This is a genomic window from Nocardia miyunensis NBRC 108239 (assembly GCF_001613065.1).
Taxonomy (GTDB): domain Bacteria; phylum Actinomycetota; class Actinomycetes; order Mycobacteriales; family Mycobacteriaceae; genus Nocardia; species Nocardia miyunensis.
The window spans coordinates 1-43,817 of sequence record NZ_BDBQ01000019.1; the positions used below are offsets into that span (position 1 = coordinate 1).

Below are 43,817 nucleotides of genomic sequence, written 5' to 3' on the forward strand. Positions count from 1 at the left end.
CGGGCCGGTCGGGCGATGCCGAGGCGCGCTCGCGTTCCCGGGACGTCGCACCGCCGCGTGAGCGCCGTCCGATGCGCGAGGACGCGGCCTCCGATCGTCTGGCGATCGAATCCTCCACTGCTCGTGAGCAGTCCGTCACCACGCGGGAGCACTCCACCTCACGTGCCGGAGCGATTCCCGCACTCGACGCGCCCGCCGCGAACGGCCCGGCGCCCACGAACGGCAAGACGGCCTCAAACGAGACGAAGCCCGCCGCCGATGGTCCGGGTCCGGTCGACGCGAGGCGTGGCCCGGCCGATACCGGCACACGCAATTCCACGTCCCGGCCCGCGACGGCGCGCGACCGTGGCAACCAGCAGACACCCGACCGGTCGGGCGGTGCGGCCCGGGGGACCGAACAGCGTGTGAGAGGTCGTGAGGACATGCGAGACGGGCAGGGCGGTCGGCGTCAGCGCCCGCCGCAGGATTTATCCGAGCAGGCCGGACCGCCCGACCCCCGCGCCGCACGCCCGCGTTCGGGACCGGATACGTTGTCCGGCAACGGATCCCATCCGGATCCGCAGCGCGCCGACCCGGGGCATCTGACCCGCAGCCGTGCCCCGATGTCGCAGCGCAATCGCCGCCGGGTGACCGATCGCAACGGCGGCGAGACCGTCCGCGGCGAATCCCAGCGCACGGCCCCGGTTCCGGCGAGGTCGTCGTCGGCTCGAAAGGGCAAGGGCGGCAAGCAGCCGAAAAAGGGGCCGCCGCTGCTGGACGAGCTCACCCGGGCCCGGCTGGAGATGACCGCCCGCGAGGGCGCGGGTCTGCGCGCGGGCTGGGCGGCCTTCCGCATCCGCACCGACGATCTGCGCCGGATGAACGCCGCGGCCCGCCTCGAATCGGAGGACGAGGACGGATTCGACCGCACCACAGCGCAATTGACCGATCGCGGTTATCTCGGCGCGGGCGGCGGCCGGATGAACGTCGTGGGCCGTCCGGTCGAATACCGCGCCACCACCGCGCAGGTCGCGGGCCTGTGGCCGTGGTCGGTCGGCGCGGGCGCGCCGCTGATCGGCACCCCGCTCGGCTCGCATCTGCACACCGGAGCCCCGGTCTGCTTCGATCCGATGAACTGGTTCATGCGTGGCAGTTTCATCACCGCGCCGAGCCTGTTCGTCCTGGGACTCAACGGATTCGGTAAATCCTCGCTGGTGCGCCGGATCGTGCTGGGCGGTGTCGCGCAGGGCATCACGCCGCTGATCCTGGCCGATGTCAAACCCGACTACCGCAAACTGGTGGAGATGGTCGGCGGACAGGTCATCGACCTGGGTTACGGCCACGGCAAGCTCAATCCGCTGGCCGGTGGTGTCCTCGGCTCGGTCGTGCCGCTGCTGAACGATATGCCCGCCTTGCAGGTTCAGGTGACCCAGGAACTGCGGGCCCGCCAGGTCACCCTGATCGCCGGTCTGGTCGAACTCGTGCGCGGTGCGCGGGTGCGCGACTACGAGGAGACGCTCATCTCGACCGCGCTGAGCATCCTGTACCGGGAGGGCAGCGAGTTCGCCCCGGAGAATCCGCCGATCATGGAGAATCTGCTCGAGGTCATCGTCGAGGGCGGCGAGCAGCTGATGCTCGACGCCGGTGCGGACAGCCCCGAGGAGTACCACGAATCCATCAAGGGTCTGCGCCGCTCGCTGCGCGCCCTGACCCAGGGTCCGTTCGGCGCGGTGTTCAACGGGCAGACGACCACGCCAATCGACACCACCGCGGTCGCGGTCTGCATCGACGTCTCGCACATCCCCACCGGCGATAAGAAGCTCAAGGCCGCGGTCATGCTGGCCTGCTGGGCCGACGGATTCGCCTCGGTGGAGGCGGCACACGTGCTCGCCGACGCGGAACTGGGCGCGCAGCGCTATTTCCAGGTGGTCATGGACGAGCTGTGGCAGGTACTGGGCCTGGGCGATTTCATGGTCGATCGCGTCGACGAACTGACCCGTCTGCAACGCGGCCTGGCCACCTCGCTGATCATGATCAGCCACACCATCAAAGATCTGCAGTCGCTCGGTTCGGAAGCCGCGATCGCCAAGGCGATCGGTTTCCTCGAACGCGCCCGCGCGAAGATCTTCGGCGCGCTGCCGCCGGAGGAGATCAAACGTCTGGATTCCACGATTCCGTTCACCTCCGCCGAGGAGGAGATGGTGACGGGATGGTCGGCGCCGCAGGCGTTGACCGGTGAGGCGCTCAAACCCGGACAAGCCCGCCCACCCGCACCCGGTACCGGTAAATTCCTGCTGAAGATCGGCGAGGATCGCCGTCCCGGCATACCGTTCCACATGGAATTCACGATCTCGGAGAAGGAAAGCGGAATCCACGAAACCAACCAGCGTTTCAGCGAATTCACCGAATCCACCGCACGCCGCGGTGACGACGCCGCACCGAGCGGTGACGAGGGGAGTGCTGCGTGAGAGCGAACCGGGCGGTGGCGCAGGCGCCTTCGCGGATTCGGCGGTCAGGGAGGCTGGCACGATGATGCCGCACAGGTCCTATCGCAGGGTGTCACCGCAGGTGCGCCAGGCCGCGGTGGAACAGGTCATCGCCCTGACGGGCAAGCTGCGCAGCGAATCCGAGGCGTGCCGGGTGGTGGCCGAGCAGATCGGCGTGCACGCCAATTCGGTCCGCAACTGGGTGCGTGCCGCGGAGGGCCCCGGCCTGGATCGAATGGACGCGGGCGCGCTGCGGCGCAAAGTCGCTCTGCTGCAACAGCAACTGGCCGCCGCCGCCGAGATGAATCGCACCCTGGTGGAAACCCTCAACGACACCCAGCGCAGCACATGATCGCTGCCCAGCGACGAATGGGCGTGCCGCGGTGAACGGGAAATCTCTGCTGTGGGTGGGATTCGGCAGTGTGATCGGGCTGATCGCGCTGATCGTGATCATCGTGCTGCCCTCCTCCGAGGACGACTGCGCCGATCAGCCGACCGTCTCGGTCACCGCGCCGGTCCCGAGCGTCGCGGCGCAGGCACAACCCTCGCCGGCCTCGGGCGCGGCGAAACCGACCGGATCCACAGCATCGGTGCCGAACGCGCCTGCGGCGGCGTCACATTCGACGGTCCCCGATGTGCCCGCGGCAGCGGTGAATCCGGGTACGGGCGAAGACCGGCCGGGCGGGAGCCTGGCGCCGATCCGGCGGACCTGGCCGCTGTCGGCCGGATCGTTCCAGATCTCCGACACGTTCGGTTCGCGCGGTGGCACCCATCTCGGCGTCGACCTGGCAGCCCCGGACGGTACGACCATCTACTCGGTGGCCGACGGCACGGTCGTCGCGGCCGGACCGGCCTCCGGATTCGGCAACTGGATCGTGGTCGACTCCACGGATGTCAACGGACGTCCGTTCTCCGCGGTGTACGGGCACGAATGGGCCAGTGGCGTCGGGGTGCGGGTGGGACAGACCGTGCGTGCCGGTCAGCCGATCGGCCGGGTGGGCTCGGCCGGACAGGCCACCGGGCCGCACCTGCATTTCGAGATCGTTCCCGGCGGCCGTCTCAACGGCGGGCATCAGATCGACCCGCTGCCCTGGTTGGACGGCGCACCGACCCCGCAGGCCAGCGGTGCGGTGCCGAATGCGGTGAATCCGTTGTGCGGCCTCGGGTTCGGGACCGCCGGTGGCGCACTCGCCGCCGGCAAGGTGCCCGCCGACCTCGAAATCTGGTATCGCCGTGCGGGATCCATCTGCCCGGAGATCACCTCCTCGATCCTGGCCGCCCAGGGCAAACAGGAGTCGGGATTCCGGCGCGGGCTGACTTCCCCGGCAGGTGCCGAGGGTTTGGCCCAATTCTTGCCCGGCACAGCACGATCCGCCGATCCGGACGACGGCAGACCCTACCTGCTCGATGCCGACGGCAACGGCACGGCGAGCCTGTGGGACGACGGCGACGCGATCATCGCGCAGGGCCGCTACATGTGCTCGCTGGCCCACCGGATCGAGGGCTGGATCGGGCAGGGGAAGGTGCGTGGCGACGTCGTGCCGTTGGCGTTGGCGGCGTACAACGCCGGTGAGGGCGCGGTACTGGCCTCGGGCGGGATGCCCGACCAGGTCCCCGCGCACTTCTCCGAGACCCAGCCGTACGTGGCGAACATCCTGGCGATGGAGGCGCAGTACCGCGCGCCCGGCTCGATGGGTAGCTTCCAACCGGACGGCGGGTCCGGCGGCGATCAGATCGTGCGGGCCGGTGAGCAGTGGATCGGCACCCCGTACGTGTGGGGCGGCGGTGGTCCGTCCGGGCCTACCGGAGGCGGTCTGGACGGGCCGGGCCTGACCTCGGCGTCGGTGTTCGCGGCGTCCTCCGGCCGGATTATCCTGCCGCGCACGGCCGAACAGCAGTGGGAGAAGGGCTCGGAGGTTCCGTTGAGTGCGGCGCGTCCGGGTGATCTGGTGTTCTTCGATTTCGGCCTGCGCGGGCCCGCGGACGTCGGCATCTATCTCGGCAGCGGCCGCATGCTGCGCGCGGCCGATCCGTCCGGTGTGGGCCGGGCCGCGGTACCCGGTGACGGACGGTTACGGAGGGTGATGTGAGCCGGACAGCTGTGCACGACCGCGGACGCGCGGGACACGCCGAGATCACCGAATTGCCGAGAGCTGTCAACAGTCCCGTGCGCCCGATAGCCTGGAGGACAGACATGGTCGGCCGCCGCCCGCCGGGCGGGCGGGCCTCGGTGACCGGGCGATACGCGATAGTGGTGGTGATGCTGGTGGTGGGCGTCGCGATGTTGGCCGCCGCATGCGCCGGGGGCACCGGAGCCGACTACACGCAGCAGCCCACGACCACGGTCCGGCAGCTGGAAGCGGTGCCGCCGCCGGACCCGAGCACACCCGACGGCGTCGCGGTGGCGGCGCTGCAGGAGATCTACACCTGGTACCCGGCGACCGAGTCCGAGGGGACGTCGCTGTCGCGGGCGCGGCGGTACCTCGGCCCGACCCTGCTGCGGACGCTGGATTCCCCGCCGAGCGTCGCGGAGACGCCGAAACCCTCACTGCAGTGGGCGGATTGGGCCACGGCCGGGGCGAAGATCGAGGCGTTCGCGTTCGCGTCGGGGGAGAAGGCGCCGTCCACCGGCGATCCGGATCATCAGCAGTACAAGATCGGAATCGAGCAGACCGTCCTCTACCCGGACGGGCGGCGCGAACCGCTGCCGCCGACGACGGTCATCGCCACCGTCGTGTCCACCGGCGGAGTCTGGCGACTCGACGGATTCCGTTGAGCGGCAACAACATATACGGTCACCCAGGAGGCTGAGATGGCGAAGAAGGTGAAGGATCCGGCCGACCCGGGTCCCGACCACACCCTGATTCTGATCTATGTCGGATTCGCGGTCGTCGGAACCCTGTGGGTGGCACTGCAACTGGGCAACTGGCTGTCCACGCCCAAGCAGGACATCCCGATCAATCCGATCGCGATCGTCGCCTCGTTCGCGCGGGGGAAACTCAGCTGGCCGATGCCCGCCACGGTGATCGTGATTCTGGTGATCGTGCTGTTGATCGCGTTCGTCACGGTGCGCAAGGAGATGCGCAAGCGCGCCGGTAAAGGCAAGCTACCGGTCGACGACAAGGCTCAGTACATGGGCATGGGCGGCTCCATCGCCGCGCTGACCGAACAGGGCGTGCGGGAGAAGGCCGAGCAGCTCGGTGTCGGCTCGGGGCGCGGGTCGGGTGGCCTGGAGTCGGGCCTGTCGCGCAATCAGGGTCTGGGCTACAACGATTCACCGGGTGTGCCGATCGGGATCTCGGTCGCCGAGGGTATGCCGCTGTACGGCTCGTACGAGGATCTGCACCTGGACATCTGGGGGCCGCGGCAGGGCAAGTCGACCTCGCGGGTGATCCCGGCGATTCTGTCCGCCATCGGCCCGGTGCTGGTCACCTCGAACAAGCGTGACGTGGTCGACGCGACCCGCGGTGTGCGTGAGCGCCAAGGGGATACGCGCCACGTGTACGTCTTCGATCCGCAGGGCGTGGCCCTGGACGTGGATCAGCCGATCAACTGGTACTGGGATCCGCTGCGCTGGGTCGATGCGCGTCGCCGCGGTTGCGAGATGCGTGCCGCACAGTTGGCCGGGCACTTCGCCGACGCGGACTCCGGCCTGGATTCGAAGGGGGACAAGTACTTCGACGCCGAGGCCGAGGACCTGCTGGCGAACCTGTTCCTGGCCGCCGCGGTGGCGCAGCGGCCGATCGTGCAGGTGTGGGAGTGGGTCACCAACCCGAACAACCCCGAACCCATCGAGATGCTGCGTCAGGCGACGCCGTACTGGGCCAATGTGGCCGATCTGAGCCTGTCCGCGTCATCCTTGTCCGCGCAGTACAACACCGATCCGCGCACCAAGAGCGGCATCTTCGGCACCGCGAAGAAGATGATCGGCTGCCTGAAGATGTCCAATGTGCACCAGTGGATCACCCCGGGCGGCGATCGTCGGGAGTTCGACGAGCTGGAATTCCTGGAGCGCAACGGAACCCTGTACTGCCTCTCGCTGGAGGGCCGCGGTTCGGCCGCCCCGCTGGTCAGCGCCCTGACCGCGGCGGTGGTCGATGTGGCGATGCGCGAGGCGGCCCGCTCGCCGCACGGACGTCTGCGGGTGCCGCTGCTGGCGGTGCTGGACGAGGCGGCCAACGTCGTGCGCTGGAAGGATCTGCCCAAGCAGTACAGCCATTTCGGCTCGCGCGGCATCGTGGTGATGACGGTGTTGCAGTCCTGGGCACAGGGCGCCCGATGCTGGGGCGAGGACGGTATGGAGGCGTTGTGGTCCGCCGCCAATATCAAGGTCCTCGGCAGCGGTATCGACGATACGAAGTTTCTCGCCGAACGGTCTGAGGCGATCGGCGATTACGACGTGATCTCCCAGTCGATGTCCGAATCCAAGGGCGGCAAGAGCTATTCGCGTTCGCTCGGCTCCTCGCGGACGTTGAACGTCAACGCGCTGGTCACCCTGCCGCGCGGCCGCGCGGTCGTGTTCACCTCGGGTGCGCCCGCGGTGATGGTGCGCACGGTTCCGTGGTGGGAGGGCCCATACGCCGACGCGGTGCGGGATTCCATCGCACGGTACGAGCCAGGCGCCCGCACCACCCAGATCAGCGATCTGGTCGAGGAGCGCGGTCTGGTCCGGGAGGCGCCGGCCGAGCAGTACGGTCAGCCCGAGGAGGTGCAGCCCCTGTGAGTGCGTGCGGTGAGTGGGCTCTCGGCGTGATGCGTTCCGCCGCAATGGAATCGAAGGGGAGGTGAGGACTTGACCGAACCGGAGCAGTACCTCACGCACTTCCCGGACGTCGTGGCGTTCGTGGATCAGTATCTGCGTTATGTGTACCAGCGGCAGGTCACCGATACGACCGATGCGGTGTGGTGCCCGGAGTGGTGGCGGCACCCCGAGGCCGTGGCGCGGCTGGATACGCTGTGGCGGGCGTGGGAGAACCAGCGGCGCGATGACAGTAAGGGTTTGAGCATCTGGTTCCTCGACCACGCCGATAAGCACATGGCGAAACTGCTGGACCCCACTGGCCCGTTCAAGTACTGCAGTTCCAGGCACGGGCATCGCCAACTGCTGGCGCCGTTGCCGTTGCGCACCCCGCCGCCCGGAATGTTCAACGACGTGACCGACGACGCGAAAATCTACAAGTCGGTGGTGCAGTTCGTCGAGAACTACCTGAGCATGACCTTTCAGCGGCAGGTCACCGATACGACGGATACGGTGTGGTGCCCGGAGTGGTGGCGGCATCCCGAGGCCGTGGCGCGGCTGGATGCGCTGTGGCGAGCTTGGGAAGACCTCAGGCAACAGAGTGCGACCGGCCTCAGCGAGTGGTTCGTGGAGCATGCCGACGGGCATATGAAGCAGTTGTTCGATCCGCGTGGCACTTTCCGCTACTGCAGTGCACGGCACGGCCACAAGGATTTGCTGAGCCCACTGCCGACCGCGGAGCCCGGGGGCGGGATGTTCAGCAATCCGGCGGACGCCGAGGAATATCAGGTCTGAACCGGAACCGGCTGCGCGACAGCGGGTTCTGGTGAATCTGGTCCAGCTGCTGAATACACCGCACTGCCCGGGACATCGGAATAGATACCCCGGGCAGCGGTGAACCGATCGGAATCAGCCGCGGGTGCGCTCGAGCCCGCGACCCTCCAATTCCCGAGATTGTCCGATACGCCTGCCGGTATCGGGCCGCATGCGCACCGCCTCGGATGCGGGCTGGGCCTGACCGACCTCCATCAACATGCGTACCGCCGCGAGTTCGGGCGCTACGCCGATGCGATTGAGATGCTGAGCCAGCGCGGTACGGCGCTCGGCCGAGTCGTACCGGACCGAGGGCGTGGTCTGGCCGCCGACCGGTGCGGCAGTACCGGTACGGTCGGAGATGCTGCGGTCCCGCTCGAGGGAAACGCCCCGTTCGAGCGGAGCCTTCTCGAACATCCTGGTGAGTTCGAGGTTGCGCGGATCCTTGGCCTTCGCCTCACGCGCCTCCCGGAATTGAAGTTCCCGGGCCTCTTTGACGCGCGATTCGGTGACCTTGACGCGGGCTTCGGCTTCCTTCTGTCCGCGCTCCCGGGTGCGCAGTGCGACCAGTGTCGCGAGCTGCAACATTTGCTTCATGATCGACGACGTCTCGGCGCCGATTTCGTCCATTTCCGGCATGGCCTGCTCCCCGATGTTGCAGTGGGATCACTATGGATGATGTGTGGTGCATCGTCATGGACGCGGTCACCGGAACGGTGGTTCGAGTGATACGTCCCGCCTGCATTGTGGACACCGGGAGCACTGGGTGAGCGGTGCTGCCCGGTGGGGCGTTGACAACACTACGTTCGTACTCCGTTATACGAGGTTACCAATAAATATGCAGGGTTGCCTTACCAGGCGTGCACCGTGACAGCATATATCGCACATTTCCGACCCGCGCGCAGAACCTTCGTATGTTTTCCGATGAGGTCGAGGTTCGGGCCGAAGCTTCTTCGTGCATTCCCCGAAAACGTGGTGGCCGCCGGATTCGACTCGGCGGCCACCGATTTCAGCTCGCGGTGACCGATGTGAAGGTGATCGGCAGGTTCGGCTTACCGCCCCCGGCAGAGGAGTCCATCGAGTGGTCGTCACCGGCCTTGGCGACCTTGTCCAGCGTCGCCAGCCCGGCCTGGTCGATCGTGCCGAAGATGGTGTACTGCGGCGGCAGCTGCGAGTCGCCGAACATCAGGAAGAACTGGCTGCCGTTGGTACCCTCGCCGGTCGTGCGGTCGGGGCCCGCATTGGCCATCGCGACCACACCGCGCTTGTACAGCACCGGATTCTGCGCGGCGGGATCCTCTTTGGCGTACTGATCGGTCGGGTACTCGTTGTTGTACTCGTAGCCCGGTCCGCCCTGGCCGGTGCCGGTCGGATCGCCGCACTGCAGCATCTGCAGGCCCTGGGTGCTGAGCCGGTGGCAGGGGGTGTTGTCGTAGAAGTGCTGATCGGCCAGGTTCACGAAACTGTTGACCGTGCAGGGGGATTCGGCCGCGTTCAGGGTGATCCCGATCGGGCCCTGCGTGGAATCGATGGTGACCTTGTGAGTGCCGGAGGTGGAGACCTGGGTCTTGTCCGGCTTCTGCACCGGCTTGGCCGCCTGGCCGCCGTCGCGGTACGCGCAACTCACGGTCGCGGCCTTGGGCTTGGCCGCCGGGGGCGGGGCCGCCTTGGGCGTATCGGAGAGTGAGGCGTCGGCGCTGGTGGTGGCGGACGAGTCGGCCGAATTCGCAGCGTGGTCGTCACCGCGCGTGAGGTAGTAGATGCTGACACCGGCCGCCACCGCGATGACCACGCCGAGCACGGATCCGGCGATGGTGAGCTGCTTGCGCCGCCGAGCCCGTTCGGCCCGACGGGCGAGTTGCCGCTCCAACTTCCGTTTCGCCGCGGCACGTCGCTGTTCGTTGCTCGGCACTCCCAGTTCCTCCCGTGTAGGTCTGCGTTCCGGCCAAGAGTCTGCCATCAGTTCCTGAGGCAGGTCTCAGGACCGGACCTACCGCGGTCGCCGGTGTCGCTCGGGAACCGGTTGGACTTGCGGATATGTGGTAGGGGAGACTGGGGGATCGTGACCAAGACCAGCAGCTTCAACGCCCCGAAGGGGATCCCGGATTACGTCCCGCCCGGCTCGGCCGAGTTCGTCGCCGTGCGCGACACGCTCGTGCATGCCGCGCGATCGGCCGGATACGGGCATGTGGAGCTGCCGATCTTCGAGGACACCGGCCTGTTCGCCCGCGGGGTCGGGGAGTCGACCGATGTGGTCAGCAAGGAGATGTACACCTTCGCCGACCGTGGCGACCGGAGCGTCACGCTGCGCCCGGAGGGCACCGCCGGGGTGATGCGAGCGGTGATCGAACACGGTCTGGACCGCGGGCAGCTGCCGGTCAAGCTGTGTTACGCGGGCCCGTTCTTCCGCTACGAACGGCCGCAGGCCGGGCGGTACCGGCAGTTGCAGCAGGTGGGCGTCGAGGCGATCGGTGTGGACGATCCGGCACTGGACGCCGAGGTCATCGCGATCGCCGACGCCGGATTCCGCGCCCTGGGCCTGGACGGGTACCGACTCGAGATCACTTCCCTGGGTGACGATTCGTGCCGTCCGCAGTATCGAGAACTGTTGCAGGAGTTCCTGTTCGGGCTTCCCCTGGATGAGGAGACCCGGCGGCGCGCGGAGCTGAATCCACTGCGGGTCCTCGACGACAAGCGTCCCGAGGTGCGGGAGCTGACCGCTTCGGCGCCGCTGATGCTCGATCACCTGTCGGAGTCGGCGAAGGTCCACTTCGACCAGGTTCTGGGATATCTGGACGCGATCGGAGTGGCGTACACGATCAACCCCCGCATGGTGCGCGGGCTGGACTACTACACCAAGACCACCTTCGAATTCGTGCACGACGGACTCGGCGCACAGTCGGGCATCGGCGGCGGCGGCCGGTACGACGGACTGATGGCGCAGCTGGGCGGGCAGCCGCTCTCGGGCATCGGATTCGGACTGGGCGTGGACCGGACCATGCTGGCGTTGCAGGCCGAGGGCAAGTCCGCGGCCGAGCCGGCGCGCGTGGACGTCTTCGGTGTACCGCTGGGCGAGGCGGCCACCCAGCGGCTGGTGGTCCTGGCGGCACGGTTGCGCGCCACGGGTGTGCGGGTCGATCTGGCCTACGGCGGGCGCGGGGTCAAGGGCGCGATGAAGGCCGCCGACCGCTCCGGCGCGAAATACGCTCTGGTGCTGGGCGATCGGGATATCGCCGAGAACGAGATCGGGTTGAAGGATCTGGCCACCGGCGATCAGCGGCAGATCGCGCTCGACGATGCGGTCGGCGCGGTGTCGGAGGCTCTCGCGCACGATCGGTAGTACGGTCACGGGGCCGGGATCGCCCTGGGCCCTGGCCCGAACCCGCCGGAGTGCAGCGGAGGCCATGGATACAGATGCAGCAGCAACCGAATTCGTCAGGGCCGCAACGGGTCGGCCTGGATCTCATCGCCCCGGAGGTGTATGCGCCGGTGTTGCGCCGGTTCACCCTGCTCGCCTGCGGTGCGGCCGTGGTGGTGGCCTTACTGCTGGCGCTGCTGGTCGACTGGCCGGTCGCGGTGCTGGCCGGTGTGCTGCTGGTGGCGCCCGCCGCGGTGTATACGGTGTCGGTGCGGCGCCGGCGAATCTGGCTGGCGGGCACGGTGGTCGAGGCGCGCACCCTGACCGGGCGGCGGCGGGTGGACATCGCGCAGGCCACCGGTGTGGAGATCCTGGTATACCCCGGGCGGCTGAGCCGGATCGTGCTGCGGATCACCGCGGGGCGCGTTCGGCAGGTGATTCCGCTGGCCATGTACACCGACGCCGGTGGCGGCCGGGAATTGCACATCCTGGGGTTGCGCACCCTCGCCGACGCCCTGGCCGCGAGTCATCTCGCGGCCGCGCTGGGCGTATCCAGCATGCTGGTCGGCCAGTTGCGCGCGGAGGCTCGTGACGCGGGACTCGAGCAGCGGCCGCTGTATCGGGCCGTTCATCTGGTGCGGGTCAAGGATGTGGTCCAGCCCGTCGCGCTGAGCGACGCGGATATCGCCGCACTGGGCTGAGCTGTCCCGCCGTAGTGCGAAAAGCGTTGCTGCGCAGCGTATCGAGCCTGCGCTGTGGCATTCGCGGGAAGGGTTTCTCGCGGATGTCTGATTGCTCACGGTGAGCCGTCCGGCGATGTGCGGCTCGATAGGCTCGGGCACATACAGCCGATCATCGAGGAGTTGATGTGACCAGGACTGCTCGCACGCCCGTGACCGTCACCGTCACCGGTGCGGCCGGACAGATCGCCTACGGATTGCTGTTCCGGATCGCCGCCGGGGCGATGCTCGGGCCGCAGACGCCGGTTCGACTGCGGCTATTGGAGACGCCGGCCGCGGTCGGCGCCCTCGAGGGGGTGGCGATGGAACTCGAGGACGGCGCGTTCGCCCTGCTCGAGTCCGTCGACATCGCCGACGATCCGTGGATCGGATTCGAGGGGGCGAATATCGCGGTGCTGGTTGGCGCGCGTCCCCGGACCGCCGCGATGGAGCGTTCGGATCTGCTCGCCGCCAACGGCGCCATCTTCGCCGATCAGGGCGCGGCCATCAACGCCAGTGCCGCGCCGGATGTGAAGGTCCTGGTGGTGGGCAATCCCGCGAACACCAACGCGCTCATCGCGATGAGCAATGCCCCCGATGTGCCCGGTTCGCGATTCACCGCGCTGACCCGGCTGGATCACAACCGGGCCATCGCCCAGCTCGCGCGCCGGGCGGGTGCGCCCGCCGCGTCGATCGCGAGAATGACCATCTGGGGTAATCATTCGGCCACCCAGTATCCGGATCTGCACCATGCCACCGTCGGCGGTCGCCCGGCGTTGCGGATGATTGGCGAATCTGCTTGGGTCACAGAGGATTTCATCCCCACCGTGCAGCAGCGTGGCACCGCGATCATCAAGGCCCGAGGTGCGTCGTCGGCGGCGAGCGCCGCGGGTGCGGCCCTGGATCACATCCGGGACTGGGTGCTGGGGACCCCGGACGGCGACTGGGTGTCGATGGCGGTCCCGTCCGACGGGTCGTACGGCGTGCCCGACGGGCTGATCAGTTCGTTCCCGGTCACCTGCGCCGAGGGGGAGTACCGGATCGTGTCCGGGCTCGAGATCGATGAATTCTCCCGTGCCCGAATCGATGCCAGTGTCGCCGAGCTGGAATCCGAGCGGGATGCCGTGATCGAACTGGGCTACGCCAAGCGCTTCTGATCGATGTGCCGGGCGGTCCGATCCTCGCGCGGGCGTCGATCGGACCGGGTGTGGCGGTTCAGCATTTGGCGATGACGGATTCGGCGTAGCGCTCGATCGCGGCGATCTTGTTCGCCAGCGGTTCGGTATCCGGTCCGGGCGTGTAGTGGTAGCGGAAGCCGACGATGACATCGGTGATGCCGCGCTCCTCGAGCCGCTTGATGCCGTCGGGGGTGTAGGCGTCCAGGGAGGCGACGTGGATCTCGAACGGGATGGAGCTGTCGCGTTCGGGGAGCAGTTCGTCCAGGCGGGCGAGCATGCGATCCAAATCCTCGGGCCGGCCTCCGGCGTGCATCCAGCCGTCGCACAGCCGCACCGCGCGGCGCAGCGCCGGATCGCTGTGCCCGCCGACCAGGATCGGCATCGGCTCGGTCGGTGCGGGGGTCAGCTTGATCCGCGGAATGTCGTAGAACTCGCCGTGGTACTCGAAATATTCGCCGGTGCACAGGCCGCGGACGATTTCGATGCATTCGTCCATTCGCTTCCCGCGGCGCTCGAACGGGACGTCCATGATCTCGAAATCCTCCGGCCACGGGCTGATTCCGACGCCGAGGGCGAACCGGTTGCCGCTCAACGCGGCCAGTGAGCTCGCCTGCTTGGCGACCAGGACGGGCGGGCGGATCGGCAGTTTGATCACGAACGGCGTGAATCGCAGCGTGGTCGTCACGGCGGCCAGCGCCGCGGACAGCACGAACGTCTCGATGAACGGCTTGCCGTCCAGGAACTCTCGCGAGCCGTCGGGCGTGTACGGGTACGTCGAATCCGATTCCTCCGGATAGGCGATGCTGTCGGCGATCGACATGCTGTGGAATCCGGCGGCCTCGGCTGCCTGTGCCAGCGGGACGTAATAGGCCGGATCGGTCATCGCCTCCGCGTAGGTGAAACGCATCGGGGCATCCTCTCGGTTGGCGGGTCTGCGCAGTCGCCCGGTCCGGGCGGCTCGGGCACGGATCCTGCTTCCTCCGGAGGGCGAAAATTAGAACAGATTCTAGTTTCGTCCGTGATCGTAATCGCAGCGATCACGGACTGTCAGCCGATCGGTGGTTCGCACTCGGTTTCGGTGTGGGAATCAGCGGGTCGGGAACCGGGAGAACGCCTTTGCGCTGAACGTCGAGGGCCCGGACCGTACTGGTCCGGGCCCTCGGCATATCTGATCGAAAGGTCGGCCGATCAGAGGGTGGTGTCGGCCGAGTAGCCGTTGATCTCCTCGTCGGAATGGATCTGGCCGATGACATCCGGCGCGATCTCACCGAGCACACCGGCGAGCTCGGTGTCGCCGGTGATGCTCTGGTACGGCTGGACCGTGCTCTGGTGCTCCTCGTCCGAAGAGTTGCGTGCGTTGGCCGCACCGCCGCCGCCCATGAAACCCGGGCTGCTGGTCAGACCGGCCGCCCGTGCCGCCGCGCTGGCCTGGGCGGCCAGGGCGTTGCCGGCATTGGCGATGGTGCCCGGCACGGATGTGCCCGCCCCGCCACCGGAATTTGTGCCGATGCCGTCGGTGCTCAGACCGCCCCCGCCGCCGCTGAAGGAGCCGCCCCCGCCGCCGCTGTACGAGCCGCCGAATCCGGCCGTCGAGGTGTTGCCGAGCTTCGAGGTCAGGTCGTCGGTGCTGGTATCGCTGTCGGAGCTGCTGTTGGACAACAGCGATTGGGCCTGTTCCATCACCGGCTGGGCGATGTTCTGCGCGACGGACTCCGCGGCCTGGGCCGCCTGCTGTCCCGCGCCGCTCTGGCCGAGCAACTGATTGACCACGCCGCTGAGCTGGCCGGTGTAGCCCGCCAGTTCGCCGCGGGTCGCGTTGACGATGCCGACCGCCGTGCCGAGATGCTCTGTGGCCGAGGCGATCAGCGTGGCCTGCGCGGGCGGTGTGACGATCACCGGGGCCAGCGCGGTGGCCTGGGCGGCGAACGCCTGGGCCACGGCGGTGAGCTGCACATTGCCCTTCTGCACCACGGCCGCGGCCTCGTCGGTGAGTTTGGAGATGTCGAAACCGCGCTGGCTGGTGTCCTGGCCCTGGGACTGGGTCTGCTGCCCGGCGGCCTGGGCGCTGTTGGCGGATTTGCCCTGCCAGACCTGGTCGACCGATTTGAGCGCGCCCTGGCCGACCGACATGGCCGCCTGGATGATCTGCGAGGACTGGCTCAGCAGGGTGCTCGGATTCAGTGCGCCCATCACGCCCGTGCCGAAGCTCTGCAACAGGCTCGCGAAGGGCTGGAAGAGCTGCTCGATCCCCGGGATGGCGGGCAAGGTGATGCCCTTGCTCAGCAGGGTGTTGATCGTATCGGTGGGGTCGGCCGAGGAGATCGGGGCGGCGGCCTGCTGAATCGAGGGCGCGACGTTGTTCAGTGCGGCCGGTGCGCTGTTCAGGGCCGTGTGGGCGTTGTCGAAGACGTTCTGTGCGCCCGGAATCGCCCCGCGACTGCTTTGGGCGTGGTCGAGGGCGTCGTTGGCGGAGCCGAGCAGCGGACTCGCGGAATCGCTCAGCGACGATGCGTGGGTCGAGGTATTGCCCAGTCCGGGAATGTGCCCGCCACCGAGCGACGAGCCGTGATCGTCCTCGAATTCCTTCTGTGCCATATGCAGTTCGGGCGAGACCGCCTCGGTGGTCTCGGCGGGCAGCTGCGGCAGCGAGACGTGCACGAAGGGGCCGTTCTGCACGGCCGAGGCGATGTTCTGCGCGGTCTGCGAGGCCGCCTCGGACACCGCCGCGATCGGATCGGCCGTCTGCGCGCCGATGACGCCGCCGGTTCCGGAGTCGAGTGCCACGAGTCAGCCCCCGATCTCGTTGGTGACGGATTTCAACGCACTGGAGAAGGTCGAATCGGAGTCGTCGAACGTGGCGGCGGTGCCGAAGGCGGACTGCCCGATCTTGTCGACCTTGCTGGACAGATCGTTGATGTCCTGGCAGTGCAGCACCTGTGCGGCGGCGAACATCGCCAGGTAGTCGGCGCCGATGAGCCCGAAGACCGGCGTCATCGCGGCCACATGACTGACCGTGTCCATATTGCCCGCCCCGGAGATCTGTGCCGCGATACCCTTGTGTGTCGCCGCGAACGCGCGAACGGCATCGGTTTCCACCGAGAAACTCATCGAGTCTGCCCCCCAATCCTCATACCATCGGTCTCGTGGACTTGCCCGGACACCGCGGGGCCCGGGGCCATGCGCCGTCACCGGCGCGACCGGTAACGGTACAGGGCCTCAATATAGCGGACCTGCCCGACAGGTTTCGACTCCGACCGGTATCCGGCAACGGATTTCGGCCGATCCGGCGCTGAATCGGACGAAACGGAATGGAAAGAAACTAGAACTTGTTGCATATTAGAACGCGTTCTATATTCTCGTCTCATGAAGGTCGCAGTCACCGGCGCAGCCGGCTTCCTTGGCACCAACCTGCTCCATGAACTCGTGGAGCGCGGTCACGAGGTGACCGCCATTGATCGCGTCCGGCCGGCCGTCGCACCGGACCCGAAGGTGACCTGGGTCAGCGGTGACGTGCTGGACCCGGAATCGATGCGTTCGGCGCTCGAGGGTGCGGAGGTGGTGTACCACCTGGTGGCCATGATTACTCTCGAACATCGCCACGATATGGCCTGGCGGGTCAACACCGAGGGTGTGCGCGTGGTCGCCGAGGCCGCGCTGGCGGCCGGTGTGCGGCGCATGGTGCACACCAGTTCGATCCACGCGTTCAATCAATACAACTGCGGCGGCCGGATCGACGAGCGCACGCAGCGTTCGATCGATCCGGATCTGCCGGTGTACGACCGCTCCAAGTTCCAGGGCGAGGTCGAGCTGCGCAAGGTCATCGATCAGGGGCTCGACGCGGTGATCTGCAATCCGACCGGGGTGTACGGACCGGTCGATCACTCGGACTCCCGGATCAACACCACGCTGTGGGACGCCGCGCGCGGTCGCGTCCCGGTCATGATCGCGGGTGGGTTCGACCTGGTCGACGTGCGCGACGTCGCGATCGGCCTGATCCTGGCGGGGGAGAAGGGCCGTACGGGGGAGAACTACCTGCTGACCGGCGCGATGTGCTCGATGCTCGAGGTGACCAGGCTGGCCGCGGCGGTGAACGGCAAGCGCGGTCCGCGGTTCGCGATCCCGACCAAGGTGATCTCCGCCGCGCTGCCCGTGCTGGAGCCGGTCGCGAAGCTGTTCGGCAGCGACCGGGTGTCCAAGGCTGCCATGGGTGCGCTGATCTCCGCGCCGGTCGTGGACGGTTCGAAAGCCGAGGCCGAACTCGGTTACCGGCCGCGCTCGACCGAGGACACCGTGCGCGATCTGGTCGCCTTCTACAACGGCGAGCCGCTCGAATCGAAGTCCCGCTGCGTTGCTTGACAGATAATAGAACACATGTTCGACTGGGAGGGTGCGGTGGCGAAGCCAGACCCTGGATGCCGAGGACGGCGCCCTCCCGGGACTCGACCGGGCGGGTCTCGTGCGCACTGTGCAGACCCCGGAATTCGACGGCGTGACCTTTCACGAGGTGCTGTGCAAGAGCGCGCTCAACCGCACGCCGGAGGGTTCCTCGCTGCCGTTCGGCTGGACGATCAACCCCATGCGCGGGTGCTCGCACGCGTGCCGGTACTGCTTCGCGCGAAGTACGCACGAATATCTGGATCTGGACGCGGGCCGCGATTTCGACAGTCAGATCGTGGTCAAGACCAATGTCGCCGCGGTGCTGCGACGAGAGCTGAACCGCCGCTCGTGGCAGCGTGAACCGGTCGCGCTGGGCACCAATACCGATCCCTATCAACGCGCCGAGGGCAGGTACCGGCTGATGCCGGGCATCATCGGCGCGCTGGCCGATTCGGGCACGCCGTTCTCCATTCTCACCAAGGGCACCCTGCTGCGGCGTGATCTCCCGCTGCTGACGCTCGCCGCCCGGCAGGTGCCGGTGCGGCTGGCGGTTTCGATCGCGATTCTGGATCCGGACCTGCACCGCGGTCTGGAACCGGGCACGCCGTCGCCGCGGGCGCGACTGGAACTGGTCCGCACCCTCGCCGACGCGGGTTTCGCGGTGAACGTGATGGTGGCGCCGGTGATTCCCTGCCTGACCGACAGTGCCGCCCGCCTGGACGAACTCTTCGGCGCGATCGCCGAGGCGGGTGCGGTGAGCGCGGTCGCCTTTCCGATGCATCTGCGCGCCCGTACCCGCGGCTGGTTCCTGCAGTGGCTCGCCGAGCACCACCCGGCGCTGTTGCGCAGATATAGGCAGTTGTACGGTCGTGGGGCGTACGTCACACCGGAGTACTCCGCGTGGCTGCGCGGCCGGCTCGATCCGCTGCTGTCGCGGCACGGTTTGGACCGCGACGTGCCGCCGGAACCCCAGGTCCGGCCTCCGCGGGCACCGCAACCGGCCGCGCAGCTGGCGCTGTTCTCCTAGCGCGGCCCGCCCCGGGGCCCGGACGGGCGCGGGTCAGGTGAGCAGAGGAGGCGAGAGCCGGGGCGCGGGGCGTCTGCGCCGCGGCGCTGGACAGCTCGGCACGCCGGCGTGACGCGGCGCTGCCGAGGAATCGGTACGACGCGAAATCTGTTGAACCGCTTGCTACTCGGGCACATCCGAAGGCAGCGGAGTAACTTGGCATGTGGTACTCATCGACGAGGAAGTGATACACGCGCATGGTTGCCCAGGGCTCTGATTCTCCCGGCGACGCCGCCTCGCAGGCCGGTCGCGCGGACGCGACCGGAACCGGTGGCGTCGCAGAGAAATTGGAAAAGGTCGTCATCCGATTCGCCGGAGACTCCGGCGACGGTATGCAGCTGACCGGTGACCGTTTCACTCACGAGGCCGCCGCATTCGGTAACGACCTTGCCACACAACCGAACTTTCCCGCCGAGATCCGTGCGCCCCAGGGCACGCTACCCGGCGTCTCCTCGTTCCAGATCCAGATCGCCGACTACGACATCCTCACCGCCGGTGATCAGCCCGATGTGCTGGTGGCGATGAATCCCGCGGCGCTGAAGGCGAATCTGGAGGATCTGCCGCGCGGGGCGACGATCATCGTCAACACCGACGAGTTCACCAAGCGCACGCTGACCAAGGTCGGCTATGCGGCCGATCCGCTCGCCGACGACTCACTGTCCGATTTCGTCGTGCACCGGGTGCCGATGACCTCGCTGACGCTGGGGGCGACCGAGTCGACCGGCGTCGGCAAGAAGGACGGCCAGCGAGCGAAGAACATGTTCGCACTCGGCCTGCTGTCCTGGATGTACGGGCGGCCGATCGGCGGCACCGAACAGTTCATGCGCGAGAAGTTCGCCGCCAAACCGGATATCGCCGAGGCGAACATCCTGGCGTTCCGGGCCGGCTGGAACTACGGCGAGACCACCGAGGCATTCGCGACCACCTACGAGGTCGCCCCGGCGGCACTGCCCCCGGGCACCTATCGGCAGATCACCGGCAACACCGCCCTGGCATACGGCATCGTCGCGGCCGGGCAGCTCGCGGGTCTGCAGGTCTTCCTGGGCACCTATCCGATCACGCCCGCCTCGGACATCCTGCACGAACTGAGCAAGCACAAGAACTTCGGCGTCACGACCTTCCAGGCGGAGGACGAGATCGCCGGAATCGGTGCGGCACTGGGTGCTTCGCTGGGCGGTGCGCTCGGGGTGACCAGCACGTCGGGCCCGGGCCTGGCGCTCAAGAGCGAGACCATCGGCCTGGCGGTGATGACCGAGGTGCCGCTGCTGATCGTGGACGTGCAGCGCGGCGGCCCCTCGACGGGTCTGCCGACCAAGACCGAACAGGCCGATCTGCTGCAGGCGCTGTACGGGCGCAACGGCGAATCGCCGGTCGCGGTGATCGCGCCGCGTTCACCGGCCGACTGCTTCGCGGCCGCGGTGGAAGCCGCGCGCATCGCGCTGACCTACCGCACACCGGTGCTGCTGCTCTCGGACGGCTCGATCGCCAATGGTTCCGAGCCCTGGGCGATTCCGCAGGTCGCGGACCTGGGGCGGATCGAGCCCGCCTTCGAATCCGCCGCCGCCGAAGGCGATTCGGATCCGTATCAGCCCTATGCGCGTGATCCGGAGACCCTGGCCCGATCGTTCGCGCTACCGGGCACGCGCGGCCGCGCGCATCGCATCGGCGGTCTGGAGAAGGCCGACGGCACCGGCAACATCTCCTACGATCCGGCGAACCACGATCTGATGGTCCGGCTGCGCCAGGCGAAGATCGATGGGATCGAGGTGCCTGACCTCGAGGTCGACGATCCCAGCGGGAACGCCGAGTTGCTGCTGATCGGCTGGGGCAGCTCCTATGGGCCGATCGGCGAGGCCTGCCGCCGGGCGCGGCGGCGCGGAGTGCCCGTGGCGCAGGCGCATCTGCGGAACCTGAATCCGCTGCCCGCCAACACCGGCGAGGTGCTGCGCCGCTACCGCACCGTGGTCGCGCCGGAAATGAACGGCGGTCAGCTGGCCATGCTGCTGCGCGGCCGGTATCTGGTGGATGTGCAGCCGTGGACGAAGGTCGCCGGTACCGCCTTCTCGGCGCAGGAGCTGGTCGGGGTGATCGACGCGGCACTGGACGGATCGCTCGCGGAACTCGAGAACGACAAGGTCTTCGCCGCACGCGCGAGGGCGACCTACCGCACTGTAGGGGGTAACTGATGACGATCGTGGAAACCTCGCTCGTCGGCGCCGATCTCGGTCTGACCGGCCTGTCCGGTGTGCCGGGCGCCGACGGGCCGCAGAAGGTCAAGGACTACACCTCGGATCAGGAGGTGCGCTGGTGTCCGGGCTGCGGTGACTACGTCATCCTGGCGACCGTGCGCAGCTTCCTGGCAGATCTCGGGTTGCGCCGGGAGAACATGATGTTCGTCTCGGGCATCGGCTGCTCGAGCCGTTTCCCGTACTACCTGGACGCCTACGGGATCCATTCGATCCACGGCCGCGCGCCCGCGATCGCGACGGGCATGGCGGTGACCCGCCCGGATCTGTCGGTGTGGGTGGTGACCGGCGACGGCGATGCGCTCTCGATCGGCGGCAACCACCTCATCCACGCCCTGCGCCGCAATGTGAACATGACGATCCTGCTGTTCAACAACCGGATCTACGGACTCACCAAGGGCCAGTACTCGCCGACCTCGGAACCGGGCAAGGTCACCAAGTCGACGCCGATGGGGTCGGTGGACCACCCGTTCAACACGTTGTCGGTGGCCCTGGGCGCGGAGGCGACCTTCGCCGCGCGGGCGCTGGATTCGGATCGCGCCGGGCTGACCGAGGTGCTGCGGGCGGCCGCGGAGCATCGCGGCACCTCCTTCGTGGAGATCCTGCAGGACTGCCCGATCTTCAACGACGGTTCGTTCGACGTGCTGCGCAAGGACGACGCCGAATCCCACCTGATCCGGCTGCGTCACGGCGAGCCGCTGCGCTTCGGCGCGGAGGGCGAATTCGCGGTGGTACGAAGCGGTTTCGGCCTCGACGTGGTGGCCGCGGATTCGGTCGCCGAGTCCGAGATCGTCGTGCACGACGCCTATTGCGAGGATCCGGAGTACGCGTACGCGCTCTCGCGCCTGTCGGAGCAGGACCTGTCGCACGTCCCGGTCGGCATCTTCCGCAGCGTCTCGCGACCGACCTACGACGACGGCGTTCGCGAGCAGAACGAGATGGCGCGGGAACGCCGGCCCGTGCACGCGGATTCACTGCAGCAGCTGCTCACCGGTAAGGAGACCTGGACGGTCGGCTGAGTCTGCTCATCGGTTCGGGCGGTGCGTGTCGCGATCGGCGACGTTCACCGTCCGAACTCATGTTCGTGGTGGTCCATGCCGATCCACGACGAGCGCCGCTGCCGGTGAGGTCGGCGCGGGCGACAGTGGCCGGCGCGTGGTCGGCCGGGGCAGGACAGGCGGGGTCGATGCCGGGACGTGGGTCGGCGAATCCTCCGGCGAGATCGTGGGGGAGCCCGGCGTCGGCCGAGTCTGGCTCGTGCCGGGCGTCGGCGAGATCGGCGGCTGGGCCGCGACGAGGGCGCCGCCGCAGAGGGAGAGCGTCAGCGCCGACCCGGCCGCGAGAATCTGCGTCGTCCCGAATCGTTCCCTCGCCCCGAACCTCTGCATCGACCGTCCTTTCGTCCGGCGGCGGAGTGCCGCGACCGCGATTGTCAACCCCTCTTGCGGCCGAACGGGTGCGACGCGCCGCGATACCGGACCGGACGAAAGGATCGATCCAATCGGATGTCCGCGAGCGGCTCAGCGCAGTGCCGGAGGATTGTTCAGATCGGTCGCCGAGAACGTGTCGCACGCCTTCACCTGGCCGTTGTGATATCCGGTGAGGAACCACTTCTGACGTTCGGAGGAGGATCCGTGCGTCCAGGACTCCGGGTTGGTCCGGCCGGTGGCGGCCTTCTGGATCCGATCGTCGCCGACCGACGAGGCGGCCGAGAGCGCGTCCTGAATGTCCTTGTCCGACAGCGGTTTCAGGAACGCCTGCTTGCTGCCTGGCGCGGGGAGCTTATCGGCATAGGAGGCCCACACCCCGGCATAGCAGTCGGCCTGCAGTTCCAGCCGCACGGACCCGGAGGAAGCGCCCTGTGCGGACTTCGCGGCCCGGCCCGAATCGCCGACCAGATTCTGGATGTGGTGGCCGACCTCGTGCGCGACCACGTACTCCTGGGCCAGCGGTCCGCCGCTGGAACCGAACTTGTCGACCAGTTCCTGGAAGAAACTGGTGTCGAAATAGGCGGTGTGATCGGCGGGGCAGTAGAACGGCCCGACCGCGCTGGTGGCCCGGCCGCAGCCACCGGTGTTCACCGCACCGGTGAACAACTGCACCTTGGGTGGGGTGTACGCCCTGCGGGTCTGCTGGGGGAGCTTGGTACCCCACACCGAGTCCAGGCTCTGCGCGGTGAGCACGACCCGGCAGTCGACGTACTTGTTCGCATCCGCGCCGGTCTTGCAGTGTGCGGGCGTCTTCGCGGTCCCGGACTGGGCGATCGTCGTGCCCCCGGTGACCTCGCGCAGCAGCGATTGCGGATCCCCGCCGAAGACCAGTGCCAGGACCAGCACGATCAGACCGCCCGCGCCGCCGAGCGCGATCTTCCCACCCATTCCCGGGCCACCGCCCGAGGAGGCCCGATCCGGATCGATCTGCATGCCCTCGTTGAAGGTCATCCCGTGGCCCTCTCGCCCGTTCGTTCGCTGTGCCGTCACGTGATCCGGTCGGTCCGGTCCGCGCGCGGGCTACAGCTTGACACGGGCGTGGCGGATATCGGTTTCCGAGGGGTGAACGTGTCTCTCTAGGATAGGAGCGCATCCGCCCACCCCGCCGGTGCATCGACCCGTCGAAAGGAATCCCGTGCTGCGCACCCACTTGGCAGGTTCGCTGCGAAGCGAACACGCCGGTCTGACCGTGACCCTCACCGGTTGGGTGGCTCGCCGTCGCGACCACGGTGGCGTGATCTTCATCGATCTGCGCGACGCGTCGGGTGTGGCGCAGGTGGTGTTCCGCGAGGGTGTTCCGGCCGAACAGGCGCACCGGTTGCGCGCGGAGTACTGCGTGCAGGTGACCGGCGTGGTCGAGGCGCGGCCCGACGGCAGTGAGAACCCGAATCTGCCCACCGGCTCGATCGAGGTGAACGTCGCCGAACTCGTCGTCCTCAACGAGGCCGCGCCGCTGCCGTTCCAGCTCGACGAGCAGCCCGGTGAGGAAGCGCGGCTGAAGTACCGCTACCTGGACCTGCGTCGCGAGGGCCCGGCCCACGCCATCCGGCTGCGTTCCCAGGTCAACGCCGCGGCCCGCGCGGTTCTGGCCGACCATGCCTTCGTCGAGGTCGAGACCCCGACCATGACCCGTTCCACGCCCGAGGGCGCGCGCGACTTCCTGGTCCCGGCCCGGTTGCAGCCCGGTAAGTTCTACGCGCTGCCGCAGAGCCCGCAGCTGTTCAAGCAGTTGCTGATGGTCTCGGGTGTCGAGCGGTATTACCAGATCGCGCGCTGCTACCGCGACGAGGACTTCCGCGCGGACCGGCAGCCCGAATTCACCCAGCTCGACGTCGAGATGAGCTTCGTGACCCAGGAGGACGTGATCCTGCTGGCCGAGGATGTGCTCAGCGCGCTGTGGAAACTCGTCGGCCACGAGATCCCCACGCCGATCCGGCACATGACCTACGCCGAGTCGATGCGCCGGTTCGGCAGCGACAAGCCGGATCTGCGGTTCGGCGTCGAAATCACCGAGTGCACAGAGTATTTCGCGCAGACGCCGTTCCGGGTGTTCCAGGCGCCGTACGTCGGCGCGGTCGTGATGCCCGGCGGTGCCAGCCAGCCGCGGCGTCAGCTCGACGCCTGGCAGGAGTGGGCCAAGCAGCGCGGCGCGAAGGGGCTGGCGTACATCCTGGTCAACGAGGACGGCACGTTGGGCGGTCCGGTGGCCAAGAACCTCACCGACTCCGAGCGCGAGGGCCTGGCCAAGCACGTCGGCGCGGAACCGGGGGACTGCGTGTTCTTCGCCGCCGGTGAGACGAAGGCGCAGCGAGCGCTGCTGGGCGCCGCGCGCGGTGAGATCGCGCGCAAGTGTGACCTGATCGACGAGAACGCCTGGGCGTTCGTCTGGATCGTGGACGCGCCCCTGTTCGAACCGGCCGCCGACGCGACCGCGAGTGGCGATGTCGCCCTGGGACATTCGGCGTGGACCGCGGTGCACCACGCGTTCACCTCGCCCAAACCCGAGTCCCTGGACACCTTCGACACCGATCCCGGCGCGGCGCTGGCCTACGCCTACGACATCGTCTGCAACGGCAACGAGATCGGCGGCGGTTCCATCCGCATCCACCGCCGTGACGTCCAGGAGCGGGTGTTCAAGGTGATGGGCATCAGCCACGACGAGGCGCAGGAGAAGTTCGGCTTCCTGCTGGACGCGTTCTCCTACGGCGCACCGCCGCACGGCGGCATCGCCTTCGGCTGGGACCGCATCACCGCGCTGCTGGCCGGGGTGGATTCGATCCGCGATGTCATCGCGTTCCCGAAGTCCGGCGGCGGTGTGGACCCGCTGACCGACGCGCCCGCGCCGATCACCCGGCAGCAGCGCAAGGAGGCGGGGCTCGAGGTCGTCCTCGACGAGAACGGCAACCCGGTGACCCCGGACCGGAAGACCGCCGAGAAGAAGTAATCGCGACGGTGCACCCGGACCGGTGCGTCCGGTTCGGGTTCGCCTGTCCGGCAATCGATCTCGGGTGCGAGACGAATCGGAAGCAGGAGAATCGTGCTGCACGTCCGGGTGATCTGTCCGTCCGGGAAGACCGAGGACGCGCTCGAGGCACTGCGGGCCGAGCCGGGAGCGACGCTGATCACGGTGCAGCGCGACGCGGCGGTCGAGCCACCCGGAGATGTGCTCGAGGCCGATGTCGCGCGGGAATCGGTCAACGACGTGGTAGCGGCCCTCGAAGCGCTGGGCATCAGCCGCGCGGGCGGGATCATCCTCGGCCCGGTCGATACCGCGCTGTCGGATTCGGCGGATCGCGCGGTGGCGCAGGCTCCGGGAGATCCGTCCGGCGCGGTCGTGTGGCAGGCGCTGCTGGCCGAGACCAGGGAGGAGTCCACGATCGGTCCGGCGTTCCTGGCGTTCATCACCATCGCCTGCCTGCTCGCGGCGGTCGGCGTCGCCACCGATTCGCCGGTGACGATCGTCGGCGCGATGGTGGTGGGGCCCGAGTTCGGGCCGCTGGCCGCGCTCGCGGTGTCGTTGGTGCGCAAGGATTTCGCGTTGGCGCGACGTTCGGCGCTGGCGCTGATCGTCGGATTCTCGGTGGCCATGGTGATCACCTGGGTGGCCACCCTGGCGTGGGAGCAGTTCGGCTGGCTGACCCTGGACAGCGTCGACCGGATCCACAATGTGGAGTTCATCTACCAGGTGGGGCCGTTCTCACTGGTGGTCGCGCTGCTCGCCGGCGCTGCCGGGATGCTGTCGCTGGTGACCTCGAAATCGGCTGCGCTGGTAGGGGTTTTCATCTCGGTGACCACGATCCCGGCGGCCGGATTCGCGGTGGTGGCCGCGACCGTGGGCGCGTGGCAGAAGGCGTTCTGGTCGATCGGCCAACTCGGGGTGAACATGATCGGGATCGTGGTCGCCGGATGGATCGTGCTGCAGTTGCGCCCTCGCCACGGCAGCGAGGGCGGACCGCTGGATCGGTTCGAACGCTGGTTGTCGTCGGCCGAATGATGCTGCGCGCGTGGGCTTTGCGGCCCCGCGCGATCAGCCCAAGGTCAGGCCGTCGGTCAGCGCGCGGTACGAGTAGGTCAGCGCCATCACCGAGACCGGGCCGACCAGCAACAGACTCAGCGCGCAGATGATCAGGCCGGCGGTGCCGGCGATGACCATGCCGATCACGCAGACCACCAGGGCGGCGAAGGTCATGAACAGCACCGCGAATGCCAGCAGCAGCGTCTTCGTGAGGTCCGAGAGCACCAGCCGGACACTGGATCGGATCGCGGCGATCGGATTCTGGTCCCGATCGATCACGAAGTGCAGGGCGAACATGCACAGGAAGCCGATCGCGATCGCCGCGAGCACGCTCAGGACGGTCGCGAGCGCCGCGGACAGGGCGGCGAACACCGTGGAGATCACGATCATCGCCAGCACACAGCTCGCGAAGACGGCCAGCGCGCACAGCAGGACGTTACCGGCGTTGACGAATCCGAAGAACGCCTGGAAATCCGGTGGGGTGCCGTCGGTTTCGTAGAGTGCGCCCCGGATCATCACGGCCTGCAGCAGCCAGACCACGACCGCGACGATGAGGAATATCAGCATGATCGGTATGAACGAATCTATACCGGCGGCCCGTACGACCACCATCGCGGCCAGATAGGCGACGAAGCCGACGAGGGTGATGGCGATCCAGGGAATCGGGTTGGCGCGCAAGCGTTCCCAGCCGTACCCGAGGGCGCGGCCGATGGTCAGGCCGACCGGTGCGGGCGCGGGAAATCCATAGGGCGCCCGGCCCGGCATCCCGCCCTGCGGTGTGCCGGGAGCGGTGCCCGGTCCCGATGCCCACCCCGAAGGGGGCGTCGCGCCGGGAGGGTAGCCCTGGCCGGTGTTCGGATCGTAGCCGGGGGTGTAGCCGGGCTCGGGCGCCGCGGTGGGCTGGCCGTGTCCGGGCTGCGACTGGCCGTAACCCTGCGCGGGCTGCTGGGCGGATGCGGGTGTCGCGCCGAAGACCGGGGGTGGCGGCGGGGGCCCGCCGGTCACCGGAGGCGGGGCGGCGGGGCCGGGGCGTGCGGGCCCTTGCGATCGTGATCCGGCGTCCTGGGGATACCCGGGTTGCGGCGTGAACTGCTCACGGGGGTTGTCCCCGGATGTGCCGGGCGCGGGGTGCGGAGTCTCGGTCATCGTGGGGACCTTTCGAATCACCTGGGTTTCAGTGTGGCGCACAGCAGTTGGCTTTCGACACAACCGGAACCGCCCGGATCGTGTCAAGCAGCCTTCAGGATATGCCTGTCCGGAATGTCGTAATACATGCTGGGACAGGATGATCCCGGACGAGAAGCGCGCCGTGCGAACGTTCAGCCTCTCGCGAGAACCGCCCGCGCTTCACCGAGACACGCCGGGCGACGCGCGAAAGGTTGTGGAACCGCTCGCTGAAAGTGACCTGAAGCGAGTAACTTGGAGCGCGATGACCGCACTATTGGCCGAACGCGCCACCGAAGTCGTGTCCGCGGCACAACATTTGCTCACAAAGCGGATGGGTGCTCCGGTAAAGCTCAGCGATCCGATAGAGCTCGGCGGAAGCGGCAGGACGACGGTACTACGTGTGCGTGTCGCGGAAAACGCGTTCTCGCTTCCGCGCACGCTCATTGTCAAACAACTCCGCGGTGCGGCACAGGACCGTCGCGTCGGTGGTCTCGTGCCCGGCGTCGCGAGTATCGATGCGGCATTCCTGCGCGAGGCGGTGTCCTACCAGTTCACCACCGCCCTGAGCAGCCGTCATCGGCCCGGCGCGTATCTGCTGGCCCACGACATACCCGAGCGATTGCTGATCCTGAGCGACCTGGGCGAGAACGCCGCGCTCACCTCGGTGCTGCGTTCGGGCGCCGAACCGGCCAGTCGCAATGCGCTGATGGCCTTCGCCCAGGCGATGGGCCGGATGCATGCGGCCACGGTCGGCCGCGAGCCCGATTTCGTGGCGCTGTTGCGCCGCGTCGACGTGGTGCACCGGGTGGACGGTATCGCTCAGCAGGCCGAGGCCGCGATCGGCGAGGTGCCCGGCATGTTGCGCCGCGAGCTGAACATCGACGTGCCCGGCGAGATCGCCGAACGCATCGTCGCGGGCAACCGGCTGTTCTCCGCGGGCCGCTACCGCGCCTTCAGCCCCTCGGACCTGTGTCCGGACAATGTCATCCTCAACGCCGAGGGCGCCCGGTTCCTGGACTACGAATGGGGCGGATTCCGCGACGCCACGCTGGACATCGCCTACGCGCTGGTCTCCTTCCCCGGTTGCCTGTGCGATGTCGAACTCTCCCGTGAACGCGCCCGTCAGCTGGTCGAGGCGTGGCGCTCGGAGGTGGTGGGCGTGTGGCCCGCCCTGGCCGACGACGCCGTACTCGCCGAGCGGATCCTGGAGGCGCGCCTGATCTGGGTGTGGCTGACCACGTACTGGTTCCTGCCCGCCGATCACGCCCGCATCGCCGCCGCCCGCGAGCACGGTCTGTCGATTCCGCGCTCGGCGGCGCTGATCAACCGCTGGGCCGCTCTCGCCGAGGATGCCCGGTGCACCGGTGACGACATCCTGGGCGATTTCGCCGAGCACGTCTCGGCGACCCTCGAGGAACTCTGGGAAGAGTAGGAGTTCCCCGCGGGATTCAGCGGGTCGGGCGCGGCCCGACGATGGATGCGCGTTCCATGATCCGGATCTGCGGCCAGTAGTCGCTGGCGGCGTAGTGCTGCACGGCACGGTTGTCCCAGAACGCGACGGTGTGCGGCTCCCAGTGCAGGCGGACCTGGTGTTCGGGGTAGTCGGCCTGGCGGCACAGCCGGTCCAGTAGATCGCGGCTCGCCTCGGGCGTCCTACCGGCGATGTGGTCGACGAAGATCCGGTTGACGTAGAGATGGCGGCGGCCGGTCGCCGCATGGGTGCACACCACGGGATGTTCGACGCTGGGGTGCTCGGCCCGCATGCGCTCGCGGTCCCCGGGTGCGGCCGCGCGGCCGAAGGCGCGGGTGAAGTCGTGGACGGCGGTGAGTTCGTCGGCGAGTGCGCGGGTGTCCTCGTCCAGGGCCGCGTACGCGGCGTACATGTCGGAGAACAGGGTGTCGCCGCCGACCTCGGGCACCGAGATCGCGTGCAGGATCGCGCCCATCGATGGCAGCGGCCGCCAGGTCACGTCGTGGTGCCAGCTGTTCTCGAATCCGGCGACCTCCGCGCCCTTCTCGAAGCGGACCAGTTCGGGCTGGCCGGAATTGGAGCCGAGGGCCGGATGCACCTCCAACTCGCCGAATCGCCGGGCGAACGCGACGTGCTGGGCCGGGGTGATCGGCTGGTCGCGGAAGAACAGCACCTTGTAGTCGTGCAGCGCCTGGCGAAGTTCTGCGACGACCTCGTCCGCCAGCGGTTCGCGCAGGTCGATACCGCTGATCTCGCCGCCGAGCGTGGTGCCGACTAGTTCGGCGTCGAAATGTTGCCAGCGCAGCGCGGCGAGACGCCGATGTTCGGCGGTCAGGTGCGTGAACGGCCCGGCCAGCAGGGGATATCCCGGCAGGGGGAACGGTCGCACCGCGGGTTCGGGTTCGGCGATGGTGGGTGCTTCGGTCATGTCGGCTCCTTCGTGTGGTCCATGTAGTCGATCGACTACACCACTGTGTGCGCTAATGTAGTCGCATGACTACACGTCGCGCAACAGGGTCGTCCGGAACGGGTGACACCCCGGTCGGCCGGGATGCGGTCGTCGAGGCGGTGCTGACCCATGCCGCCGAGCTGTTCGCCGAGCGCGGCCCGGCCGCGACCTCGATCCGCGATATCGCCGAGCGGGCCGGGGTCAATCACGGTCTGGTGTTCCGGCACTTCGGCGCGAAGGATCAGCTGGTGGCCCGGGTGCTGGACCATCTGGCCGCGGAATCCGGTGCGGCACTGGACCGTTCGGGCCTGGTGGATCGAGCGCCGCTCGATGCGGCACTGCGTCTGCATCTGACCGTGCTGGCCCGCAGCATCCTGGACGGCTATCCCGTCGCTCGGATGCAACGCGATTTCCCGGTGATCTCCCGGCTGATCGAGCGGGCGCGGCCGTTCCACGAGTCGGAACAAAATGCATCGCTGGCGGTGGCCCACGTCGCGGCATTGCAGCTGGGCTGGCAACTCTTCGGGCCGTTCCTGCGCGGGGCGGCGGGACTGCAGGACATGTCCGAGGCCGAGTTGCAGGGCGGTATCGACGCCGAGGCAGCTCGCCTCCTGCTGTCCGATCGCGCCGATTCGCGCCCGCCGGCCGAGTGAGGCGGTGCCCGAGGATGTCGGCGCAGGTCGGTACGGTTGATTGGTGCATATGCGAACCGATCGTCCGTATCCGGCGCTGCCGAGCTGTGCGGCGGAGTCGTGAGTAGGTACGTGGTGGGCACGCGGCCGGGCGGCGAAGACGGTCGGGTGGCGGAACATGGTCTGCTCTGCGCGAATCGCGCAGTACACGACGGGGACGCGGGAGGTGTGCGGTAAATGACGGACGGACTGTTCGAGGCTCCCGGTACGTCGGCATCGTCCGCTGGTACCGAGGAATTCTCCATGGGGCAGGCCGCGGGGCGGTTGGCTCCGCTGGCGGTGCGGATGCGTCCGGCGAGTCTGGACGAGGTGGTGGGGCAGCAGCATCTGCTGGGTGCGGGTTCGCCGCTGCGGCGGCTGATCGAGGGGTCGGGCGCGGCGTCGGTGCTGCTCTACGGCCCGCCGGGAACCGGCAAGACGACGCTGGCCTCGCTGATCTCCCAGGCCACGGGTCGCCGGTTCGAGGCGTTGTCGGCGTTGTCGGCGGGAGTCAGGGAGGTGCGTGCGGTCATCGATATGGCCCGCCGCCGATTGCTGTCCGGTGAGCAGACCGTGCTGTTCATTGATGAGGTGCACCGGTTCTCCAAGACCCAGCAGGACGCGCTGCTGGCGGCGGTGGAGAACCGGGTCGTGCTGCTGGTGGGCGCGACGACGGAGAACCCGTCGTTCTCGGTGGTGTCGCCGCTGCTGTCCCGGTCGCTGGTGTTGCAGCTGAAGTCGTTGTCCGAGAACGACATCCGCCTGGTGCTGAACCGGGCCGCGGCCGATCCGCGCGGACTGGGCGGCGAGTACACGATCAGCGAGGAGGCGCTGGACCACATCGTGCGCATCGCCGGGGGAGACGCGCGTCGCGCGCTGACCGCGCTGGAGGCGTCGGCGGAGTCCTCGCTGGACGGCAGCGTCGGGGTGGATCTGGTGGAGGCGAGCGTCGATCGGGCGGCCGTGCGCTACGACCGCGCCGGAGATCAGCATTACGACGTGATCAGCGCCTACATCAAATCCCTGCGCGGCTCGGATGTCGACGCGGCACTGCACTACCTGGCCCGGATGATCAGCGCCGGCGAGGATCCGCGCTTCATCGCCCGCCGTCTGATGATCCAGGCCAGTGAGGACGTCGGGATGGCCGATCCGACCGCACTGCAGACCGCGGTCGCCGCCGCGCAGGTGGTGCAGCTGGTCGGCATGCCCGAGGCCCAGCTCGCCCTCGCGCACGCCACCATTCACGTCGCGACCGCGCCGAAATCCGGTGCGGTGGCCGCCGCGATCGGCGCGGCCATGTCGGATATCGGCCAGGGCAAAGCCGGTGCGGTACCCCCGCACCTGCGCGACGGCCACTACGCCGGTGCCGCGAAACTCGGCAACGCCCAGGGCTACAAGTACCCGCACGATCACCCCGACGGCGTACTTCTCCAGCAATACCCGCCCGACGAACTCGTCGGCACCGACTACTACACCCCCACCGACCACGGTTACGAACGCGAAGTCGGCCCCCGCGTCACCAAACTCCGCCGCATCGTCCGGGGTCGCTGAGGTCACCCACTCCGCTGCAATATCGCTGGACTAGTGCCGGTAGGCTTGATATTCGTGCAGACCCACGAGATTCGACGGCGCTTCCTGGACCATTTCGTCCGTGCCGGCCACACCGAGGTGCCCAGTGCCTCCCTGATCCTGGCCGACCCCAACCTGCTGTTCGTCAACGCAGGCATGGTCCAGTTCGTGCCGTATTTCCTCGGTCAGCAAACCCCGGCATTCGCGACCGCGACGAGCGTGCAGAAGTGCGTGCGAACCCTGGACATCGAGAACGTCGGCATCACGACCCGGCACAACACCTTCTTCCAGATGGCCGGCAACTTCAGCTTCGGCGACTATTTCAAGCGCGGCGCGATCGAGCTGGCCTGGTCGCTGCTGACCGGGTCGGTGGAGGACGGCGGCTACGGCTTCGATCCCGAAAAGCTGTGGGCCACCGTCTATCTGGACGACGACGAGGCCGAGCAGATCTGGCTGTCGGTCGGCGTGCCGCCGGAGCGGATCCAGCGCCGCGGCATGGCGGACAACTATTGGTCCATGGGCATTCCCGGACCATGCGGCCCGTGTTCGGAGATCTACTACGACCGCGGCCCGGAATTCGGGCGCGAGGGTGGCCCCGAGGCCGACGAGGATCGCTACCTCGAGATCTGGAACCTCGTGTTCATGCAGAACGAGCGCGGTGAGGGGCGCGGCAAGGACGATTTCGAGATCCTGGGCCCGCTGCCGAAGAAGAACATCGACACCGGTATGGGCGTCGAGCGCGTCGCGTTCCTGCTGCAGGGCGTGGACAACGTCTACGAGACCGATCTGCTGCGTCCGATCATCACCCGGGCCGAGGAGCTGACCGGCCGCTCCTACGGTGTCGAACACGCCGACGACGTGCGTTTCCGCGTCATCGCCGATCATGCCCGCACCGCGGCCATGCTGATCGCCGACGGCGTGAACCCCGGCAACGACGGCCGGGGTTACGTACTGCGCCGCCTGCTGCGCCGCATCGTGCGCTCGGCCCGGCTGCTGGGTGCGGACAAGCCGGTGATGAGCGAGTTCATGGCGGTCGTGAGCGAGGCGATGGCCCCCTCGTATCCCGAACTGGCCACCGATTTCAAGCGCATCGAGACCGTCGCGGTCGGCGAGGAGACCGCCTTCCTCAAGACGCTGGCCACCGGTTCGAAACTGTTCGACGACACCGTCGCCGAGGTGCGCTCGGCCGGTGGGTCGCGGATCGCCGGTACGGACGCGTTCACCCTGCACGACACCTACGGCTTCCCGATCGATCTGACCCTGGAGATGGCCGCCGAGGCCGGACTCGAGGTCGACGAGCCGGGCTTCCGCTCGCTGATGGCCGAGCAGCGTCAGCGCGCCAAGGAGGACGCCCAGTCCCGCAAGCACGCGCACGCCGATCTGACCATCTACAAGGAGCTGGTCGATCGCGGCCCGACGGAGTTCACCGGATTCGACGAACTCACCTCGGAGAGCAAGGTTCTCGCACTGATCTCCGACGGCGTGCGGGTTCCGGTCGCCACCGCGGGACAGGACGTCGAGGTGATCCTGGATCGCAGCCCGCTGTACGCCGAGTCCGGTGGTCAGATCGCCGACCGGGGTTCGCTGACCGCGTCGGGGCTGAAGGTCCGCGTCAACGACGTGCAGAAGATCGCCAAGCAGCTGTGGGTGCACAAGACCACGGTCGAGCACGGCCAGATCACCGAGGGCGATGCGGTTCTGGCGCAGGTGGATCCGGCGTGGCGGCGTGGCGCGACCCAGGGGCACTCGGGCACGCACATGGTGCACGCCGCGCTGCGGCAGGTACTCGGCCCGAACGCGGTGCAGGCCGGTTCGATGAACAAGCCCGGATACCTGCGTTTCGACTTCAACTGGCAGGGCCAGCTGTCCGAATCGCAGAAGGCCGATATCGAGGCGGTCTCCAATGACGCTGTGGGCGCGAACTTCTCGGTGAACACCTTCATCACCGATCTGCCCAAGGCCAAGGCGATGGGCGCGATGGCGTTGTTCGGCGAGAACTACGGCGACGAGGTGCGCGTCGTGGAGATCGGCGGCCCGTTCTCAATGGAGCTGTGCGGTGGTACGCACGTCGAACACTCCTCGCAGATCGGCCCGATCACGGTGCTCGGCGAGTCCTCGGTCGGTTCGGGTGTGCGACGCGTGGAGGCGTTCGTCGGCCTGGACTCGTACCGCTACCTGGCCAAGGAACGCGCACTGCTGGCCGGTGTCGCCTCCTCGTTGAAGGTGCCCAGCGACGAGGTGCCCGCGCGGGTGGAGCAGCTGGTGGAGCGGCTCAAAGTCGCCGAGCGGGAGCTCGAGCGGACCAAGGTGCAGGCCGTGCTGTCGCAGGCCGGGAAGTTCGTCCAGGACGCCGAGCGGGTCGGCCGGGTGCTGCTGGTGGCCGCCGCCGCGCCGGAGGGCGTCGGCGCGGGCGATCTGCGCACCCTGGCCGGGGACATCCGCGGTCGTTTCGGCAGCGAACCGGCCGTGGTGGTTCTGCTGGGCAGCGACGGCGGCAAGGTGCCGTTCGTGGTCGCGGTGAACAAGCCCGCGCAGGAGCTGGGCTTCAAGGCCGGTGATCTGGTCGCCAGCTTCGGCCCGAGCATCGCCGGTCGCGGCGGCGGCAAGCCGGAGATGGCGCAGGGCGCCGGATCGGACCCGTCGGGGATCCCGGCCGGTCTGACCGCCGTGCGCGCGCGGGTGGCCGAGCTCGCCGCCTGATGCACAGCTCCCCGGGGGACGAAACTTCGGAGGGGTCTTCACCGGCGTCCGGTCCGGTTTCCGATCGGCCGGATGCCGCGACCGATCCCGGTCGCGGCAGGCGGATCGGCATCGATGTGGGCACGGTCCGGATCGGCGTCGCCTCCTGCGATCCGGACGGAATTCTGGCCACTCCGGTGGAGACCGTGCCGCGCGCCGGAAAGGGCAAGGGGGGCTCGGGTAAGGGGCGCGGCGGGGCGAAAGGCGCTCCCGGAACCGATCTGACCCGTATTGCCGAGATTGTGCGGGAATATGAGGCCGTCGAGGTGATCGTCGGCCTCCCGCGCACTCTGCGCGGTGAGAACGGCGCTTCGGCGACCCTCGCGACAAGGTTTGCTAAGAGTTTGCAATCGGTGCTGCCTGATGTGCCGATAAGACTTTCGGACGAACGTTTGACTACGGTGGCAGCTGCACGTGCACTGCGAGACAGTGGAGTTCGCGCACGTGGGCAGCGGCAGATGATCGACCAGGCGGCGGCCGTATCGATCCTGCAAGGGTGGTTGGACGAACGGAGTGCGGTGCTAAGGTCGGCCGGTGACGCAGGCGGCGGGGTGGGCGAATGAATGACCGCTGGCTCCGTGCCGAAGAACGTCTTCGGCGCAGCACCGAGGAGCGGCGGTACCGTCGCTCGGACAATTGGGCCGAGGCGGACGACCGTGCCGCACACAGTGCCCAGAACCGGGCCGTGCGCGGCTCCGAGCTGGGTGCGGCGCGCGGCGCCGAGCCCAAGCGCGGTCGTCGTCCCCGCCACGCGGCCCCGGACGAGTGGGATGAACGCGAGGACGACACCACGGTCATCCCGGCGTACCGCGACGAGTACGAGGGCGGGTACCCCAGCGGCGAGTACGAGTACGGCGATCACGCCTACACCGGCGGGCACCGGTACGTCGATCCGGACGAGTATGCCGAAGCCGAATACGCCGAGGAGTACTACGACCAGGAGCCGGTGACCGACCCCGAACTCGCGCTGCGCCGTGCGCCGCAGCGTTCGAGGCAGCGCGGGCGAGGCTCCGAGGAGGAGACCACGCGCTCGCGGTCCGGCGGCGCCCGGACGAAGCGCAAGCAGACCGGCGGCAAACAAACGGCCCGGAAACAGGGCGCACGCGGATCCGGCTCGGGAACGCAGCGCTCACGCCGGCAGGGCTCTCGGGACGACGCGCCGCGCGCGCGGTCCGGGCGGGGACGGCGGTCCAGGGTCGCCTCCCGCAAGGCGGCCGAGCGCAAGCGCCGCCGCCGCAATTTGATCTACGTCGGCAGCGTCTTCGTGGTGCTGTTCGCCGTCGCGGTGGTCTACGCCGGATACAAGTTGGTCGGCGGGTTCGGTCCCGACGACTACACGGGTGAGGCGGGTCCGCTGACGGTGGTGCATGTCGCGGCCGGCGACACCGCCGAGCAGATCGCCAAGACGATGCTCGACAAGGGCGTGGTCAAGAGCACCGGCGCGTTCTACCAAGCGGCCGTGCGTGATTCGGGGATGAACTCGCTGCAGCCGGGCTACTACGCCGTGCCGACGCACAGCAAGGGCGCCGATGCGGTGACCGCGCTGATGAGCAAGGACGCGCGGGTCGGCAATGTGGTCATCTCCGAAGGGCGGCGGCTGCACGATTCGACCGACGCGAACACCGGTTCCCGCAGCGACGGGATCTACCGCAAGATCGCCGACGCCAGCTGCATCGGCACCGGTAGCGCGAAGAAGTGCGTCACCTACGAGCAGCTCGACGCGGCCGGGGCCGGGACCGACCTGAGCGCGCTCGGCGTGCCGCAGTGGGCGGCTGACTCGGTGCGTCAGGTGCCCGACCGCACCCGACAGCTCGAGGGCCTGATCGAGGCGGGGACCTGGGATTTCGATCCGAGTGGGACTCCGCAGCAGATCCTGGCCCAGTTGGTCGGGCAGAGCGCGCAGAGTTACGAGTCGACCGGCCTGCTGAACTCCAACGCCAACAAACTGAGCCCGTATCAGACCCTGACCGCGGCCTCGCTGGTGGAGCGTGAGGCCCTGCCCGCCGATATGCCCAAGGTGGCGCGGGTGATCGTGAACCGGCTCGCGGTCGACCAACCCCTGCAGTTCGATTCGACGGTGAACTACACCCTGGATAAGCTCGCGGTCGCCACCAGCGACGCCGACCGGGCCAAGCGGACTCCGTGGAACACCTACGCCATGTCCGGGCTGCCCGCGACGCCGATCGCCTCGCCCTCCCTGGGCGCGCTGCGCGCCATGGAGAATCCGACGCCGGGACCGTGGCTGTATTTCGTCACCGTGGACAAACAGGGCGCCACGCTGTTCACCGACAGTTACAGCGAACATCAGCGCAATATCGAAAAGGCAAGGCAGAGCGGAATTCTCGACAGTGGACACTAACGGCGCCGCAGCGGTGCGCACGAGTCGCCGGGCGGCCGTGCTGGGCAGTCCGATCGCGCATTCGCGCTCACCGCAACTGCATCTGGCCGCATATCGCGCGCTCGGGCTGGACTGGACCTACGAGCGCATCGAGTGCACCGCCGAGCAACTGCCCGGTCTGGTCTCCGGACTGGGACCCGAATGGGTGGGGCTGTCGGTGACGATGCCGGGCAAGGTCGCCGCGCTCGAGTTCGCCGCCGAGCGCACCGAGCGGGCGGTTCTGGTCGGTTCGGCGAATACGTTGGTGCGCACCGCATCCGGATGGCGGGCCGACTGCACCGATGTGGACGGTGTGCGCGGCGCGCTGCGCGGCGGCGGGGTCGAGAAGGTCGCCGAGGCGGTGGTGGTCGGCGCCGGTGGCACCGCGCGGCCCGCGCTGTTGGCGCTGTCCGAGCTCGGGGCCCACGGGATCACGATCGTGGCGCGCGACGCGGGCCGGGCCGCGAGCGCGCTGGAACTGGCCGGGCGGCTGGGTATGTCGGCGACGGTGATCGATTTCGACGCCGATCGACTGCGTGCCGCATGTGCCCGTGCCGACGCGGTGGTCAGCACGGTGCCCGCGAACGGCGTTGCGGCAGTGGCGGATTCGATCGCCGCCGCGCCGGTGGTGCTGGACGCCATCTACGACCCGTGGCCGACCCCGGTCGCCGAGGCGGTCGTGCGGGCCGGTCATACGGTGATCAGCGGACTGCAGATGCTGTTGCATCAGGCCTACGGTCAGGTCGAGCAGTTCACCGGTGCGGCCGCGCCCCGGGCGGCGATGAGCGCGGCGCTGGACGGCTAGTTCGGCCGGTCCGGGTTGTAGAACTGTAACCGGTTACTATTCTTCCGAATCATTCGGCGGGTTAGGGTGGATGACATGATTGCGTGGGTGTTGCGCGCCATAGGTCTCGGCGTGCTGACGGTTGTCCTACGAACCCTGCTGGGCTTCGGGATGATCTACTGGCCGACCCAGGGCGCCTGGATGCGCCTGGTCTGTCTGATCGTATTGATCGTCGCCGGAGTGGCCTGGGGCTTGTTCGACGGTCGTGGTGACCGCAAGGCGAATCCGGATCCCGAGCGCGGCGGCGCGGATCTGACCATGCGCTGGCTGAAGGCGGGCGTGGTCGGCGGGCTGGGTTCCGGTGTGGTGGCCTGGGTCCTGGACTACATCCCGTCGTTCGACCTCGGTGACAACGGCCTGGGCTTCGAGCTCACCGCCGGCGCCGCGTTCATCGTGCTGATGATCTTCATCCCCGCCATGGTCGGCGTCGCGCTCGGGCGCTTCCTGGTCACCAGGGAGAACAACAAGGCGGCCAAGGCGTCGGCGCCGTCGTCGGGGGATCACGCCGCCAGCCCCGCCTGACCCTTCGAAGGCGACGATGCCGTTCCGGATTCGGTCCGGAACGGCATTTCGCGTTTCGATGCGGGGCGACTACAGCAGGATCGCGCCGCCCTCGGGCGCGTCCTCGCGGGCGATGGTGGCGTAGGCGGCGGCCAGCAGTGCGGGATCGGGGCCCTCGAGGCGGCCGGGTTTGGCCAGGCCGTCCAGGACGACGAAACGCAGCATGCCCGCGCGATTCTTCTTGTCCGTCTGCATACCCTCCAGCAATTGCGGCAGGGCGTCGGCGTCATAGCTGATCGGCAGGCCCACACTGGACAGGATGGCGCGATGCCGTTCGACGGTGGCGTCGTCCAGGCGACCGGCCAGACGGCCCAGTTCCGCGGCGAAGACCAGGCCCACCGACACGGCCGCGCCGTGCCGCCAGCGGTACCGCTCGCGACGCTCGATGGCGTGGCCCAGGGTGTGCCCGTAGTTCAGGATCTCCCGCAGGCTGGACTCCTTCAGATCGGCCGCCACCACGTCGGCCTTGACCTGGATGGCGCGGCGCACCAGTTCCGGCAGCACGTCGCCGGTCGGGTCGAGCGCGGCCTTGGGATCACGTTCGATCAGATCCAGGATGACCGGGTCGGCGATGAATCCGGCCTTGATGATCTCGGCCATTCCGGCGACGATCTCGTTGGGCGGCACCGTCTCCAGGGTGGCCAGGTCCACCAGGACCGCCGCGGGCTCGTGGAACGAGCCGACCAGATTCTTCCCGGCCTCGGTATTGATGCCCGTCTTACCGCCGACGGCCGCGTCCACCATGGCCAGCAGTGTGGTGGGGACGTTGATGACCTGCACGCCGCGCATCCAGGTGGCGGCCACGAACCCGGACAGGTCGGTGGCCGCGCCGCCGCCGAGGCCGATGACCAGGTCCTGACGGGTGAGCCCGATGCGGCCAAGCACCTCCCAGCAGAAACCGGCCACCGGCAGGTCCTTCCCGGCCTCGGCGTCCGGGATCTCGATGCGATGCGCGTCGATTCCGTTGTCGGCCAAGGCCTTGCGGACCACCTCGGCGGTCTCGGTGAGCGGCGGCTGATGGAAGACGGCGACCGTGCGTACGGCGGGACGTCCGGTCACCTGTTCGACGAGGTCGTCCAGCAGGCCGCGCCCGATGATCACCGGATACGGCGCTGCGGTGCGGACGTCGATGCGGATCGGGTCGGTCATGCGGTCTGCTCCGATTCTTGTTGTGCTCGTTGGGTGCGTGCGCGGCGTGTGCGAGCCCACCGGGATCGGCCGGGGGACGTCACGTCATCCGAATGCTGTTGCGGGCCGCTACCGTTCGGCGCGGTGTCGGGTGTTCGCTCGCGCGAATCGTGCACTGCGGAACGGTGTGCGGTGTCGGCGGCCGGGTCGGGGGCGGGTCTGGGCGTGGGTGGTCCGGCCGGGCGTCGGGCCGCACGGGAACGTCGCGCGCCGGTCGCGCGCTGCGGCACGGCGTTGTCGCGGGTCGATGCGGCGGTCGGCTCGGCCGACGGCGGGGGAGTGGTGCGCGTTCCGGATCGGGACGCACTCGGCCGGGCCTGTGCCGCAACGGAATTCGCTCGCGCGGCGCTGCGCCGTCGCGGTGCCGACGCCTGATCCGGAACCTCTTGTGCGGCAGCGGATCCGGCTTGCGATTCGGCGGCGCTCGATGAGTCCGGCGACGTCGCGGCGGGGCGTTGGCTCTTGGAACGGCGGCGGCCACCGCGCCGGGATCGGCGGGATCGGCGGGTGCTCGTCGCACCGTCGGGAGCCGCCGCGTCCGATGGGGGTGCGCTGGGCTCGGCGGTATCGGATGGCCGGGCCGCGGCCTCGGCCGCGGTTTGCGGTGTGGTGGTCGAGACCGCTTGTGCGGCAGCCTTGTTCGCTCCGCGGGAGCGGCCGCCGCGACGGCGTCGCCGGTTTCGGCGGGCGGGCGGGGCGTCGGAGGTGTCGGCGGGAAGCGGCGGTGTCACCACCGGTTCGACGGGTTCGAGTCCGAGTCTGGTCAGGATGTTGCGCACCACCCGGCCGGGACTGCGGCCGTCGGTGCGCACCCGGACCGAGGCGACCTCGCGGTAGAGGGGGCGGCGCATCTGCATGAGTTCGCGATATTTGGCCGACGGGTCGGCGCCGGCCAGCAGCGGCCGGTGGGTGGTCGCCCCGGTGCGCCGAAGTCCTTCCGCGACACTGATTTCCAGATAGACCACGGTCCGCTCGCGCAGCAACTCGCGCGTCGTCGCGGACAGGATCGCACCGCCGCCGAGCGAGACGATGCCCTCACCGGCCTGTACGGCGCGGCGCACCACATCTTCTTCGATGCGGCGGAATTCGGGTTCCCCGTCGGTGGTGAAGATCTCCGGTATGGAACGTCCGGTCTCGGCCTCGATCACCGCATCGGTGTCGACCAGTTCGGCCCCGAGCTCACGGGCCAGTTTGCGGCCGATCGTGGACTTACCCGCGCCGGGCGGCCCGACCAGCACCACGCAGGGCCGGTGCGGGCCGGTCTCGCGGGTCATGAGACCGCGGAGCCCGATGGCACATGGGGACGGGCGTTGATTCGTTTCAGATAGCCGTCGATATTGCCGATGGTCTCCGATAGCGAGTCGCCGCCGAACTTCTCCAGCGCGGCCTGGGCCACGACCAGCGCGACCATCGCCTCGGCGACCACACCGGCGGCCGGTACCGCGCACACGTCCGAGCGCTGATGAATCGCCACCGCCTCCTCGCCGGTGGTCATGTCGACCGTCGACAGTGCCCGCGGCACCGTCGAGATCGGCTTCATCGCCGCCCGGACGCGCAGCGGTTCGCCGTTGGTCATGCCGCCCTCCAGGCCACCGGCCCGGTTGGTCGAGCGCAGTACGCCGTCCGGGCCCGGGCGCATCTCGTCGTGTGCCGCGCTGCCCCGCCGTCGCGCGGTCTCGAAACCGTCGCCGACCTCGACGCCCTTGATCGCTTGAATACCCATCAGCGCGGCCGCCAGGCGCGCGTCGAGACGGTTCTCGCCGCTGGTGAACGACCCCAGCCCGACCGGCAGGCCCTCCACCACGACCTCGACCACGCCGCCGAGCGTGTCGCCGTCCTTCTTGGCGGCCTCGATCTCCTCGATCATCGCCGCCTCGGCGTCCTTGTCGAACGCCCGCACCGGGCTCTCATCGATGGCGGGCAGATCCGCGGCGGCGGGGACCACACCGGCCGGCGCGGTCGCGGTGCCGATCGACACGACGTGCGAGATGACCTCCACGCCGAACGCCTGGCGCAGGAACTGCCGCGCGACCGTGCCCGCGGCGACGCGGGCGGCGGTCTCCCGGGCGCTGGCCCGCTCGAGCACCGGGCGCGCGTCGTCGAAGCCGTATTTGAGCATGCCCGAGAAGTCGGCGTGCCCGGGGCGCGGCCGGGTCAGCGGCGCGTTGCGGGCAAGCTCGGCCAATTCGGCCTCGTCCACCGGGTCCGCGGCCATGACCTCGGTCCACTTGGGCCACTCCGAGTTCGCGATCTCGATCGCCACCGGTCCGCCCATCGTGCGCCCGTGCCGCACCCCGCCGAGGACGGTGATCTTGTCGGCCTCGAACTTCATCCGCGCGCCGCGGCCGTAGCCGAGACGTCGGCGCGCCAGCTGTCCCGAGATGTCGGCAGAGGTCACCTCGACACCGGCCACCATCCCCTCGAGGATCGCGACGAGGGCGGGGCCATGGGATTCTCCGGCAGTTATCCAGCGCAGCACATCTCCATCTTTCCACGTCAACACCGCTACCCGGACATCTGGCCCGGCGACGTCGACGATGTGGCGCCCGATCGCGGTCCGATGCGACCGTGGGCGGGCCCGCGCGTCGACGGCGAAATCGCAGCTACGCGGGCATGGTGCCCGCCGACCGCCGACGACCCGTGACACGGATCGACGACGGGGTCAGCGCGCGAGCACGAGGGCGGCGAGTGTCGACAGGCACATGGCCGGTCCGTGCGGGATAGACCGGTCCGCGGGCGCGGCGCGGGCCGGGTGACCGCGCACTCTCACGACGACCCCGGCCAGCGCGGTGAGCACGGGTGCGGTGAGCGCGGCCCACACCCACACCTGCGCGCCGCCGCAGGCCGCCGCAGCCCCGAGCCCGAGCGCCAATTTCACGTCGCCCGCTCCGAAGGCGGCCGGAAATACCAGGTGAATCACCAGATAGGGCGCCGCGAGCAACAGTGCGCCCAAGGCTGCGGCGGTGCCGCGTCCGGTGGCCGCCGCAACACCGAGTACGGTTGCCGCACCCGGTCCGGTGAGCGCGTCGGGGAGGCGGCGCTCACGCAGATCGATGACGCTCAACAGAACGCACCAGCCGGTAAGTGCGAGGAACGCGGCGACGGTGATGACGGACATGACTTCATCGTGCCCGCGCCTGATGGGCCGCAGCGGGCCCCGACCGGGAAATGTGGATAACTTCGAATATGTGAATAACGAGTGATTCGAAATGCGTCCACGGAGGGTATTCGCCCAGCGTGCCGAGCGGGAGGCCGGTCCGGCGGCTCTGTGCAGCAGTATGGGGATACGGTATGGGGATGTTCGGGCCGGGCAGCGGTAGCGTTGAGGCCATGTCTGCTGATCACGGTGCCCGGCGCCCCGACCACGAGGCCCGCCGGGCCGCGCTGCGGGACCTGCTGGTGGAGAACGGTGTCGATGCCCTGCTGGTGACGGATCTGGTTAACATCCGATATCTGACGGGATTCACCGGATCCAATGCCGCCCTGCTCGTATACGCCTGGGACACGCCCGAGGCGCGCACGGTGATCTGCACCGACGGCCGCTACATCACCCAGGTCGGCGAACAGGTGCCCGACCTGCGCGCGGAGATCGCGCGGGCCAGCGCGCGCCGGATCGTCGAGCTGGCCGGGGAGTGGCAGACCGGGCGCGTCGGATTCGAGAGTCACGTCGTCACGTTCGACCAGCACCGCGGCTTCGTCGAACAGGGCACCGGACTGGAACTGGTCGCGGTGCCCGGTCTGGTGGAACAGTTGCGCATGGTCAAGGACCAATACGAGGTGGATCGGCTGCGCGCGGCGTGCGCGGCGGCCGACGCG

35 protein-coding genes and 1 pseudogene are annotated in these 43,817 nt (G+C 68.6%); 24 read left to right on the plus strand and 12 right to left on the minus strand.

The window, feature by feature from the left end; all coding sequences use genetic code 11:
* Positions 1-782: 782 nt before the first annotated feature.
* The 6 genes from NM2_RS50135 to NM2_RS51450 all read left to right on the plus strand — a co-directional run bounded on the left by NM2_RS50135 (position 783) and on the right by NM2_RS51450 (position 7,998).
* Positions 783-2,447, plus strand: coding sequence for a putative type IV secretion/conjugal transfer ATPase (locus NM2_RS50135; RefSeq protein ID WP_169816145.1), 1,665 nt, complete (start codon positions 783-785; stop codon positions 2,445-2,447).
* A 61-nt stretch (positions 2,448-2,508) separates the two neighbouring features.
* Entirely contained in the window at positions 2,509-2,817 is a 309-nt protein-coding gene (locus NM2_RS09180; protein WP_040825177.1) for a transposase, read from the plus strand.
* A gap of 31 nt (positions 2,818-2,848) precedes the next feature.
* The gene (locus tag NM2_RS09185) at positions 2,849-4,555 is read left to right on the plus strand and encodes a M23 family metallopeptidase (protein WP_067666626.1); all 1,707 of its coding nucleotides are present in this window, start codon (positions 2,849-2,851) and stop codon (positions 4,553-4,555) included.
* The gene (locus NM2_RS09190; protein ID WP_245717922.1) at positions 4,552-5,241 is read left to right on the plus strand and encodes a hypothetical protein; all 690 of its coding nucleotides are present in this window, start codon (positions 4,552-4,554) and stop codon (positions 5,239-5,241) included. Before NM2_RS09185 ends, NM2_RS09190 begins: the two co-directional genes overlap by 4 nt.
* A gap of 36 nt (positions 5,242-5,277) precedes the next feature.
* Positions 5,278-7,188 carry a type IV secretory system conjugative DNA transfer family protein gene (locus tag NM2_RS09195; protein WP_067666628.1) on the plus strand — a complete coding sequence of 637 codons (1,911 nt, stop codon included), beginning with the start codon at positions 5,278-5,280 and terminating at the stop codon, positions 7,186-7,188.
* A 69-nt stretch (positions 7,189-7,257) separates the two neighbouring features.
* Complete coding sequence (locus NM2_RS51450) at positions 7,258-7,998, plus strand: DUF4913 domain-containing protein (protein WP_245717923.1); 741 nt, start codon at positions 7,258-7,260, stop codon at positions 7,996-7,998.
* Positions 7,999-8,112: 114 nt separating this feature from the next.
* Here NM2_RS51450 and NM2_RS09205 read toward each other — a convergent pair whose 3' ends face one another.
* Together NM2_RS09205 and NM2_RS09210 are read right to left on the minus strand one after the other, a co-directional pair.
* Positions 8,113-8,655: a hypothetical protein gene (locus NM2_RS09205; protein ID WP_067666629.1), complete on the minus strand. Its 543-nt coding sequence runs from the start codon at positions 8,653-8,655 to the stop codon at positions 8,113-8,115.
* A 370-nt stretch (positions 8,656-9,025) separates the two neighbouring features.
* Positions 9,026-9,928 carry a peptidylprolyl isomerase gene (locus NM2_RS09210; RefSeq protein ID WP_067666631.1) on the minus strand — a complete coding sequence of 301 codons (903 nt, stop codon included), beginning with the start codon at positions 9,926-9,928 and terminating at the stop codon, positions 9,026-9,028.
* A gap of 150 nt (positions 9,929-10,078) precedes the next feature.
* On the opposite strand from NM2_RS09210, the gene hisS reads away from it, so the two are divergent.
* From hisS to NM2_RS09225, 3 genes are all read left to right on the plus strand, one after another.
* Positions 10,079-11,356, plus strand: coding sequence for a histidine--tRNA ligase (gene hisS / locus NM2_RS09215; RefSeq protein ID WP_067666633.1), 1,278 nt, complete (start codon positions 10,079-10,081; stop codon positions 11,354-11,356).
* A gap of 74 nt (positions 11,357-11,430) precedes the next feature.
* Complete coding sequence (locus NM2_RS09220; RefSeq protein ID WP_067666635.1) at positions 11,431-12,075, plus strand: hypothetical protein; 645 nt, start codon at positions 11,431-11,433, stop codon at positions 12,073-12,075.
* A gap of 167 nt (positions 12,076-12,242) precedes the next feature.
* Entirely contained in the window at positions 12,243-13,250 is a 1,008-nt protein-coding gene (locus NM2_RS09225; RefSeq protein WP_067666637.1) for a malate dehydrogenase, read from the plus strand.
* Positions 13,251-13,308: 58 nt separating this feature from the next.
* Here NM2_RS09225 and NM2_RS09230 read toward each other — a convergent pair whose 3' ends face one another.
* The 3 genes from NM2_RS09230 to NM2_RS09240 all read right to left on the minus strand — a co-directional run bounded on the left by NM2_RS09230 (position 13,309) and on the right by NM2_RS09240 (position 16,379).
* The gene (locus tag NM2_RS09230; RefSeq protein WP_067666638.1) at positions 13,309-14,178 is read right to left on the minus strand and encodes a TIGR03619 family F420-dependent LLM class oxidoreductase; all 870 of its coding nucleotides are present in this window, start codon (positions 14,176-14,178) and stop codon (positions 13,309-13,311) included.
* A 281-nt stretch (positions 14,179-14,459) separates the two neighbouring features.
* Complete coding sequence (locus NM2_RS09235; protein WP_067666640.1) at positions 14,460-16,055, minus strand: hypothetical protein; 1,596 nt, start codon at positions 16,053-16,055, stop codon at positions 14,460-14,462.
* A 3-nt stretch (positions 16,056-16,058) separates the two neighbouring features.
* Positions 16,059-16,379: a type VII secretion target gene (locus tag NM2_RS09240; protein ID WP_067666642.1), complete on the minus strand. Its 321-nt coding sequence runs from the start codon at positions 16,377-16,379 to the stop codon at positions 16,059-16,061.
* 255 nt (positions 16,380-16,634) lie between these two features.
* Between NM2_RS09240 and NM2_RS09245 the strand changes: the two genes are divergently transcribed.
* From NM2_RS09245 to NM2_RS09260, 4 genes are all read left to right on the plus strand, one after another.
* On the plus strand, positions 16,635-17,627 hold the full coding sequence (locus NM2_RS09245) for an NAD-dependent epimerase/dehydratase family protein (RefSeq protein ID WP_067666644.1): 993 nt from the start codon (positions 16,635-16,637) through the stop codon (positions 17,625-17,627).
* Between the two features lie 31 nt (positions 17,628-17,658).
* Positions 17,659-18,675 carry an Rv2578c family radical SAM protein gene (locus tag NM2_RS09250; RefSeq protein WP_067666646.1) on the plus strand — a complete coding sequence of 339 codons (1,017 nt, stop codon included), beginning with the start codon at positions 17,659-17,661 and terminating at the stop codon, positions 18,673-18,675.
* A 236-nt stretch (positions 18,676-18,911) separates the two neighbouring features.
* Positions 18,912-20,900, plus strand: coding sequence for a 2-oxoacid:acceptor oxidoreductase subunit alpha (locus NM2_RS09255; RefSeq protein ID WP_245717924.1), 1,989 nt, complete (start codon positions 18,912-18,914; stop codon positions 20,898-20,900).
* Positions 20,900-21,979 (plus strand): 2-oxoacid:ferredoxin oxidoreductase subunit beta, encoded by a 1,080-nt coding sequence (locus tag NM2_RS09260; RefSeq protein ID WP_067666648.1) that lies wholly within the window; start codon positions 20,900-20,902, stop codon positions 21,977-21,979. Before NM2_RS09255 ends, NM2_RS09260 begins: the two co-directional genes overlap by 1 nt.
* 501 nt (positions 21,980-22,480) lie before the next feature.
* On the opposite strand, the gene ypfJ is transcribed toward NM2_RS09260, so the two are convergent.
* Positions 22,481-23,401, minus strand: coding sequence for a KPN_02809 family neutral zinc metallopeptidase (ypfJ, locus tag NM2_RS09265; RefSeq protein WP_067666650.1), 921 nt, complete (start codon positions 23,399-23,401; stop codon positions 22,481-22,483).
* A 184-nt stretch (positions 23,402-23,585) separates the two neighbouring features.
* On the opposite strand from ypfJ, the gene aspS reads away from it, so the two are divergent.
* Both aspS and NM2_RS09275 read left to right on the plus strand, forming a co-directional pair.
* Positions 23,586-25,394, plus strand: a complete 1,809-nt coding sequence (gene aspS, locus NM2_RS09270) for an aspartate--tRNA ligase (protein WP_067666651.1) — start codon at positions 23,586-23,588, stop codon at positions 25,392-25,394.
* A gap of 93 nt (positions 25,395-25,487) precedes the next feature.
* A complete protein-coding gene (locus NM2_RS09275) occupies positions 25,488-26,444 on the plus strand; it encodes a DUF389 domain-containing protein (RefSeq protein ID WP_067666653.1) in 957 nt (318 codons plus the stop codon).
* 33 nt (positions 26,445-26,477) lie between these two features.
* Here NM2_RS09275 and NM2_RS09280 read toward each other — a convergent pair whose 3' ends face one another.
* A complete protein-coding gene (locus NM2_RS09280; protein ID WP_245717925.1) occupies positions 26,478-27,611 on the minus strand; it encodes a DUF2189 domain-containing protein in 1,134 nt (377 codons plus the stop codon).
* A gap of 283 nt (positions 27,612-27,894) precedes the next feature.
* Here NM2_RS09280 and NM2_RS09285 point away from each other — a divergent pair, with 283 nt between their 5' ends.
* Entirely contained in the window at positions 27,895-29,064 is a 1,170-nt protein-coding gene (locus NM2_RS09285; RefSeq protein WP_067666655.1) for a phosphotransferase family protein, read from the plus strand.
* A 16-nt stretch (positions 29,065-29,080) separates the two neighbouring features.
* Here NM2_RS09285 and NM2_RS09290 read toward each other — a convergent pair whose 3' ends face one another.
* Positions 29,081-30,031, minus strand: a complete 951-nt coding sequence (locus tag NM2_RS09290; RefSeq protein ID WP_067666656.1) for a TauD/TfdA dioxygenase family protein — start codon at positions 30,029-30,031, stop codon at positions 29,081-29,083.
* A gap of 65 nt (positions 30,032-30,096) precedes the next feature.
* On the opposite strand from NM2_RS09290, the gene NM2_RS09295 reads away from it, so the two are divergent.
* The 7 genes from NM2_RS09295 to NM2_RS09325 all read left to right on the plus strand — a co-directional run bounded on the left by NM2_RS09295 (position 30,097) and on the right by NM2_RS09325 (position 38,774).
* Entirely contained in the window at positions 30,097-30,705 is a 609-nt protein-coding gene (locus NM2_RS09295) for a TetR/AcrR family transcriptional regulator (RefSeq protein ID WP_067666658.1), read from the plus strand.
* 216 nt (positions 30,706-30,921) lie between these two features.
* Positions 30,922-32,274, plus strand: a complete 1,353-nt coding sequence (locus NM2_RS09300) for a replication-associated recombination protein A (RefSeq protein ID WP_067666660.1) — start codon at positions 30,922-30,924, stop codon at positions 32,272-32,274.
* 54 nt (positions 32,275-32,328) lie between these two features.
* On the plus strand, positions 32,329-34,992 hold the full coding sequence (gene alaS, locus NM2_RS09305; protein ID WP_067666686.1) for an alanine--tRNA ligase: 2,664 nt from the start codon (positions 32,329-32,331) through the stop codon (positions 34,990-34,992).
* Positions 34,992-35,594, plus strand: a complete 603-nt coding sequence (gene ruvX / locus NM2_RS09310) for a Holliday junction resolvase RuvX (protein WP_067666665.1) — start codon at positions 34,992-34,994, stop codon at positions 35,592-35,594. Before alaS ends, ruvX begins: the two co-directional genes overlap by 1 nt.
* Entirely contained in the window at positions 35,591-37,390 is a 1,800-nt protein-coding gene (locus NM2_RS09315) for an endolytic transglycosylase MltG (RefSeq protein ID WP_067666667.1), read from the plus strand. Before ruvX ends, NM2_RS09315 begins: the two co-directional genes overlap by 4 nt.
* Complete coding sequence (locus NM2_RS09320) at positions 37,380-38,213, plus strand: shikimate dehydrogenase (RefSeq protein WP_245717926.1); 834 nt, start codon at positions 37,380-37,382, stop codon at positions 38,211-38,213. Before NM2_RS09315 ends, NM2_RS09320 begins: the two co-directional genes overlap by 11 nt.
* A gap of 75 nt (positions 38,214-38,288) precedes the next feature.
* Positions 38,289-38,774: a B-4DMT family transporter gene (locus NM2_RS09325; protein WP_067666669.1), complete on the plus strand. Its 486-nt coding sequence runs from the start codon at positions 38,289-38,291 to the stop codon at positions 38,772-38,774.
* Between the two features lie 69 nt (positions 38,775-38,843).
* Here NM2_RS09325 and aroB read toward each other — a convergent pair whose 3' ends face one another.
* The 4 genes and pseudogenes from aroB to NM2_RS09345 form a co-directional block, all read right to left on the minus strand.
* Entirely contained in the window at positions 38,844-39,962 is a 1,119-nt protein-coding gene (aroB, locus tag NM2_RS09330) for a 3-dehydroquinate synthase (RefSeq protein WP_067666671.1), read from the minus strand.
* 794 nt (positions 39,963-40,756) lie between these two features.
* Positions 40,757-41,275, minus strand: a pseudogene (locus NM2_RS51455) (shikimate kinase); the annotation flags it as partial.
* The gene (gene aroC / locus NM2_RS09340) at positions 41,272-42,480 is read right to left on the minus strand and encodes a chorismate synthase (protein ID WP_067666673.1); all 1,209 of its coding nucleotides are present in this window, start codon (positions 42,478-42,480) and stop codon (positions 41,272-41,274) included. The pseudogene NM2_RS51455 and the gene aroC, both read right to left, overlap by 4 nt.
* A gap of 183 nt (positions 42,481-42,663) precedes the next feature.
* A complete protein-coding gene (locus NM2_RS09345; protein ID WP_084530635.1) occupies positions 42,664-43,119 on the minus strand; it encodes a prepilin peptidase in 456 nt (151 codons plus the stop codon).
* A 212-nt stretch (positions 43,120-43,331) separates the two neighbouring features.
* On the opposite strand from NM2_RS09345, the gene NM2_RS09350 reads away from it, so the two are divergent.
* Positions 43,332-43,817: aminopeptidase P family N-terminal domain-containing protein (locus tag NM2_RS09350; RefSeq protein ID WP_174575619.1), on the plus strand; the 486-nt coding region annotated here is incomplete at its 3' end.

Excerpts from the sequence above, each read along its gene's own strand:
- NM2_RS50135 (WP_169816145.1), top strand. The coding sequence starts at position 783 with ATGACCGCCCGCGAGGGCGCGGGTCTGCGCGCGGGCTGGGCGGCCTTC.
- NM2_RS09180 (WP_040825177.1), top strand. The coding sequence starts at position 2,509 with ATGATGCCGCACAGGTCCTATCGCAGGGTGTCACCGCAGGTGCGCCAG.
- NM2_RS09195 (WP_067666628.1), top strand. The coding sequence starts at position 5,278 with ATGGCGAAGAAGGTGAAGGATCCGGCCGACCCGGGTCCCGACCACACC.
- NM2_RS09205 (WP_067666629.1), bottom strand. The coding sequence starts at position 8,655 with ATGCCGGAAATGGACGAAATCGGCGCCGAGACGTCGTCGATCATGAAG.
- NM2_RS09220 (WP_067666635.1), top strand. The coding sequence starts at position 11,431 with ATGCAGCAGCAACCGAATTCGTCAGGGCCGCAACGGGTCGGCCTGGAT.
- NM2_RS09230 (WP_067666638.1), bottom strand. The coding sequence starts at position 14,178 with ATGCGTTTCACCTACGCGGAGGCGATGACCGATCCGGCCTATTACGTC.
- NM2_RS09240 (WP_067666642.1), bottom strand. The coding sequence starts at position 16,379 with ATGAGTTTCTCGGTGGAAACCGATGCCGTTCGCGCGTTCGCGGCGACA.
- NM2_RS09245 (WP_067666644.1), top strand. The coding sequence starts at position 16,635 with ATGAAGGTCGCAGTCACCGGCGCAGCCGGCTTCCTTGGCACCAACCTG.
- NM2_RS09255 (WP_245717924.1), top strand. The coding sequence starts at position 18,912 with ATGGTTGCCCAGGGCTCTGATTCTCCCGGCGACGCCGCCTCGCAGGCC.
- NM2_RS09260 (WP_067666648.1), top strand. The coding sequence starts at position 20,900 with ATGACGATCGTGGAAACCTCGCTCGTCGGCGCCGATCTCGGTCTGACC.
- ypfJ (WP_067666650.1), bottom strand. The coding sequence starts at position 23,401 with ATGACCTTCAACGAGGGCATGCAGATCGATCCGGATCGGGCCTCCTCG.
- NM2_RS09280 (WP_245717925.1), bottom strand. The coding sequence starts at position 27,611 with ATGACCGAGACTCCGCACCCCGCGCCCGGCACATCCGGGGACAACCCC.
- NM2_RS09285 (WP_067666655.1), top strand. The coding sequence starts at position 27,895 with ATGACCGCACTATTGGCCGAACGCGCCACCGAAGTCGTGTCCGCGGCA.
- NM2_RS09290 (WP_067666656.1), bottom strand. The coding sequence starts at position 30,031 with ATGACCGAAGCACCCACCATCGCCGAACCCGAACCCGCGGTGCGACCG.
- NM2_RS09295 (WP_067666658.1), top strand. The coding sequence starts at position 30,097 with ATGACTACACGTCGCGCAACAGGGTCGTCCGGAACGGGTGACACCCCG.
- NM2_RS09300 (WP_067666660.1), top strand. The coding sequence starts at position 30,922 with ATGACGGACGGACTGTTCGAGGCTCCCGGTACGTCGGCATCGTCCGCT.
- ruvX (WP_067666665.1), top strand. The coding sequence starts at position 34,992 with ATGCACAGCTCCCCGGGGGACGAAACTTCGGAGGGGTCTTCACCGGCG.
- NM2_RS09315 (WP_067666667.1), top strand. The coding sequence starts at position 35,591 with ATGAATGACCGCTGGCTCCGTGCCGAAGAACGTCTTCGGCGCAGCACC.
- NM2_RS09325 (WP_067666669.1), top strand. The coding sequence starts at position 38,289 with ATGATTGCGTGGGTGTTGCGCGCCATAGGTCTCGGCGTGCTGACGGTT.
- aroB (WP_067666671.1), bottom strand. The coding sequence starts at position 39,962 with ATGACCGACCCGATCCGCATCGACGTCCGCACCGCAGCGCCGTATCCG.
- NM2_RS09345 (WP_084530635.1), bottom strand. The coding sequence starts at position 43,119 with ATGTCCGTCATCACCGTCGCCGCGTTCCTCGCACTTACCGGCTGGTGC.